The organism is Pseudomonas sp. FW507-12TSA, assembly GCF_058781435.1.
On sequence record NZ_JBYSWT010000048.1, the window covers coordinates 1 to 41,831 of the forward strand.

At 62.4% G+C, this 41,831-nt stretch carries 40 protein-coding genes; 29 read left to right on the plus strand and 11 right to left on the minus strand.

The genetic code is table 11. The features are described from left to right. Positions 1–76: 76 nt before the first annotated feature. Positions 77–1,366 (minus strand): citrate synthase, encoded by a 1,290-nt coding sequence (gene gltA, locus AC3WK8_RS30405; RefSeq protein ID WP_022643101.1) that lies wholly within the window; start codon positions 1,364–1,366, stop codon positions 77–79. A 363-nt stretch (positions 1,367–1,729) separates the two neighbouring features. On the opposite strand from gltA, the gene sdhC reads away from it, so the two are divergent. The 10 genes from sdhC to brnQ all read left to right on the plus strand — a co-directional run bounded on the left by sdhC (position 1,730) and on the right by brnQ (position 14,798). Then, positions 1,730–2,104, plus strand: a complete 375-nt coding sequence (gene sdhC / locus AC3WK8_RS30410; RefSeq protein ID WP_011060048.1) for a succinate dehydrogenase, cytochrome b556 subunit — start codon at positions 1,730–1,732, stop codon at positions 2,102–2,104. Beyond that, positions 2,098–2,466 carry a succinate dehydrogenase, hydrophobic membrane anchor protein gene (gene sdhD, locus AC3WK8_RS30415; protein WP_022643102.1) on the plus strand — a complete coding sequence of 123 codons (369 nt, stop codon included), beginning with the start codon at positions 2,098–2,100 and terminating at the stop codon, positions 2,464–2,466. Before sdhC ends, sdhD begins: the two co-directional genes overlap by 7 nt. A gap of 3 nt (positions 2,467–2,469) precedes the next feature. Further along, positions 2,470–4,242 (plus strand): succinate dehydrogenase flavoprotein subunit, encoded by a 1,773-nt coding sequence (sdhA, locus tag AC3WK8_RS30420; protein ID WP_022643103.1) that lies wholly within the window; start codon positions 2,470–2,472, stop codon positions 4,240–4,242. An 11-nt stretch (positions 4,243–4,253) separates the two neighbouring features. After that, the gene (locus AC3WK8_RS30425) at positions 4,254–4,958 is read left to right on the plus strand and encodes a succinate dehydrogenase iron-sulfur subunit (RefSeq protein ID WP_022643104.1); all 705 of its coding nucleotides are present in this window, start codon (positions 4,254–4,256) and stop codon (positions 4,956–4,958) included. 262 nt (positions 4,959–5,220) lie between these two features. Then, complete coding sequence (locus AC3WK8_RS30430; protein ID WP_085597246.1) at positions 5,221–8,052, plus strand: 2-oxoglutarate dehydrogenase E1 component; 2,832 nt, start codon at positions 5,221–5,223, stop codon at positions 8,050–8,052. Positions 8,053–8,094: 42 nt separating this feature from the next. Then, positions 8,095–9,318, plus strand: a complete 1,224-nt coding sequence (odhB, locus tag AC3WK8_RS30435) for a 2-oxoglutarate dehydrogenase complex dihydrolipoyllysine-residue succinyltransferase (RefSeq protein WP_085597245.1) — start codon at positions 8,095–8,097, stop codon at positions 9,316–9,318. Positions 9,319–9,417: 99 nt separating this feature from the next. After that, positions 9,418–10,854 (plus strand): dihydrolipoyl dehydrogenase, encoded by a 1,437-nt coding sequence (gene lpdA / locus AC3WK8_RS30440; RefSeq protein WP_085597244.1) that lies wholly within the window; start codon positions 9,418–9,420, stop codon positions 10,852–10,854. 229 nt (positions 10,855–11,083) lie between these two features. Then, positions 11,084–12,250, plus strand: a complete 1,167-nt coding sequence (sucC, locus tag AC3WK8_RS30445) for an ADP-forming succinate--CoA ligase subunit beta (protein WP_022643107.1) — start codon at positions 11,084–11,086, stop codon at positions 12,248–12,250. Further along, positions 12,250–13,131, plus strand: a complete 882-nt coding sequence (sucD, locus tag AC3WK8_RS30450; RefSeq protein WP_022643108.1) for a succinate--CoA ligase subunit alpha — start codon at positions 12,250–12,252, stop codon at positions 13,129–13,131. The genes sucC and sucD overlap by 1 nt, the downstream gene beginning before the upstream one ends. A gap of 353 nt (positions 13,132–13,484) precedes the next feature. Beyond that, complete coding sequence (gene brnQ / locus AC3WK8_RS30455) at positions 13,485–14,798, plus strand: branched-chain amino acid transport system II carrier protein (protein WP_031321214.1); 1,314 nt, start codon at positions 13,485–13,487, stop codon at positions 14,796–14,798. Between the two features lie 12 nt (positions 14,799–14,810). On the opposite strand, the gene AC3WK8_RS30460 is transcribed toward brnQ, so the two are convergent. Further along, positions 14,811–14,975, minus strand: coding sequence for a hypothetical protein (locus AC3WK8_RS30460; RefSeq protein ID WP_158091424.1), 165 nt, complete (start codon positions 14,973–14,975; stop codon positions 14,811–14,813). Between AC3WK8_RS30460 and AC3WK8_RS30465 the strand changes: the two genes are divergently transcribed. Next, positions 14,965–15,702, plus strand: a complete 738-nt coding sequence (locus AC3WK8_RS30465; protein ID WP_085597243.1) for a DUF599 domain-containing protein — start codon at positions 14,965–14,967, stop codon at positions 15,700–15,702. The two genes, AC3WK8_RS30460 and AC3WK8_RS30465, sit on opposite strands and share 11 nt — an antisense overlap. Next, on the plus strand, positions 15,702–16,103 hold the full coding sequence (locus AC3WK8_RS30470; protein WP_103326775.1) for an MAPEG family protein: 402 nt from the start codon (positions 15,702–15,704) through the stop codon (positions 16,101–16,103). The genes AC3WK8_RS30465 and AC3WK8_RS30470 overlap by 1 nt, the downstream gene beginning before the upstream one ends. 66 nt (positions 16,104–16,169) lie before the next feature. Here the strand turns inward: AC3WK8_RS30470 and AC3WK8_RS30475 are convergent, their stop codons facing one another. Continuing rightward, on the minus strand, positions 16,170–16,421 hold the full coding sequence (locus tag AC3WK8_RS30475; protein ID WP_011060058.1) for a hypothetical protein: 252 nt from the start codon (positions 16,419–16,421) through the stop codon (positions 16,170–16,172). 155 nt (positions 16,422–16,576) lie between these two features. On the opposite strand from AC3WK8_RS30475, the gene AC3WK8_RS30480 reads away from it, so the two are divergent. The 4 genes from AC3WK8_RS30480 to AC3WK8_RS30495 all read left to right on the plus strand — a co-directional run bounded on the left by AC3WK8_RS30480 (position 16,577) and on the right by AC3WK8_RS30495 (position 20,291). After that, on the plus strand, positions 16,577–17,044 hold the full coding sequence (locus AC3WK8_RS30480) for a PaaI family thioesterase (protein ID WP_103326777.1): 468 nt from the start codon (positions 16,577–16,579) through the stop codon (positions 17,042–17,044). Continuing rightward, positions 17,041–17,493 (plus strand): PaaI family thioesterase, encoded by a 453-nt coding sequence (locus tag AC3WK8_RS30485; protein ID WP_085597240.1) that lies wholly within the window; start codon positions 17,041–17,043, stop codon positions 17,491–17,493. Before AC3WK8_RS30480 ends, AC3WK8_RS30485 begins: the two co-directional genes overlap by 4 nt. A gap of 90 nt (positions 17,494–17,583) precedes the next feature. Beyond that, positions 17,584–19,488 carry a molecular chaperone HtpG gene (gene htpG, locus AC3WK8_RS30490; protein WP_103326798.1) on the plus strand — a complete coding sequence of 635 codons (1,905 nt, stop codon included), beginning with the start codon at positions 17,584–17,586 and terminating at the stop codon, positions 19,486–19,488. 74 nt (positions 19,489–19,562) lie between these two features. Further along, positions 19,563–20,291, plus strand: coding sequence for a dienelactone hydrolase family protein (locus AC3WK8_RS30495; protein ID WP_085597239.1), 729 nt, complete (start codon positions 19,563–19,565; stop codon positions 20,289–20,291). A gap of 55 nt (positions 20,292–20,346) precedes the next feature. Here AC3WK8_RS30495 and AC3WK8_RS30500 read toward each other — a convergent pair whose 3' ends face one another. Next, the gene (locus AC3WK8_RS30500; protein ID WP_103326779.1) at positions 20,347–21,219 is read right to left on the minus strand and encodes a pirin family protein; all 873 of its coding nucleotides are present in this window, start codon (positions 21,217–21,219) and stop codon (positions 20,347–20,349) included. Between the two features lie 61 nt (positions 21,220–21,280). After that, a complete protein-coding gene (locus AC3WK8_RS30505) occupies positions 21,281–21,697 on the minus strand; it encodes an OsmC family protein (RefSeq protein WP_053135001.1) in 417 nt (138 codons plus the stop codon). Positions 21,698–21,887: 190 nt separating this feature from the next. Here AC3WK8_RS30505 and AC3WK8_RS30510 point away from each other — a divergent pair, with 190 nt between their 5' ends. The 3 genes from AC3WK8_RS30510 (at position 21,888) to AC3WK8_RS30520 (ending at position 25,162) form a co-directional block, all read left to right on the plus strand. Beyond that, positions 21,888–22,856, plus strand: a complete 969-nt coding sequence (locus tag AC3WK8_RS30510) for an amidohydrolase family protein (RefSeq protein WP_085066057.1) — start codon at positions 21,888–21,890, stop codon at positions 22,854–22,856. 78 nt (positions 22,857–22,934) lie between these two features. After that, the gene (locus AC3WK8_RS30515) at positions 22,935–23,399 is read left to right on the plus strand and encodes a DUF3859 domain-containing protein (protein ID WP_103326781.1); all 465 of its coding nucleotides are present in this window, start codon (positions 22,935–22,937) and stop codon (positions 23,397–23,399) included. A gap of 137 nt (positions 23,400–23,536) precedes the next feature. Further along, positions 23,537–25,162, plus strand: coding sequence for a methyl-accepting chemotaxis protein (locus AC3WK8_RS30520; RefSeq protein WP_085597236.1), 1,626 nt, complete (start codon positions 23,537–23,539; stop codon positions 25,160–25,162). Positions 25,163–25,221: 59 nt separating this feature from the next. Here the strand turns inward: AC3WK8_RS30520 and fabB are convergent, their stop codons facing one another. The 5 genes from fabB to AC3WK8_RS30545 all read right to left on the minus strand — a co-directional run bounded on the left by fabB (position 25,222) and on the right by AC3WK8_RS30545 (position 32,107). Next, positions 25,222–26,442: a beta-ketoacyl-ACP synthase I gene (gene fabB / locus AC3WK8_RS30525; protein WP_022643121.1), complete on the minus strand. Its 1,221-nt coding sequence runs from the start codon at positions 26,440–26,442 to the stop codon at positions 25,222–25,224. An 11-nt stretch (positions 26,443–26,453) separates the two neighbouring features. After that, positions 26,454–26,969, minus strand: coding sequence for a 3-hydroxyacyl-[acyl-carrier-protein] dehydratase FabA (gene fabA, locus AC3WK8_RS30530; RefSeq protein WP_022643122.1), 516 nt, complete (start codon positions 26,967–26,969; stop codon positions 26,454–26,456). 248 nt (positions 26,970–27,217) lie between these two features. Further along, entirely contained in the window at positions 27,218–29,119 is a 1,902-nt protein-coding gene (locus AC3WK8_RS30535; protein ID WP_103326783.1) for an ATP-binding protein, read from the minus strand. Further along, positions 29,116–30,030 (minus strand): ABC transporter substrate-binding protein, encoded by a 915-nt coding sequence (locus AC3WK8_RS30540; protein ID WP_103326786.1) that lies wholly within the window; start codon positions 30,028–30,030, stop codon positions 29,116–29,118. The genes AC3WK8_RS30535 and AC3WK8_RS30540 overlap by 4 nt, the downstream gene beginning before the upstream one ends. Before the next feature lies 1 nt (position 30,031). Beyond that, positions 30,032–32,107 carry a TonB-dependent receptor plug domain-containing protein gene (locus AC3WK8_RS30545; protein WP_178088069.1) on the minus strand — a complete coding sequence of 692 codons (2,076 nt, stop codon included), beginning with the start codon at positions 32,105–32,107 and terminating at the stop codon, positions 30,032–30,034. A gap of 240 nt (positions 32,108–32,347) precedes the next feature. On the opposite strand from AC3WK8_RS30545, the gene AC3WK8_RS30550 reads away from it, so the two are divergent. From AC3WK8_RS30550 to AC3WK8_RS30595, 10 genes are all read left to right on the plus strand, one after another. Beyond that, on the plus strand, positions 32,348–33,373 hold the full coding sequence (locus tag AC3WK8_RS30550; protein WP_103326792.1) for an NAD(P)H-dependent glycerol-3-phosphate dehydrogenase: 1,026 nt from the start codon (positions 32,348–32,350) through the stop codon (positions 33,371–33,373). A gap of 18 nt (positions 33,374–33,391) precedes the next feature. Further along, positions 33,392–33,739, plus strand: a complete 348-nt coding sequence (locus AC3WK8_RS30555; protein WP_022643127.1) for a DUF4389 domain-containing protein — start codon at positions 33,392–33,394, stop codon at positions 33,737–33,739. Next, positions 33,736–34,185, plus strand: a complete 450-nt coding sequence (gene sixA / locus AC3WK8_RS30560; protein WP_085597231.1) for a phosphohistidine phosphatase SixA — start codon at positions 33,736–33,738, stop codon at positions 34,183–34,185. Before AC3WK8_RS30555 ends, sixA begins: the two co-directional genes overlap by 4 nt. 167 nt (positions 34,186–34,352) lie before the next feature. After that, positions 34,353–36,020 carry an AMP-binding protein gene (locus AC3WK8_RS30565; protein WP_103326794.1) on the plus strand — a complete coding sequence of 556 codons (1,668 nt, stop codon included), beginning with the start codon at positions 34,353–34,355 and terminating at the stop codon, positions 36,018–36,020. A gap of 28 nt (positions 36,021–36,048) precedes the next feature. Then, complete coding sequence (locus tag AC3WK8_RS30570) at positions 36,049–36,492, plus strand: hotdog fold thioesterase (RefSeq protein WP_022643130.1); 444 nt, start codon at positions 36,049–36,051, stop codon at positions 36,490–36,492. 113 nt (positions 36,493–36,605) lie between these two features. Further along, complete coding sequence (locus AC3WK8_RS30575) at positions 36,606–37,412, plus strand: alpha/beta fold hydrolase (protein WP_103326797.1); 807 nt, start codon at positions 36,606–36,608, stop codon at positions 37,410–37,412. Then, complete coding sequence (locus tag AC3WK8_RS30580) at positions 37,409–38,263, plus strand: alpha/beta hydrolase (protein ID WP_022643132.1); 855 nt, start codon at positions 37,409–37,411, stop codon at positions 38,261–38,263. Before AC3WK8_RS30575 ends, AC3WK8_RS30580 begins: the two co-directional genes overlap by 4 nt. 50 nt (positions 38,264–38,313) lie before the next feature. Continuing rightward, on the plus strand, positions 38,314–38,973 hold the full coding sequence (locus AC3WK8_RS30585; RefSeq protein ID WP_085597229.1) for a glutathione S-transferase family protein: 660 nt from the start codon (positions 38,314–38,316) through the stop codon (positions 38,971–38,973). Positions 38,974–38,981: 8 nt separating this feature from the next. Further along, the gene (locus tag AC3WK8_RS30590; protein ID WP_177409085.1) at positions 38,982–39,785 is read left to right on the plus strand and encodes a DUF4892 domain-containing protein; all 804 of its coding nucleotides are present in this window, start codon (positions 38,982–38,984) and stop codon (positions 39,783–39,785) included. Between the two features lie 68 nt (positions 39,786–39,853). Then, entirely contained in the window at positions 39,854–40,906 is a 1,053-nt protein-coding gene (locus AC3WK8_RS30595) for an AI-2E family transporter (RefSeq protein WP_022643135.1), read from the plus strand. A 2-nt stretch (positions 40,907–40,908) separates the two neighbouring features. On the opposite strand, the gene AC3WK8_RS30600 is transcribed toward AC3WK8_RS30595, so the two are convergent. After that, positions 40,909–41,831: sensor histidine kinase (locus AC3WK8_RS30600; protein WP_103326800.1), on the minus strand; the 923-nt coding region annotated here is incomplete at its 5' end.

A 41,831-nucleotide genomic window follows, 5' to 3' on the forward strand; every position in this document is an offset into this window, starting at 1 on the left:
GGGGAGAGGGGAAAGAATACGGCCCCTGTTCAGGGGCCGTATGCGGTGTAGCTAAGACGGGAGCGCAAGGCCGGTCTTACTTGCGGTCTTCCAGCTTGGTGATGTCGCGCGACTCGTAGCCGGTATACAGCTGGCGAGGACGGCCGATCTTGTAAGGGCTGGAGAGCATTTCCTTCCAGTGGGAGATCCAGCCGACGGTACGCGCCAGGGCGAAGATCACGGTGAACATGCTGGTTGGAATGCCGATCGCCTTGAGGATGATCCCCGAGTAGAAGTCGACGTTCGGGTACAGCGAGCGCTCGATGAAGTACGGGTCGGTCAGGGCGATCTCTTCCAGGCGCATGGCCAGTTCGAGTTGTGGATCGTTGTTGATGCCCAGTTCCTTGAGGACCTCGTCGCAGGTCTGCTTCATGACGGTGGCGCGTGGGTCGCGGTTCTTGTAGACGCGGTGACCGAAGCCCATGAGCTTGAACGGATCGTTCTTGTCCTTGGCCTTGGCGATGAACTTGTCGATGTTCGACACGTCGCCGATTTCATCGAGCATGGTCAGCACGGCTTCGTTCGCACCGCCGTGGGCAGGACCCCAGAGGGCCGCGATACCGGCAGCGATACAGGCGAACGGGTTGGCGCCCGAGGAACCCGCCAGGCGCACGGTGGAAGTGGAGGCGTTCTGCTCGTGGTCGGCATGGAGGATGAAGATCCGGTCCATCGCCTTGGCCAGCACCGGGCTGATCGGTTTGATCTCGCACGGGGTGTTGAACATCATGTGCAGGAAGTTCTCCGCGTACGACAGGTCGTTGCGCGGATACATCATCGGCTGGCCCATGGAGTACTTGTAGACCATCGCTGCCAGGGTCGGCATCTTGGCGACCAGGCGCACGGCGGAGATCTCGCGGTGCTGCGGGTTATTGATGTCCAGGGAGTCGTGGTAGAACGCCGAGAGGGCGCCGACTACGCCGCACATGACGGCCATCGGGTGGGCGTCGCGACGGAAGCCGTTGAAGAAGCTCTTCAGTTGCTCGTGAACCATGGTGTGGTTCTTCACGGTGCTGACGAACTGGGCTTTCTGCTCGGCATTGGGTAGTTCGCCGTTAAGTAGCAGGTAGCAGGTTTCCAGGTAGTCCGATTTCTCGGCCAACTGTTCGATCGGGTAGCCGCGGTGCAGCAGGATACCCTGGTCGCCGTCGATATAGGTGATCTTCGACTCGCAGGAGGCGGTCGACATGAAACCGGGGTCGAAAGTGAAGCGGCCCGTGGCCGTCAGGCCCCTAACATCGATTACGTCGGGACCAACGGTGCCGGTTAAAATGGGCAGCTCGACGGGGGCTGCGCCCTCGATGATCAACTGCGCTTTTTTGTCAGCCATGTGGCCTCCTATTTATGCTTGAAATCATCAGACAGACCCCCCACGCAGGGCCCGCACCACTATAGTGGGATAAATCTGAATGTCAATTTGCCTAAAGTCTTGTCCCAGAAGGCTTTGAGAGGGATTTTTTAGCGAAATTCACTGCCATTTACGCCTTTTATAAAGCTAACGCAATCAGCTATTAGGGGAAGGCGTTTGCGTTGTCATTAGTAGCCTAACTGTCTATACTCGGCCACCGACCGCCATGGGCTTCTGGGCCTGTTTTGATGGGGGTCGCACTCCCTGGGTGGTGGTTACCTGACCAGTGCACTCCCCAACAACTTTGCCCTGATTGTTAGGGGCTCTTCAGTGTGAAAAAAAGCCGTGAATAGCCAACGACCTGTAAACCTAGACCTAAGGACCATCAAACTCCCCATTACCGGCGTTACGTCGTTTCTCCACCGTGTTTCCGGCATCATCCTCTTCCTGGGCATCGGCATCATGCTGTACGCATTGAGCAAGTCCCTGGGCTCCGAGGAAGGTTATGCCGAGGTGAAGGCGTGCTTGACCAGTCCGCTGGCCAAATTCGTTGCATGGGGCCTCCTGTCCGCCTTGCTGTATCACTTGGTGGCCGGTGTACGCCATCTGATTATGGACATGGGCATCGGTGAGACGCTGGAAGGCGGCAAGCTGGGCTCGAAAATCGTTATCGCCGTATCCGTGGTGGTAATCGTTCTGGCGGGAGTTTGGATATGGTAACCAGCGTTACGAACCTGTCGCGTTCGGGCCTTTATGACTGGATGGCGCAGCGTGTCTCTGCGGTCGTTCTCGCGGCTTATTTCATTTTTCTGATCGGGTACCTCGTAGCGAATCCGGGCATTGACTACACCCAGTGGCATGGCCTGTTCGCAAACAACTGGATGCGTATCTTCAGTCTGCTGGCCCTGGTGGCCCTTGGCGCTCACGCCTGGGTCGGCATGTGGACCATCTCGACCGACTACCTGACGCATATGGCGCTGGGCAAGTCGGCGACAGCGGTACGTTTCCTTTTCCAGGCAGTATGCGGCGTCGCAATGTTCGCTTACTTCGTCTGGGGTGTGCAGATTCTCTGGGGTATCTGATTCATGGCTAACATTCCAACCATTTCTTTCGACGCCATCATCATTGGCGGCGGTGGCGCCGGCATGCGTGCCGCACTGCAGCTGGCCCAGGGCGGTCACAAGACTGCTGTAGTCACCAAGGTCTTCCCGACCCGCTCGCACACTGTATCCGCCCAGGGTGGCATCACCTGCGCCATCGCTTCGGCCGACCCGAACGATGACTGGCGCTGGCACATGTACGATACCGTCAAGGGTTCCGACTACATCGGTGACCAGGACGCTATCGAATACATGTGTCAGGAAGGCCCGGCCGCGGTCTTCGAGCTGGATCACATGGGGCTGCCGTTCTCCCGTACCGAAACTGGTCGTATCTACCAGCGTCCGTTCGGCGGCCAGTCCAAGGACTTCGGTAAAGGTGGCCAGGCCGCCCGTACCTGTGCCGCTTCCGACCGTACCGGTCACGCACTGCTGCACACCCTGTATCAGGGCAACCTGAAGGCCGGCACTACTTTCCTCAACGAGTACTACGCAGTTGACCTGGTGAAGAACCAGGATGGCGCGTTCGTTGGCGTGATCGCGATCTGCATCGAAACCGGCGAAACCCTGTACATCAAGTCCAAGGCCACCGTTCTGGCCACTGGCGGTGCGGGTCGTATCTACGCCTCGACCACCAATGCTCTGATCAACACCGGCGACGGCGTGGGCATGGCCCTGCGTGCCGGCGTTCCGGTGCAGGACATCGAGATGTGGCAGTTCCACCCGACCGGTATCGCCGGCGCTGGTGTTCTGGTTACCGAGGGTTGCCGCGGCGAAGGTGGCTACCTGATCAACAAGCACGGCGAGCGCTTCATGGAGCGTTATGCTCCGAATGCCAAGGACCTGGCTGGCCGCGACGTAGTGGCACGCTCCATGGTCAAGGAAATCATCGCTGGCAACGGTTGTGGTCCTAACGGCGACCACGTGATGCTCAAGCTGGACCACCTGGGCGAGGAAGTGCTGCACAGCCGCCTGCCTGGTATCTGCGAGCTGTCCAAGACCTTCGCCCACGTCGACCCTGTAGTCGCTCCGGTTCCGGTCGTGCCTACCTGCCACTACATGATGGGCGGCGTTGCCACCAATATCCATGGCCAGGCCATCACCCAGAACGCCGCTGGCGAAGACACCATCATCCCTGGCCTGTTCGCAGTGGGTGAAGTGGCTTGCGTATCGGTACACGGTGCCAACCGCCTGGGCGGCAACTCGCTGCTGGACCTGGTGGTATTCGGTCGTGCGGCTGGCCTGCACCTGGAAAAAGCGCTGACCGACGGTATCGAATACCGCGACGCCAGCGATACCGATGTGGACGTTGCCCTGAGCCGCCTGGCCAAGCTCAACGAGCGCACTACCGGCGAAGACGTCGCCAGCCTGCGTCGCGAACTGCAGAGCTGCATGCAGAACTACTTCGGTGTATTCCGTACCGGCGAGTACATGCAGAAGGGTATCGCCCAGCTGGCCGACCTGCGTGAGCGCATCGCCAACGTCAAGATCAACGACAAATCCATGGCGTTCAATACTGCCCGTATCGAAGCTCTGGAACTGCAAAACCTGCTGGAAGTGGCTGAAGCCACCGCCATCGCCGCTGAAGTGCGTAAAGAGTCCCGCGGAGCTCACGCTCGTGAAGACTACGAAGATCGCGACGATGAAAACTGGCTGTGCCACACCCTGTACTTCCCGGGTGAGAAGCGCGTTGCCAAGCGTGGTGTTAACTTCTCGCCGAAAACCGTACCGGCTTTCGAGCCTAAAGTCCGGACTTACTAAGGGTGGCAGTCATGTTGCAAGTCGAAGTTTATCGTTACAACCCTGACACCGACTCTGCCCCGAAAACCCAGGTTTTCCAGGTCGATACCGGTGGCAAGGACCTGATGGTGCTGGACGTGCTGGCGCTGATCAAGGAGCAGGACGAGGGTTTCTCCTACCGTCGCTCCTGCCGTGAAGGCGTTTGCGGTTCCGACGGCATGAACATCAACGGCAAGAACGGCCTGGCGTGCATCACGCCGCTGTCCGCCGTGGTCAAGAAGAACAAGCTGGTCATCCGTCCTCTGCCAGGCCTGCCGGTTATCCGTGACCTGGTCGTCGATATGAGCATCTTCTACAAGCAATACGAGAAGGTGAAGCCATTCCTGCAGAACGATACTCCGGCTCCGGCTATCGAGCGTCTGCAGTCGCCGGAAGAACGTGAGAAGCTCGACGGTCTGTACGAGTGCATCCTGTGCGCCTGCTGCTCGACCTCTTGCCCATCCTTCTGGTGGAACCCGGACAAGTTCCTGGGTCCAGCCGCTCTGCTGCAAGCCTATCGCTTCCTGGCAGACAGCCGCGATACCAAGACTTCCGAGCGCCTGGCTTCGCTGGATGACCCGTTCAGCGTATTCCGCTGCCGTGGCATCATGAACTGCGTCAACGTTTGTCCGAAAGGCCTGAACCCGACTAAGGCCATCGGTCACATTCGTAACATGCTGCTGCAGAGCGGCGTGTGATTCAGCTGTTGTACCCGTAGGACCGCTGTACCGTAAAAGCCGAGGCGCGGGCTTCAACCCGCGTCCTGGCTCTAACCTGAGCAGCAGCTCACGAAGTGGCTGCTCTATATTTTGAAGAAATGAGACAAGCAGGGGCATCCGGGCTGGTGCCCGGACTATCAGCGTGATCCTAAGTGGCTTGTTTTGGTCGCTGCATTCGGACTTCTGCAAGCTTGCTCGGTGTCGTCGCCGGTGGTGTTCCCCTAACCGAGGGTGACCAAGCATGCAAGAAAGCGTGATGCAGCGCATGTGGAACAGCGCCTACCTATCCGGTAGCAACGCTGCATATGTGGAAGAGCTCTACGAGCTCTACCTGCACGACCCTAACGCTGTGCCAGAAGAGTGGCGCACTTACTTTGATAAGTTGCCTGCCGACGGCAACACTGCCATCGATGTTTCGCACTCGACGATCCGCGATCATTTCGTCTTGCTGGCAAAGAACCAGCGCCGCGCCCAACCGGTTTCCGCCGGGAGCGTGAGCAGTGAGCACGAGAAGAAGCAAGTTGAAGTGCTGCGATTGATCCAGGCCTATCGGATGCGTGGCCACCAGGCATCCCAGCTGGACCCGCTGGGACTGTGGCAGCGTCCTGCACCTGCAGACCTGTCGATCAATCATTACGGCTTGACCAATGCCGATCTTGATACGACCTTCCGTGCCGGCGACCTGTTCATCGGCAAAGAGGAAGCGAGCCTACGCGAAATTCACGAAGCGTTGCAGCAGACATATTGCCGCACCATCGGCGCTGAATTTACGCACATCACCGATTCCGAGCAGCGCCACTGGTTCCAGCAACGTCTGGAAAGCGTACGTGGTCGCCCAGCCTATTCGGCTGACATCAAGAGCCACCTGCTCGAGCGCGTAACCGCGGCGGAAGGCCTGGAGAAGTACCTGGGCACCAAATACCCGGGCACCAAGCGCTTCGGCCTGGAAGGCGGCGAAAGCCTGATCCCGATGCTCGACGAGCTGATCCAGCGCTCCGGCTCCTACGGCACCAAGGAAGTCGTGATCGGCATGGCCCACCGTGGCCGCCTGAACGTGCTGGTCAACACCTTCGGCAAGAACCCGCGCGAGCTGTTCGACGAGTTCGAAGGCAAGAAGAAGGTCGAGTTGGGTTCCGGTGACGTGAAGTATCACCAGGGCTTCTCCTCCAACGTGATGACTTCCGGTGGCGAAGTGCACCTGGCCATGGCCTTCAACCCATCCCACCTGGAAATCGTTTCCCCGGTGGTCGAGGGTTCGGTACGTGCCCGCCAGGACCGCCGCAACGATTCGAGCGGCGACAAGGTCCTGCCGATCTCCATCCACGGTGACGCGGCATTCGCCGGTCAGGGCGTGGTCCTGGAAACTTTCCAGATGTCGCAGACCCGCGGTTTCAAGACCGGCGGTACCGTGCATATCGTGGTCAACAACCAGGTTGGTTTCACCATCAGCAACCCGCTGGACTCGCGTTCCACCGAGTACGCCACCGACGTTGCGAAGATGATCCAGGCGCCGATCCTCCATGTGAATGGCGATGATCCGGAAGCCGTGCTGTTTGTCACCCAGCTGGCCATCGACTACCGCATGCAGTTCAAGCGTGACGTGGTCATCGACCTGGTCTGCTACCGCCGCCGTGGCCATAACGAGGCCGACGAGCCAAGCGGCACACAGCCGCTGATGTACCAGCAGATCACCAAGCAGCGCACCACTCGCGAGCTGTACGCCGAGCGCCTGACCCAGGGCGGCGTGCTCGACGCCGAACGCGTCCAGGCCAAGGTCGACGAGTATCGCAATGCGCTGGACAACGGCTTGCATGTGGTCAAGAGCCTGGTCAAGGAGCCGAACAAGGAATTGTTCGTCGACTGGCGTCCATACCTGGGCCACACCTGGACCGCACGTCATGACACTCGCTTCGACCTGAAGACCCTGCAGGAACTGTCCGCCAAGCTGCTGGAAGTGCCTGATAGCTTCGTGGTCCAGCGTCAGGTCTCGAAGATCTACGAAGATCGCCAGAAGATGCAAGCCGGTGGCCTGCCGATCAACTGGGGTTACGCCGAGACCATGGCCTACGCCACCCTGTTGTTCGAAGGCCACCCGATCCGCATGACCGGCCAGGACATCGGCCGCGGTACGTTCTCGCACCGCCACGCGGTCCTGCACAACCAGAAAGATGCCAGCACCTACGTGCCGCTCAAGCATCTGTTTGAAGGCCAGCCGCGTTTCGACCTGTACGACTCGTTCCTGTCGGAAGAGGCCGTGCTGGCATTCGAATACGGCTACTCGACCACCACGCCGAATGCGCTGGTGATCTGGGAAGCCCAGTTCGGTGACTTCGCCAACGGTGCCCAGGTGGTGATCGACCAGTTCATCACCAGTGGCGAGCACAAGTGGGGTCGCCTGTGCGGCCTGACCATGCTGCTGCCGCATGGCTATGAAGGGCAAGGTCCAGAGCACTCCTCGGCACGCCTCGAGCGTTACCTGCAGTTGTGCGCCGAGCACAACATCCAGGTGTGCATGCCGACCACGCCGGCACAGATCTACCATTTGCTGCGCCGTCAGGTAATCCGTCCGCTGCGCAAGCCGCTGGTGGTCCTGACTCCGAAGTCGCTGCTGCGCCACAAGCTGGCCATCTCGACCCTGGAAGATCTGGCTGAAGGTTCGTTCCAGACCGTTATCCCGGAAATCGATGCTCTGGATCCGAAGAAGGTCGAGCGCGTGGTTCTGTGCAGCGGCAAGGTCTACTACGACCTGCTGGAAAAACGCCGTGCCGAAGGCCGCGAAGATATCGCCATCGTGCGTATCGAGCAGCTGTACCCATTCCCTGAGGACGACTTGAAAGAAGTCCTGGCTCCTTACACCAATGCCAAAGCGGCCGTCTGGTGCCAGGAAGAGCCGATGAACCAGGGCGCCTGGTACTGCAGCCAGCACCACCTGCGTCGCAGCATCAGCAACCTCAACAAGTCTCTCGTACTCGAGTACGCGGGCCGTGAGGCTTCTGCTGCTCCAGCATGTGGTTACGCATCGATGCACGCCGAGCAGCAGGAAAAACTGCTGCAAGACGCGTTTACCGTTTAACGCCTTCGCGCACCTGAAACCGAATTTAAGGAACCACAGATAATGGCTATCGAGATCAAAGCCCCCACTTTCCCGGAATCGGTTGCCGATGGCACCGTTGCCACCTGGCACAAGCAACCGGGCGACGCCGTCAAGCGTGACGAGCTGATCGTCGACATCGAGACCGACAAAGTCGTACTGGAAGTGCTGGCTACCGCCGACGGCGTGCTGGGCGCTATCGTCAAGAACGAAGGCGACACCGTTCTGTCCGACGAAGTCCTGGGCTCCATCGTCGAGGGTGGTGCTGCTGCCGCAGCTCCAGCCGCCGCAGCTGCTCCGGCCGCCGCTGCCGCAGCCCCGGCTGCTGCCGAAGGCGAAGACGATCCAATCGCCGCACCAGCTGCACGCAAGCTGGCTGAAGAAAACGGCATCAACATCGCTTCCGTTGCCGGCACCGGCAAGGGCGGTCGTGTGACCAAGGAAGACGTAGTGGCTGCCATCGCCGCCAAGAAAGCCGCTCCGGCTGCCGCGCCTGCCAAGGCTCCGGCTCCGGCCGCTGCTGCTCCGGTCTTCGCTGCCGGCGATCGCGTCGAGAAGCGCGTGCCTATGACCCGCCTGCGTGCCAAGGTTGCCGAGCGTCTGGTCGAAGCCCAGTCGAACATGGCGATGCTGACCACCTTCAACGAAGTCGACATGACCGAAGTCATGGCCCTGCGTTCGAAGTACAAGGACCTGTTCGAGAAGACCCATAACGGCGTGCGCCTGGGCTTCATGTCCTTCTTCGTGAAGGCTGCCACCGAAGCCCTGAAACGCTTCCCGGCGGTCAACGCGTCGATCGACGGTGCGGACATCGTCTACCACGGCTACTCGGACATCGGCGTCGCCGTTTCCAGCGATCGTGGCCTGGTGGTACCGGTGCTGCGCAACGCCGAGCTGATGAGCCTGGCAGAGATCGAGAACGGCATCGCCACCTTCGGCAAGAAGGCTCGCGACGGCAAGCTGTCGATGGAAGAGATGACTGGCGGTACTTTCACCATCACCAACGGTGGTACCTTCGGTTCGATGATGTCGACCCCGATCGTCAACCCGCCGCAAGCGGCCATCCTGGGCATGCACAACATCATCCAGCGTCCTATGGCGATCAACGGCCAAGTGGTCATTCGTCCGATGATGTACCTGGCACTGTCCTACGATCACCGCCTGATCGACGGTAAAGAAGCCGTGTCGTTCCTGGTGACCATCAAGAACCTGCTGGAAGATCCGGCGCGTCTGCTCCTGGACATCTAAAAAGCAGTTGCAGGCTGCAAGCGCCAAGCCACTAGCCCCTGGGCGGTGGTTTGGAACTTGTGGCTGCAGCTTCTAGCTTGCCGTTAAAAGGAACCTTTTATGACTCAGAAATTCGACGTGGTAGTGATTGGTGCGGGCCCAGGCGGTTATGTTGCCGCCATCAAGGCCGCACAGCTTGGTCTGACGACTGCCTGCATCGAGAAGTACACCGACAAGGAGGGCAAGCTGGCCCTCGGCGGTACTTGCCTGAACGTCGGTTGCATTCCTTCCAAGGCTCTGCTGGACAGTTCCTGGAAATTCCACGAAGCCCAGGACGGTTTTGCCATCCACGGTATCAGCCACTCCGGCGTGAGCATGGATGTACCGGCCATGGTCGGTCGCAAGGCCAACATCGTCAAAGGCCTGACCAGCGGTGTCGCCACCCTGTTCAAGGCCAACGGCGTCACTTCGATCCAGGGCCACGGCAAGCTGCTGGCCGGCAAGAAAGTCGAAGTCACCAAGCCTGACGGTTCGGTCGAAGTGATCGAAGCCGAAAACGTGATCCTGGCTCCAGGTTCGCGTCCGATCGACATTCCGCCGGCTCCGGTCGACCAGAACGTGATCGTGGACTCTACCGGCGCCCTGGAATTCCAGGCAGTGCCCAAGCGTCTGGGCGTGATCGGCGCTGGCGTCATCGGTCTGGAGCTGGGTTCGGTCTGGTCGCGCCTGGGTGCGCAGGTGACCGTCCTGGAAGCCCTGGACACCTTCTTGATGGCCGCTGATACCGCGGTTTCCAAGGAAGCGCTGAAGACCCTGACCAAGCAAGGCCTGGACATCAAACTGGGTGCTCGCGTGACCGGCTCCAAGGTCAATGGCGAAGAAGTCGTGGTGACCTACACCGACGCCAATGGTGAGCAGAACATCACCTTCGACAAGCTGATCGTTGCCGTTGGTCGTCGTCCGGTGACCACTGATCTGCTGGCTGCCGACTGCGGCGTGACCCTGGACGAGCGCGGTTTCGTGCACGTTGACGATCACTGCGCCACCACCGTACCGGGCGTGTACGCCATCGGTGACGTGGTTCGCGGCATGATGCTGGCGCACAAGGCCTCTGAAGAGGGCATCATGGTTGCTGAGCGCATCAAGGGCCACAAGGCTCAGATGAACTACGACCTGATCCCGTCGGTTATCTATACTCACCCGGAAATCGCGTGGGTCGGTAAAACCGAGCAGGCCTTGAAAGCTGAAGGCGTAGAAGTTAACGTCGGCACCTTCCCGTTTGCCGCCAGCGGCCGTGCCATGGCAGCCAACGACACCGGCGGTTTCGTCAAGGTCATCGCCGATGCCAAGACTGATCGCGTATTGGGCGTCCACGTGATTGGCCCAAGCGCTGCGGAACTGGTTCAACAAGGTGCGATCGGCATGGAATTCGGCACCAGCGCCGAAGACCTGGGCATGATGGTTTTCTCCCATCCGACCCTGTCCGAAGCCCTGCACGAAGCAGCCCTGGCTGTGAATGGCACTGCCATCCACATCGCCAACCGCAAGAAACGCTAAGCAATAATAAGAAACCACGGCGGTTGGCCCGTCGTGAGCCTTGTGCGCAAGACTCACCGCGGAATATCCGCTGGACTCGACCTCTCAGGGTAGCGCCACACACTGGACCGGGGCCCAGGCTCCGGAACCCAGGTGTGGCGCTGGTTTGAGAGTAGCGGTCACAGGTGGTGCGGCACTCATCTGGAGTGCAGCGCCGAATGCGCAGTACCTAACGAAGACGGTAAAAAGCATGAATCTTCACGAGTATCAGGGTAAGCAGCTGTTCGCTGAATACGGCCTGCCAGTATCCAAAGGCTACGCGGTAGACACCCCGGAAGAAGCAGCAGAAGCTTGCGACAAGATTGGCGGCTCCGAGTGGGTTGTCAAAGCCCAGGTTCACGCCGGTGGTCGCGGTAAAGCGGGCGGCGTCAAGCTGGTTCGCAACAAGGAAGACGCCAAGGCATTCGCACAGCAGTGGCTGGGCAAGCGTCTGGTGACCTATCAGACTGACGCCAATGGCCAGCCTGTCACCAAGATCCTGGTTGAATCGTGCACTGATATCGCTAAAGAGCTGTACCTGGGCGCTGTCGTTGACCGTTCCAGCCGTCGCATCGTGTTCATGGCTTCCACCGAAGGTGGCGTGGACATCGAGAAGATCGCTCACGACACTCCAGAAAAAATTCTCAAGGCCACTATCGATCCACTGGTTGGCGCTCAGCCATTCCAGGGTCGCGAGCTGGCATTCCAACTGGGTCTGGAAGGCAAGCAAGTTGCCCAGTTCGCCAAGATCTTCGTAGGTCTGGCCAAGCTGTTCCAGGATCACGATCTGGCCCTGCTGGAAGTGAACCCACTGGTAATCAAGGCCGACGGCGATCTGCACTGCCTGGACGCGAAGATCAACATCGACGCCAACGCCATGTACCGCCAGCCTAAGCTGAAGACCTTCCACGATCCGTCCCAGGACGATCCGCGTGAAGCTCACGCTGCCAAGTTCGAACTGAACTACGTAGCCCTGGACGGCAACATCGGTTGCATGGTCAACGGTGCTGGCCTGGCCATGGGTACCATGGACATCGTCAACCTGCACGGCGGCAAGCCAGCCAACTTCCTCGACGTAGGTGGTGGTGCTACCAAAGAGCGCGTGACCGAAGCCTTCAAGATCATCCTGTCCGACGCCAACGTCGCTGCAGTACTGGTCAACATCTTCGGCGGCATCGTTCGCTGCGACATGATTGCCGAAGGCATCATCGGCGCCGTGAAAGAAGTCGGCGTGAAAATCCCGGTTGTTGTTCGCCTCGAAGGCAACAACGCTGAACTGGGCGCTAAAGTACTGGCAGAAAGCGGTCTGAACATCATCGCTGCTACCAGCCTGACCGACGCTGCTCAACAAGTTGTCAAAGCTGCGGAGGGCAAATAATGAGCGTCCTGATCAATAAAGACACCAAGGTTATCTGCCAAGGTATCACCGGTTCGCAGGGTAGCTTCCACACTCAGCAAGCCATCGAATACGGCACCCAGATGGTGGGTGGCGTAACTCCAGGCAAAGGCGGCACCGAGCACCTGGGCCTGCCAGTGTTCAACACCGTCAAAGACGCTGTAGCTGCCACTGGCGCCACCGCCAGCGTGATCTACGTTCCAGCTCCTTTCTGCAAGGACTCGATCCTGGAAGCGGCTTTCGGCGGCATCAAGCTGATCGTCTGCATCACCGAAGGCATTCCTACCCTGGACATGCTGGACGCTAAAGTTAAGTGCGACGAGCTGGGCGTGACCCTGATCGGCCCTAACTGCCCAGGCGTGATCACTCCGGGCGAATGCAAGATCGGCATCATGCCAGGTCACATTCACTTGCCAGGCAAAGTCGGTATCGTTTCCCGTTCCGGCACCCTGACCTATGAAGCCGTCAAGCAGACCACTGACGCCGGTTTCGGCCAGTCCACCTGCGTCGGCATCGGTGGTGACCCGATCCCAGGCTCCAACTTCATCGACATCCTGAAGCTGTTCCAGGAAGACCCGAAGACCGAGGCGATCGTGATGATCGGCGAGATCGGCGGTTCGGCTGAAGAAGAAGCAGCTGCCTACATCAAGGCCAATGTGACCAAGCCGGTTGTTTCCTACATCGCTGGTGTGACTGCTCCTCCGGGCAAGCGCATGGGCCACGCAGGTGCAATCATCTCCGGCGGCAAAGGTACTGCGGACGAGAAGTTCGCTGCCCTGCAAGACGCTGGCGTGAAAACCGTGCGTTCGCTGGCAGACATCGGCAAGGCCCTGGCCGAGCTGACTGGCTGGACTGTCAAGTAAGCTCCCACGCTTAGCTTGCAATGTTGCTGACAAAGGCCACCTTCGGGTGGCCTTTGTCCTTTCTGCGAGCCGCAAGCAGCCCAGGGCCAGGGCTGGAGCGAGAAGGGGATTAATACCCGCGGAAATATAGTTTCAAAAAAGCGACATTTGACATGTCGCATATAAGAAAATTCGCACCGTGGCGGTGCGTTCGTCTTACAGATTCGTTACGCTAGCCGCCTCTTTGATGTGTCTGCTACCCACAAGGCTGCGGCACGCTAAACGGGTCAGTCTTATACGGATTGACAGCATTTCCCTCACCCCAAAGGGAAATCCCTCTCTAAATTCCGATTCAGTAGTGTGGTATTTCCTTAATGAAAGTGTTGAAAGGCCAGGACATCCTGGCGCTCGGATTCATGACCTTTGCCCTCTTCGTCGGGGCAGGCAACATCATCTTCCCGCCTATCGTCGGCTTGCAGTCCGGACCCCATGTCTGGATGGCGGCGCTGGGCTTTCTGATCACCGCGGTCGGCCTGCCAGTGATCACCGTGGTGGCCCTGGCCAAGGTCGGTGGCGCCATGGACTCCCTGAGCAGCCCCATCGGCAAGGTTGCCGGCGGCCTGTTGGCTGCAGTGAGCTACCTGGCAGTGGGCCCGCTGTTCGCCACACCGCGCACGGCCACCGTATCCTTTGAAGTAGGCTTGGCCCCGCTGACTGGCGAAAGCCCGCTGGCGTTGGCGCTCTACAGCACCGCCTACTTCCTGCTGGTGTTCTTCATCTCCCTGTACCCTGGCCGCCTGCTGGATACCGTCGGGCGTTTCCTGGCCCCGCTGAAGATCATCGCCCTGGCGGTCCTGGGCATCGCAGCCTTCGCCCTGCCGGCTGGTGACATCGGCCAGGCCACTCCGGAATACGTGGCGGCGCCGTTCTCCCAAGGCTTCATCAATGGCTACCTGACCATGGATACCCTGGGCGCGCTGGTGTTCGGCATCGTCATCGTCAACGCCATCCGTTCTCGCGGGGTGGAGTCGCCGCAGTTGATCACCCGTTACGCGGTGATCGCCGGCCTGGTCGCCGGTGTCGGCCTGGCGCTGGTCTACGTCAGCCTGTTCCGCCTGGGCTCCGGTAGCCATGAAGTGGCTGTCGGTGCGACCAACGGCGCGGCAGTGCTGCATGCCTACGTGCAGCACACCTTCGGCTCCCTGGGCAGTGGTTTCCTCGCGGTACTGATCTCCCTGGCTTGCCTGGTGACCGCCGTAGGCCTGACCTGCGCCTGTGCCGAGTATTTCAGCCGGGTCTTGCCGCTGTCCTACAAGACCCTAGTAGTGATCCTCGCGGGCTTCTCGCTGGTGGTGTCGAACCTGGGCCTGACCAAGTTGATCGCGTTCTCGATCCCGGTACTGACCGCCATCTATCCACCATGCATCGTCCTGGTGGCCCTGAGCTTCTGCAAGGACTTCTGGCAGGATCAGCGCCGCATCGTCGGCCCGGTGATGCTGGTATCGTTCATCTTCGGCCTGATCGATGCGATCAAGGGCACCGCGTTTGCCGGTCTCATCCCCAGCCAGCTGTCCCACCTACCGCTCAGCGAGCAGGGCCTGGCCTGGCTGGTGCCTTCGGTGATCGTCCTGGCCCTGGCCGTGGTCTGCGATCGCCTGTTGGGCAAGCCCAGCGAAGCCCTGGCCTGATTTGACCGGTGTTCACCGGCCGTCACGAGCGGTCGGCCAGCGCTGTTGAAAATGCCCCGTATCCATCGATACGGGGCATTTTTTATGGGCCTTGCGCGGTGTCTTTTTCTCTGGCGAGGCGTCGAAACATTGCTCCCAGCTTTCGCCAATGCCCACAGGAATTTGCATGTCGTTCATCCAAGCCAACCAGATCCACCTATTGGCCGCCCTCTGGTTCATCGTTTGCTGGGGCGGCTACACCCGCTACGCCACCTGGAAAGGCCGCGACACACCTTGCCTGGCCAGCGTCCTGCACCTGTATCGCGAAGACTGGATGCGCCGCATGCTGTTGCGGGACAACCGCATCGCCGATGCCAGTGTGATCGGTAACCTGGAGCGCAATGCTTCGTTCTTCGCCTCCAGTACCCTGATCATCCTGGCCGGCATCATCACTGTGCTGGGAGCATCGGAGCGCGCGGTCTCGCTGCTGGCCGACATCCCCATGGTCCAGCAGGCATCCCAGGGCATGTCGGAAATCAAGTTGCTGTGCCTGGCGCTGGTGTTCGTCTATGCCTTCTTCACCTTCAGCTGGTGCATGCGCCAATACAACTTCGCCGCGGTGCTGGTGGGGTCGGCGCCGATGATCGGTGAGCGGCATGTCTCCGAGCAGGAGCGCAAGGCCTTTGCCGCCCGCGCCGCGCGGGTGATTTCCATGGCGGCCAACCAGTTCAACTTTGGCCTGCGCTCGTATTACTTCGGCATGAGCATGCTGGCCTGGTTCGTCAGTCCCTGGTTGTTCATGTTGATGAGCAGTGGGGTAGTGCTGGTGCTCTATCGTCGCGAGTTCCATTCCGACGTTCTGGACGTCATGGTCTATACCCCTACAGAGGCGCCATTGCCCGAGGTGAACAAGGAGAACAACTGATGACCATTACGTTCTGGTGCGTGTTTATCAGTGCGTTGTTGATCTTCATTGCGCGGATGCCAGTGGTCAAGGCCATGAAGGAGCAGGGCGGCTACGACAACCATCTGCCGCGCCTGCAACAGGCCCGGTTGAGCGGGCGTGGGGCCCGGGCCCTGGCGGCGCACCAGAACAGTTTCGAAGCGTTCATCCTGTTCGCCGTGGGCGTGTTGATGGCACACACCACGCAGACCCAGGGTTGGTTGATCGATACCCTGGCGATCGTCTTCGTGGTTGCCCGTGTGCTTTACCTGGGGTGTTATCTGGCCGACCTGGCGTGGCAACGGAGCCTGGCCTGGGGAGTTGGCCTGTCGTGTTCTTTGTTATTGATGCTTAGTCCAACTTTTCGTTGGTTGTTGGCATAGAAGTTACGCCGAAAAAAATAAAGCCCGCACTTGGCGGGCTTTATTCTGTACTGCGCTAAAACCGACTTAGTTGGTTTTAGGTGCTGCTTCCTTGGCGCTTTCTTCAGCAGCGGCCTTGTTGGATTCAGCCTGATCTTTGGCAGCTTCGGCGTTTTCCTTGGCTGCGTCGTTCACCTTATCCTGAGCTTCGTTCATTTTCTGTTGGGCTTGCTCAGCATGTTGGTTGGCATCTTGAGCTTTGTCCTCGGATTTCTTGTCGCAGGCAGCCAGACCGAGGGAAGCGGTCAGCATCAGGGCAATAGCTAAAGTCTTACGCATGGGGTGTTTCTCCTGAGTGAAGATATCTACTGGCCTTTCGATCATGGCCTTGTGACTTAAGTTCCTTGGCTGCGCAGATATATTAAAGATTGATGTCACGGAACTTTTTTACTTTATCGAGCGCACATTCCAGACAATAACTAGAGGCATTCGCCATGGCGCAAGATCTGATCTTCGAACGAGCACAGCGCTTTATTTCCGCGCTGCGCCACTGCCAGGTGCTGGGTATCGGCGTCCATAGCGCCTCCCCGGAGGGGCTGACCCTGACCTTGCCCTATAGCCCGCAAATCGTGGGCGACCCCCAGAGCGGGGTCATCCATGGCGGGGCCCTGACCACGCTGATGGACACCGCCTGCGGTCTGGCCACCCTCTGTGTACTGCCGGAGTTCGAGGTGTGCCCGACCCTGGACCTACGCATAGACTACATGCACCCGGCGCAACCGCATCAGGCCGTGCACGGGTTTGCCCAGTGTTACAGGGTCACCACCGATGTGATTTTTACCCGCGGTTTTGCCTACCAGGACGATCCCGAGCATCCGGTGGCCCATGTGGTAGGAACCTTCATGCGCATGGGCAAGGGGTCGCCTGGCGCTTCCGCTGCCAGCAAGGGAGAGCGGGCATGAGCGAGGATCTCAAAACCCTGCTGGAGCAGGCCCACCGCCAGGGCGAGTACGCAGCCTTGCTGCAGCGGATTCCCTACGCCGCGTTGATCGGTATCGAGTGTTCGCGCCTGGGCGACGAGTTGCTGTTTCGCCTGCCGGCCAACAAGGACAACATCGGCAATCCCTTGTTGCCGGCGCTGCATGGGGGGGTGATCGCCGGCTTCATGGAATTGGCGGCAGCCCTGCACTTGTTGGTCTTCACCGGTTCTCCCGAGGTGCCGAAGATCATCGACTTTTCCCTGGACTACCTGAGCGCCGGGCGTTTTCGCGACACCTTCGCTCGTTGCCAGGTATGCCGCCAGGGGCGGCGGGTGGCCAATGTCGCGATTACGGCGTGGCAGAGCACTGCCGACGAGCCGATCGCCACCGCTCGTGCACATTTCAAGATCCAGGATCGGACCGGCTCTTGAAATCTGCAGAGTGATCCCCACTTTCATGTCATCCCGCCGCTCACCGCTTCCGGAGTGCGGCCAATGCCATCTGATTGGAGTTTGATGACCATGAGTGTGGAAACTCAAAAGGAAACCCTGGGCTTCCAGACCGAGGTGAAGCAACTGCTGCACCTCATGATCCATTCGTTGTATTCCAACAAGGAAATCTTCCTGCGCGAGCTGATCTCGAACGCCTCCGACGCGGTCGACAAGTTGCGCTTCGAAGCCCTGTCCAAGCCCGAGTTGCTGGAAGGTGGCGCCGAGCTGAAAATCCGTGTGAGCTTCGACAAGGACGCCAAGACCGTCACTCTCGAAGACAACGGTATCGGCATGAGCCGTGAAGATGTGATCACCCACCTGGGGACCATCGCCAAGTCCGGCACCGCCGATTTCATGAAGAACCTCACCGGCGACCAGAAGAAGGATTCGCACCTGATCGGCCAGTTCGGCGTCGGGTTCTACTCCGCGTTCATCGTCGCCGACCAGGTCGAAGTGTTCAGCCGTCGTGCCGGCCTGGCCGCCAGCGAGGGCGTGCACTGGTCGTCCAAGGGTGAAGGCGAGTTCGAAGTCGCTACCATCGACAAGGCCGAGCGCGGCACCCGCATCGTCCTGCACCTGAAGTCCGGCGAAGACGAGTTCGCCGATGGCTGGCGCCTGCGCAACATCATCAAGAAGTACTCCGACCATATCGCCCTGCCGATCGAGCTGCCCAAGGAAGCTGCGGCTGCCGAAGGCGAAGAGCAGCCGTCGCTGGAGTGGGAAACCGTCAACCGTGCCAGCGCCCTGTGGACTCGTCCGCGTACCGAGATCAAGGACGAGGAATACCAGGAGTTCTACAAGCACATCGCACATGACTTCGAGAACCCGCTGAGCTGGAGCCACAACAAGGTCGAAGGCAAGCTGGAATACAGCTCGCTGCTGTACGTACCGGCCCGCGCGCCGTTCGATCTGTACCAGCGTGAAGCACCGAAGGGCCTCAAGCTCTACGTGCAGCGCGTGTTCGTCATGGACCAGGCCGAATCCTTCCTGCCGCTGTACCTGCGCTTCATCAAGGGCGTGGTGGACTCCAACGACCTGTCGCTGAACGTCTCCCGCGAGATCCTGCAGAAAGACCCGATCATCGATTCGATGAAGTCGGCGCTGACCAAGCGCGTGCTGGACATGCTGGAGAAGCTGGCCAAGAACGAGCCGGAGCAATACAAGGGCTTCTGGAAGAACTTCGGCCAGGTGATGAAGGAAGGCCCGGCCGAGGACTTCGCCAACAAGGAGAAGATCGCCGGCCTGCTGCGCTTCGCTTCCACCCAGGGCGAAGACGGCGAGCAGAACGTTTCCCTGGCCGAGTACCTGGCGCGTGCCAAGGAAGGCCAGGACAAGATCTACTTCCTCACCGGCGAATCCTACGCCCAGGTCAAGAACAGCCCGCACCTGGAAGTCTTCCGCAAGAAAGGCATCGAAGTGCTGCTGCTCACCGACCGGATCGACGAGTGGCTGATGAGCTACCTCAACGAGTTCGACGGCAAGAGCTTTGTCGACGTGGCGCGTGGTGACCTGGACCTGGGCAACCTGGACTCCGAAGAGGACAAGAAGGCCGCCGAGGAAGTCGCCAAGAGCAAGGAAGGCCTGGTGGAGCGGATCAAGACCGCCCTGGGCGAGAACGTCAGCGAAGTGCGGGTCTCCCACCGCCTGACCGATTCGCCGGCGATCCTGGCCATCGGTGAACAGGACCTGGGCCTGCAGATGCGCCAGATCCTCGAAGCCAGCGGGCAGAAGGTGCCGGACTCCAAGCCGATCTTCGAGTTCAACCCGAGCCATCCGTTGATCGAGAAGCTCGACGGCGAGCAGAGCGAAGAGCGTTTTGGCGACCTGTCGCACATCCTCTTCGACCAGGCTGCCCTGGCGGCCGGTGACAGCTTGAAAGACCCAGCGGCTTATGTCCGCCGGTTGAACAAGCTCCTGGTCGAGCTGTCGGTTTAATCAAGTAGCAAGAAAAACCCGCCCTAACGGCGGGTTTTTTCATTCTGGTGTCCCTTTGCTGGAGGAGCTGAGTCATGAGTCAAATCACCGTGCGTTCCGTGGTATATCAGATCGATGGTCAACCCTATGAGGGCCGCCTGGCCTTCGATGCCGCCCACAAGGGGCCCCGCCCGGGCTTGCTGATGGCGCCGAACTGGATGGGGGTTACCGATGGCGCGCAGAAGATCGCCGAAGCGGTAGCCGCCCAGGGTTATGTGGTGCTGGTCGCCGATCTCTATGGGCAGGCGCTGAGGCCTCGTGACTTCAACGAAGCCGGGGCGGCGATGACTCCGTTGAAGGATGACCGCGCGCTGCTGCGCAAGCGCATGCAGGCCTCGTTCGCGGCCTTGCAGGCCCAAGGGGAGGCGCCAGTCGACACTTCGAAGCTGGCGACCTTCGGTTTCTGCTTCGGTGGCTGCTGTGCCCTGGAGCTGGCTCGCAGCGGCGCACCGGTGAAGGCGGCAGTGTCTTTCCACGGCACCCTGGATACTCCCGAGCCCGCCGATGCACGCAATATCAAGGGCGCGGTGCTGGTACTGCATGGAGCGGCCGATCCGTTCGTGGCCAAGGAACAACTGCCGGCCTTCGAGGCGGAGATGGATGCCGCCGGGGTGGACTGGCAACTGGTGAGCTACGGTGGCGCGGTGCATTCCTTCACCGATACCCATGCCAATGTGCCGGGCAAGATGATGTACGACGCCAAGGTTTCCGGCCGGGCCTTCGCCACCATGCATCACCTGCTCGAGGAAGTGTTCCGGGGCTGACAACTGCTCCTGCGCTCGCCACGACCCATGCAGCGGCCGTGGCGGGCGAGAGGGCTCAGTGTTTGCCCGGTGGAAGCTCGATCCGCTCGCTTTCTCCAGGGACCTGCGGCCAGTCCCCGGCCGCCCAGCGCCGGCGGGCCTCGTCGATCAGGGCCGGATCGCTGGCGACGAAGTTCCAGTTGATCCGGCGTGGCCCGTCCAGGGGCGCGCCACCGATCAACACCGCATGGCAATCGCTTTCGGCGAACAGGGTCGCGGTTTCGCCTTCCGGCAGGATCACCAGCGTATTCAGCTCCACCGGCTGCCCATCCAGGTGGGCCTCGCCTGCCAGCACGTACAGTGCCCGTTCCTGATGCTCGGTAGGAATCAGCAGGCTGGTGGCGGTTTGCAGCTGCAGTTCGGCGTACAGCGTCGGGGACAGCACCGGCACTGGCGACTCCAGGCAGAAGCCATGGCCGGCGATCATGCGGATGCTCACGCCGAGGTTGTCGTTCACCGGCAGGCTGGCAGCGGGGTGATGACTGTAGTGCCCCGGCCCCTGTTCCTGGTCCCGGGGCGAAGCCAGCCATACCTGTAGCCCATGCATGCGCCGCTCCCGCTCCAGTTGCGCCGATGGCGTGCGCTCGACGTGGGCGATGGCGCTGCCGGCGGTCATCCAGCTGACGTCCCCGGCCTCGACGACCTGGTCTGAACCCAGGCTGTCCTTGTGCTGGATCTGCCCGCTGAACAGGTAGGTCAGGGTGGACAGGCCGATATGCGGATGTTGGCGGATGTTCATGCCCTTGCCCGCCGGATAGGTGGTTTCCAGCATGTGGTCGAAGAACACGAAAGGCCCGACGCTGCGACATTGCGCCGAGGGCAGGGGGCGGAGGATGGGCTGGCCTTCGACGTCCTCGGCACGGGGACGGATCACGAGGGGGGAATTCATGGCGGGCTCCAGGCTGCTCGGGTTATGCCCGGGAGCATAACCCGCTTGCCCAGGCCGCGCGCTACTGGCTGAAGGCGCCTTCGGAGAGGTGGGTCTCGATGCTCACTTCGCTGGTGGTCATCAGCTTGTGGATCGGGCAGCGATCGGCCACTCGATGCAGTTCTTCACGCTGGGCATCGGTGAGCACGCCCTTGAGGGTCAGCTTCACATGCAGGGCGTACTTGCCCTTGGTTTCCTCGCTGTTGTCATGCTTGATCTCCACCGTGACGCCGGTGAGCGGGATGTTCTTCTTCTGGGCATAGAGCTTGAGGGTCAGGGCCTTGCATGCCCCCAGCGCGGCGTCGAAGTAATCATGGGGCTCCGGAGCGGTGCCTTCGCCACCTGCCGACTTGGGCAGGTCGGTGAAGAAATGGTGGTCGTCCACCTGGATGCTGTGGCGGTAACCTTCGCTGGACTCGGTGTTGACGGTGATGGTCATGGCAAACCTCAGGCAGTGATTGATGGAATCAGGCATTAAAGGTGCTGAAGTTATAGAGCATCGCACGACTCGTGTGTTCCCCATTTTCTGAACCTGCGACCTGGCGCCACGGTCTATCCTGCTTCGATACTCGGGAGCCTGAGCGGTGCACTGGAGCCATTTTCACGCAAGCTGCCTGTCTTTGCTGCTGATGCTGCCCCTGGCGGCAGCACAGGCACGGGACTACATCTACAGCGATGCACACCTGCACTATGTCGATTTTTTCCAGGAAACCCAGGGCATGCAGGCCTTGCTCAAGGCCATGGCCGACAACCGGATCGAGCAGGCGATGATCTCCGGGATCCCGGTGGCCAAGAAATGGCACGAGGACGAACCCAAGCGTCCGCGCTACTACGCCGGGGACGATGCCGGTGCCTACTGGTACAGCGCCACCGATGTGCTGGTGGCCGCCGCGGTCAAGCAGCTACCGGTCGAGCAACGCCGGCGCCTGCATCCGTTCCTTTCGGGGTTCAATCCCAACGACAAGAATTCCGCGGCCCATATCCAGCGCATGCTCGATCTCGATCCGGGGTTGTGGCAGGGCATCGGCGAGGTCTTCACTCGCCATGACGACCTCACTGCGTTGATCGACGGCGATACGCCACGGGCCAACAACGAGGCCATGGCCAAGGTCTATCGCCTGGCAGCGAAGCATGATCTGCCTGTGATGCTGCATTCGAACATCACCTCCAAGCGCGAGCGCAATCCCCTGTACCTGGCAGAGATAGAGGAGCCCCTGGGCCAGCATCCGCAGACCCGGTTCATCTGGGCCCACGCGGGTACCAGCGCGGAAATCCATCGTCACCAGGAGCGCCTGGAGTTCCTGCTGCCGACCCTGGAGCGGTTGCTGGAGCGCTACCCGAACCTCTACATAGACCTGTCCTGGAGCCTGCTCACTCCCTATCTGCTGGACGAGCAGGGCACCCCGCGCCGGGAGTGGCTGCGCTTGGTGGAGCGCTATGCGGAGCGCTTCATGCTGGGCTCGGATGTGGTCGGGCGCTTCGACAAGCTGGGGCGGGAATTGCACGGCTTCGATGGGTTCCTCGATGCCCTGCCGGCCGAGGTGGCCCGCAAGGTGGCCCATGACAATTTCCTGGCCGTGCTCCCGGCTTCTCGCTGAGTCGCTGTCCCGGCGGATTGTCATCAGCTTGTCACCCTTGGTTCATATGCTCGCGCCATCTCAATCAAGGAGCGCGATATGCATTTCACTCGTTCAAGCGTCCTGGCGGCGCTGATGATCGTCAGCGGCCTGGCCAGTGCCGAGGTCCGTGTCGAAGGTCCCGTGGAGTTCGGCGTGTTCGAAGGCCCCAAGGCCGAGCTGCAATCGGGGGAGCGGGTGCTGCGTCGCAGCAACGAGAAGATCCAGCAGACTGCCGTGGTACCGGCCCGGTTGGGCACCAAGTTCGGCCTGCGCTACCAACTGCTGGGCAAGGTCGCCGACGGCCAGCCGCTGACCCTGTTGTACCTGACGCCGGGCATTCGCACTCCTGATGGCTTGCGCCATGACAAGCTGGAAGTGACCCAGAAGCTGGTGCCCAATGCCCCTCAGGATGTGATGGCCTACGAGTTCACCGAAAGCCACGAAGTGGTGCCGGGTGAATGGCACTTCATGGTGTTCCAGGGCGACCGTTTGTTGGCAGAACAGCGATTTTCGGTGCGCTGAATCGTTTTATGCCCCGGTATCGAAGTACTTGGGCGTTTTGATATCACTTTTTCGTCTTACGCAAATTCCATCTGGCCCGATACCGTCTAAGAGCACCTGCTGCAAGTCTTGCAGCGCTCTAGGAAGGAGCCAAAGGAATGAGCCTCAGAAGTCTGAATATTGCGCCACGGGCAAGCCTGGGTTTTGGCTTGCTGGCGCTCATGATGTTTATCCTCGGGGCATTCGCCCTGATGCAAATGGCCAACATGCGCCAGCAATCCGATGAGGTAGAGAGCAATTGGTTGCCCAGCGTCATGTCCGTTGGTGACATGAGCCAGGACCTGCTGCGGGTCCGCGCCTTGACCTTGCGCCTGCTGATCAATCGCGATCCTCAGGCGATCGCCCAGAACGAAGCCAAGATCAACGACATAAAGAAGGGCCTGGGCATCGCCCAGGGACGTTATGAATCGCTGATCGTGCTGCCCCAGGAGCGTGTGCTGTTCGATCGCTTCAAGTCCATCGAGAAGCAGTACCTGGAGCGCCAGGCCCAGGTCATGCAGTACTCCAGCCAGAATCAGGTGGAGGCGGCGGTCAAGGTCGTCAACGGCGAGATGAACCAGTTGGCCGATGAAATGGCCGCCACCCTGCATGACCTGATCGACCTGAACAAGCAGAGCGCCACCCAGGCCACCGACCTGGCCCAGGAGGTGTTCAGCAAGTCGCGGATCTGGGTGGTGGTGATGATCGTGGCGGCGGCGCTGGTGACCGTTGGCCTGGCGTTGCTGCTGACCCGCAGCATCGTCCTGCCCCTGGCGCAATCGTTGAGCGTGGCCGAGGTGGTGGCCGGCGGCGACCTGACCGGCGATATCCGGGTGAGCGGCAAGGACGAGCCGGCGCGCTTGCTCCATGCGCTCAAGGCCATGCAGCACAGCCTGCGGGAAACCATCAAGCGGATCTCCGATTCTTCGAGCCAGCTGGCCTCGGCCTCGGAGGAGCTCAGTAGCGTCACCGAGGATGCGACCCGGGGCTTGTACCAGCAGAACCAGGAAATCGAACAGGCGGCCACGGCGGTGAACCAGATGACCGCGGCAGTGGAGGAGGTGGCCAGCAATGCCGTGGCCACGTCCCAGGCTTCCCGGGAGTCCGACCGGATCGCCAAGCATGGGCGCGAGCAGGTGCAGCAGACAGTGCTGTCCATCGAGTCGCTGGCGGAAGATGTGACGGCCAACGCCAACCAGGTGGAAGACCTGGCCCAGAAGGTCTATGGCATCAGCAAGGTGCTGGAGGTGATCCGCGCCATTGCCGAGCAGACCAACCTGCTGGCGCTGAATGCCGCCATCGAGGCGGCGCGGGCCGGGGATGCCGGGCGCGGTTTCGCAGTGGTGGCCGACGAGGTGCGGGCCCTGGCCCATCGGACCCAGCAATCGACCCAGGAAATCGAACAGATGATCGGGGGCATCCAGCAAGGCACCGACCTGGCGGTCAACTCCATGCAGCAGAGCAACAGCCGCGCCCGCTCGACCCTGGAAGTGGCCAAGGCGGCCGGCCAGGCCCTGGAGGAAATCGCCTCGGCCTTCACCGAGATCAACGAGCGCAACACCGTCATCGCCAGCGCCTCCGAGCAGCAGGCAGCGGTGGCGCGGGAGGTGGATCGCAACCTGATGAATATCCGCGACCTGGCCCACCAGACTTCGGCGGGGGCCAACCAGACCAGCGCCGCCAGCCAGGAGCTGTCGCGCCTGGCGGTGGATCTCAACGCCATGGTGGCGCGTTTCTCGGTGTGAATCCCGGGCAAGAAAAAGCCCCGAACCAGTCGGGGCTTTTTTTCAGGCTGCGGCGGGGCCTACTTGCCCTGCCAGCGCTTGAGGACCAGGGTGGCATTGGTGCCGCCGAAGCCGAAGCTGTTGCTCATCACGGTATTGAAGGCAACGTCTTCGCGGGTCTTGGTCAGGATCGGCATGTCGGCCACTTCCGGATCCAGCTCGTCGATGTTGGCCGAGCCGGCCATGAAGTTGCCTTCCATCATCAGCATGCAGTAGATCGCTTCGTGAACGCCGGCGGCGCCCAGGGAGTGACCCGACAGGCTCTTGGTGGAACTGATGGCCGGAGCCTTGGCGCCGAACACTTCACGCACGCCTTTCATTTCGGCGACGTCACCGACCGGAGTCGAAGTGCCGTGGGTGTTCAGGTAGTCGATCGGGGCGTCGACGGTGGACATGGCCATCTGCATGCAGCGGATGGCGCCTTCGCCGCTCGGAGCCACCATGTCGTAGCCATCGGAAGTGGCGCCGTAGCCGACGATTTCCGCGTAGATCTTGGCGCCACGGGCCAGGGCGTGTTCCAGCTCCTCGACCACCACCATGCCGCCACCGCCGGCGATGACGAAACCGTCACGCTGGGCGTCGTAGGCGCGGGAGGCTTTCTCCGGGGTTTCGTTGTATTGGGTGGACAGGGCGCCCATGGCGTCGAACAGGAACGACTGGGTCCAGTGCTCTTCTTCACCGCCGCCGGCGAACACGATGTCCTGCTTGCCCATCTGGATCTGCTCCATGGCGGTGCCGATGCAGTGGGCGCTGGTGGCGCAGGCCGAAGCGATGGAGTAGTTCAGGCCCTTGATCTTGAACGGCGTGGCCAGGCAGGCGGAAACGGTGCTGCTCATGGTCCGGGTGACGCGGTACGGACCAACGCGCTTGACGCCTTTCTCGCGCAGGATGTCCAGCGCTTCCATCTGGTTCAGGGTCGAGGCGCCGCCGGAGCCGGCGATCAGGCCGGTGCGCGGGTTGGATACCTGCTCTTCGGTCAGGCCGGAGTCGGCAATGGCGTCCTTCATGGCCAGGTAGGCATAGGCTGCCGCGTGGCCGACGAAACGGTAGATCTTGCGATCGATCAGTTCTTCGAGATTCAGGTCAATGGAGCCGGAAACCTGGCTACGCAGACCCATTTCGGCATATTCCGGGTTGAAGCGGATGCCAGGGCGACTTGCACGCAGGTTAGCGGAGACGGTCTCTTTGTCATTGCCCAGGCACGAAACGATGCCCAGACCAGTGATAACGACGCGGCGCATGCGGATAACCCTTAAAAATTGTCAGTGGAGGTGAACACGCCGACCCGCAGGCCTTCGGCAGTGTAGATTTCCTTGCCGTCGACGCTGACCGAACCATCGGCGATGGCCAGGTTCAGCTTGCCCTTCAGGACGCGTTTGATATGGATGTTATAGGTGACCTTCTTGGCGCTTGGCAGCACCTGGCCGAAGAATTTGACTTCTCCCGAGCCCAGGGCGCGACCGCGGCCCGGCAGGCCTTGCCAGCCCAGGAAGAACCCCACCAGCTGCCACATGGCATCCAGGCCCAGGCAGCCTGGCATCACCGGGTCGCCTTCGAAATGGCAGGCGAAGAACCACAGGTCCGGAGTGATATCCAGCTCGGCGACCAACTCACCTTTGCCGTACTTGCCACCTTCGCCGCTGATGTGAGTGATGCGGTCGATCATCAGCATGTTGCCGGCGGGCAGTTGCGCATTACCTGGGCCGAACAGCTCACCGCGACTGCAGCGCAGCAGATCTTCCCGAGTAAAGGCGTTTTGTTTGGTCATGCGAGCTCCTCAATAGTCCCGTGCGGCAGGGTTGGGCAAATCTTCCCGGCCGATCGAAGCGTTCATGCCTCGAGCCGGCAGCCTACTCATAGACTATTGCGTTGTAGTGAAAGTCACAGCGCAAAGGGCATGAATGTACACTTGTGCACTGAAATTTTTTTCGGAGGCCTTTTCAGGGCCCCATCGGGTGCCTAAGACTGCCGCACTTTCGCCCGCCACGCCAGTCGCAGATGTTTGAAAATAGCCCGCTATTGCACCCAACGTTGGAGAATTTGCTGTAGATCCGCCCGCTTGAAGGGCTTTGCCAGATAGTCGTTCATGCCGGCCGCGAGGCAGGCCTCACGGTCACCCTGGAGGGCATTGGCGGTCAGCGCGATGATGGGCAGATCGGCACAACCGGGCAGTTGCCGGATCTGCCGGGTGGCCTCGTAGCCGTCGACCAGCGGCAGCCGGCAATCCATCAGGATCGCCTCGAAAATCAGGCTTTCGGCACTGCGTACCGCCTGGGCGCCATCGGTGACGATGCTCACGCTGAAGCCCAGGCTGCGCAACATGGCCTGGATAACGGTCTGGTTCACCGGGTTGTCCTCCACCAGCAGCACGTTGCGGCCTGCGCCCTGGTCCGCCGCGGTGCTGGCCCGTGGGGCCGCTACCGGCAGTGTCTGCTGGAACAGCGCCAGGGGGATTTCCAGGGTGAACACCGAGCCCCGGCCTTCCTCGCTCTGGGCCCGCAGGGTGCCGCCCATGCGCTCGGCCAGGGTCCGGGCGATGGGCAGGCCCAGGCCGGTGCCGCCATAGCGCCGGGAGATCGAGCTGTCGGCCTGCTGGAAGGCGTCGAACATCGATTCCAGGCTGGCCGGGCTGATGCCGATGCCACTGTCGCGCACCGCACAGGTGAACCACAGGAGCTCGTGGTCCAGGGCCTGCCACTGGGCTTCGATGGTCACACTGCCTTGTTCGGTGAACTTCAGCGCGTTGCCGACCAGGTTGACCAGGATCTGGCGGATCCGCGTCGGATCGCCCTTGACCTGCAACGACTCCAGTCCCGGCGCCAGCCGCAACTTCAGGTCCAGGCCCCGTTGCAGGGCACTGTGCTGGAAGGCCTGGGCCGAACTGGCGATCAATTCGGCCAGGTTGAACGGAATGTGTTCCAGCTCCAGGGCCGAGCGCTCGATACGCGAGAAGTCGAGAATGTCGTTGATCACCTTGAGCAGGTGCTCGGTGGATTCCGAGGCCAGTGCCGCGTACTCGCGTTGCTCGCGGGTCATCTCGGTGGTTTCAAGCAACTGCAGCATGCCCAGCACGCCATTCATCGGCGTGCGCAACTCATGGCTCATCATCGCCAGGAAGTCCGACTTGGCCCTGTTCGCCTGTTCCGCTTCTTCCCGGGTCTGGATCAACTGGGACATGGCCTGCTGCTGTTCGCGGCTGGCCAGTTCCAGGCCGGCGGCGAGGTTGTTGATGTGCCGCGCCAGGTTGCCCAGCTCGCCATCGTCGACGATCGGCAACGGGGTCTTGAAGTCGCCTTCCTGGATCGCCTTGACCGCGTTGCTCATGGCCCTGATCGGCTGGGCCAGGCCGGCGGCCAGGCGGCGGGCCAGCAGGAAGGTGAAGAGCAGGGCGAACAGGGCGAGGATCCCGGCCTTGAGGACGATTTCCTGTTGGCGCTGGCTGAAGGCGTCGTTGGACATGCCGACCAGCACGCGCCCCAGGTAGCCGTCGCCCTGGCTGGCCAGGCTGCCCGGATCCTCTTGCAGGAAGTCGTTGTGCACCTGGATCCGCTGCAGCCGCACGGGAGCCTGGAATACCTTGATCTGTTTCGCATGGTCATGGCGGGCCGCAGGCTGCTCGACATACACCAGGATGTTGTTGGCGCTGTCCTGGACCTCCAGGAATTGCACGTGGGGCGTGCTCAGGGTCGCTTGCAACAGGCTTTCCAGGCCCTCGTTGTTGCCGGAGATCACCCCGTATTCGGTGGCCGGGGCCAGTTGGTTGGCGATCAGCTGGCCGGTGTGGTCCAGCTCCTGGTGCAGGTCCTGGATGCGCACGAAAGTGAAGAAGCTGATCAGCAACAGTGTCAGGAGCAGCGCGGGGCCGAGGCTGATCAGCTGAGTACGGGCCTGGATATCCCAACGGCGACGCAATGTCATGGGCGTTTCTCTCCTTCGCTCAACTGGCGGGCGACGGTCTCAGGATCGATTTCCTCGATGCCCAGGGAGCGTGCCACCTGTGGGTTGCTCAATACCTTGAAGGCCGCCGGGTACTGCGAACGGGGCCATTGGGCTGGTGGCCGGTCCAGCAGCTGGTCCAGGGTTTGCAGCCAGTCCTGCTGGTCGCTGTAGGTGCTGGCCAGGCTGCCAGCCCTGACGAAACCGGCGTTGGGCCCGATCAGGGCCTGTTGTCGGGCATAGCTGCTGAGCAGCAGGTTCTTGACGGTCTTGGGGTTGTACAGGCTGGGGTCGTCCAGGCCCAGCAAGACTTCGCTGTTGCGCAGCACTTCCTGCAATGGACGACTGTCGCCGATGTCGTTCCAGGCCTCGGCGACGATTTCCAGCCCCTGGGCGCGCGCCGCCTGGCGCAGTTCCTCGAGCAGGAACCGGCTGTCCTGGCTGTACAGCACGCCCACCCGGCGGACCTGGGGCAGCACCTCGCGGATCAGGCGTAGCTGGCGGGCCCCGGGCGGGTCGCTCCACAGCAGGGTGAGCCTGGGCTGCGGCGTTCCTGGCAGGCGTTGGGCGGCTTGCAGGCGACTGATGCGCAGCACCAGGGTCGGCGGGCCCTGCGCATCTTGCAGGCGCCAGTCGAGGCTTTGCGGGTCCAGCAGGATCAAGCGCGTGGCCGCCGGCAAGAGGCCCGGTGCGGGCAATTGCCCGAGCGGCTCGAAGCGCACCTGGTCCTGGGGGCGCAGCTCCGCCAGTTCCCGGGCGAAGCTGCGCACGCTGTCGCTGTCTTCACTGGCGGTCAGCAGCACTTCGGCGGCGCGCAACGGCGCGCACAGCAGCCAGCCCAGCAGCACCAGGCTCCAGCCGAGTCGAGGCAGGCCCTTGCGCGAGCGAGCCATGCTAGAACTCCAGCTCCGCGCTGAAGTACAGCGTGTGGTGGGAGTCGTAGCGGTTGTCGGCGAAGGTGACGGGCTGGTGGTCGAGCCGCTGTTGCAAGGTGCCGGCCAGCTCCAGGTCGGCCTTGCCCAGGGACAGGCGCTTGGCGACGCGGGTATCGACCCGCTGGAAACGGTAGCCGTTGAGGGCGCTGTCTCCATAGTAGAAGAGTGCGCTGGACCAGCCCTGGCCCCAGTTGCGCAGCCAGCCGGCCGAGCCGCTGTTGCTGGCGCTCAAGCGCTGGTCCAGGCGGTTGCTGGCCTGGGCATGGACATAGGCGTAGGTCAGGCGCAGGCGGTCGGCGCGGCTCAGCTGCCAATCCAGCTGGCTTTCGCTGCCGGTGAAACGCGCCGAGTTGCTGTTGCTGGCGATGTACTGGTTGTTGCGCAGCGGCTCGCTGACCATCCTGCTGATTTCGTCGTAGAACAGCTTGATATCCAGGTTCAGCCGCTGGTCGACGAAATAGCCGTTGTAGCCCAGCTCCCGGGAGCGCATGCGTTCCTGGTCGAGGTCGCCGGGGCCGCGGGTCTTGACGAAGTACTGGGCGCTGTTCTGGCCGTAGACCGGAGCGCTCAGGCCGGTGACCCGATAGCTCCAGTTGACGTTGTTCTCGAACATGTCCGGGGAACGGATGGCTTCGGAGTACACCGCCCGCAACCCGTGGCGCGGGTTGATCAGGTAGTTGACGGCGATCCGCGGGGTCAGGGAGTTCCCGGTGAGCCGGGCGTCTTCGTACATGGCCCCGCCCTGGATCAGCCAGTGTTCGCTGGCCCGCCATTCCAACTGGCCGAACAGGCGCCAGGTGGTGTCGTCCAGCACGCCGTTGAAATAGGTCTCGGAGTCGGCACGGTCGTAGCGGTAGTTCATGCCGCTGACCAGCCGCAGGTCGTCGGCGAGGCTCAGGGTGTCCTGTATTTCCAGGTCGTAGCGGGTTTCCCGGGTACTCTGGTCGATATTGCCGCAGACGGGGTTCTTGCCGCCGGCGTTCCATTGACCGATGACCTGCCGCGCCAGTGCTTTTTCTTCCTCGGTTCCTGCCGGTGCCGCGCTGGGGTCATCAGGCATGTTGCGCGCCAGGCGCTCGGTGTAGTTCGGGTTGAGCTGCCACAGGCGCGCCAGTTCGGGACTGAAGGACAGGGCCGCATCGCAAGCCCTCCAGGTCTGCTGGCGATCCCAGTGCTGGGCCGAGCCCTGGACGTAGAGGCTGTGCCGTGGGTCCAGGTCCAGGTTCCAGCGCAGGGAGGTCGCATAGTCCTTGGCGATCACGTCGGAGTTGTAGCCTTTCTCGGCGTAGTCCTTGAACACCGGCCGATAGGTATAAGGCCGCTGGTTGCTGCCTTCCTTGGCATTGAACTGCCAATCGATGCTCTGGCGTTCGTCGAGCATCTGGCCGAGCGCCAGGCTGATGCGGTTCAGGCGCCGGCTGTCGCGATAGTCCGACCCGTCCTGGCGCTTGTCGAAGCCATCGTCCTCCTGGCCCGAAAGCGACAGGCGCAGGTCGCCGCCGTCCCAGCCGGTACCCTGGCTGGCGTACCAGTCGGCCACACCACGCTGGCCACGGGTCACCTTGATCCGCGTGCCATGGCTGTTGGCCGGCGAGCGGGTAATGATGTTGACCACCGCCATCAATGCGTTGGCGCCGTAGCTGACGGTATTGGGGCCGCGGAATACCTCGATGCGCTCGATATCCTCCATGGCCACCGGAATGTCGCTCCAGTCCACGGTGGCCAATCCGGCCCGATACACCGAGCGCCCGTCGATCAAGACCTGCATGCGCCGGGCTTCGCTGGCGCTGGTGCCGTGGTAGTTGACCGTGGCCTGGTTGCCGCTGATGGCGCCGACCATCATCCCCGGCACCAGGCGCAGCAGTTCGCTGATGTCCCGGGCGCCGCTGGCCTTGATCAATTCGTTGTCCAGCACGGTCATGCTGCCGGGCACTGCGGCGGGGGATTGTTTCAGGCGGGTGGCGGTCAATACCTGGGGCAGTGCGCCGTCGTCGACGAACAGATCTTCGGCCAGCGCCGGATGACCGGATAGCATGCCCAGCAGCAATGACAGGCGAAGGGGGGAGGGACCAGCGGGCACGGCGCAGCCTTGAAACGTGAAAGATGGCGCGCATGTTAACCGAGACGGTCGAGTTTTCCATTCGATGGGCCTGCATCCGCCGAGCGCCTGCGCGGGTTTGCGACAGATCGCCCGGACAGTTGACCGGGGCTGGTGGTCGGATGGCCGCCCCGTATAATGCCGCCATCGCCACTGCTATGGAAAAACGGATTGCATATGACACAACAGCGCCCTATTGCGGTCCTGGGAGGCGGAAGTTTCGGTACCGCCGTGGCCAACCTGCTGGCCGAGAACGGCCAGGCGGTGCGGCAGTGGATGCGTGATCCCGAGCAGGCCGAGGCCATTCGGCTCAATCGCGAGAATCCGCGTTATCTCAAGGGCATCAAGATCCACCCGGCGGTGGAGCCGGTCACCGACCTGCTGGCCACCCTCGAGGACAGCGACCTGTGTTTCGTCGCCTTGCCCTCCAGCGCCCTGCGCGCGGTGCTGGCGCCCCATGCACAGCGACTCGGCGGCAAGATGCTGGTCAGCCTGACCAAGGGCATCGAGGCCCAGACCTTCAAGCTGATGAGCCAGATCCTCGAGGACATCGCGCCCCAGGCGCGGATCGGCGTGCTCTCGGGCCCCAACCTGGCCCGCGAAGTGGCCGAGCATGCCCTGACCGCCACGGTGGTGGCCAGTGAGGACGAGCAACTGTGCCAAGAAGTCCAGGCGGTGCTGCATGGCCGTACCTTCAGGGTCTACGCCAGTGCCGACCGCTTCGGCGTCGAGCTGGGCGGCGCCTTGAAGAACGTCTACGCAATCATCGCCGGCATGGCGGTGGCCCTGGGCATGGGGGAAAACACCAAGAGCATGCTGATCACCCGGGCCCTGGCGGAAATGACCCGCTTCGCCGTGAGCCAGGGGGCCAACCCCATGACCTTCCTTGGCCTGGCCGGGGTCGGCGACCTGATCGTCACTTGCTCCTCGCCCAAGAGCCGCAACTACCAGGTGGGCTTCGCCCTGGGCCAGGGTCTGAGCCTGGACGAGGCGGTGAGCCGCCTGGGCGAAGTGGCGGAAGGGGTCAACACCCTCAAGGTGCTCAAGGCCAAGGCCCAGGAGCTGGGGGTCTACATGCCGCTGGTAGCCGGGTTGCACGCGATCCTGTTCGAAGGCCGGACGCTCACCCAGGTGATCGAGCTGTTGATGCGCGGCGAACCGAAAACCGATGTCGACTTTATCTCCACCAGCGGATTCAACTGAGCAGTACAGGAGCGAGACATGAACGATACGAATTCCGAGGCCAAGTACGAATCCATTCTCCTGCGGGTGTTGTGGATGCTGGTATTCGCCCTGGTGTGGCAGGTGGCGCAGTTCCTCCTGGGGGCGCTGGTGGTAGTGCAGCTCATCTACCGATTGGTCTACGGCGCCCCCAATGCCAGCCTGATGAACTTCGGCGACAGCCTGAGCCAGTTCCTGGCGCAGATCGGCCGCTTCGGCAGTTTCCACACCGAACAAAAGCCCTGGCCGTTCGCCGACTGGCCGGCGCCCCGGGCTCCGGAGGGCGAGGCGCCCCACAGCGTGCCTCCGGCGCCGCATCCGGTGCGTGACGAGGAGCCCAAGTTGTGAGGCTCTGGGTATTGCGCCATGGCCAGGCCGAAGCCCATGCGGCCACCGATGCCGAGCGCAACCTGACGGCCCATGGCCGGCAGCAGGTGCTGGCCAGCGCCGCGCAACTGATCGGCCAGCCCCTCACCGGGATCCTTGCCAGTCCCTATGTCCGGGCCCAGCAAACCGCGCACCTGGTGCGCGAGGCCCTGGGCTTTGAGGGCGAGGTGCGTACCGTGTCCTGGCTCACCCCGGATGCCAATCCACTGCGGGCGCTGGAGCAACTGGACAGCGCCGAGAACCTGTTGCTGGTCAGCCACCAACCCTTGGTGGGCAGCCTGATCGGCCTGTTGCAGCATGGTCACCTGCGTGACCCGCAAGCCATGGACACCGCCAGCCTGGCGGAGTTGGCAGGCGACTGGCCGCTGGCCGGGGCCATGACCCTGGTTCGCGTCGACCATCCCTGATGCCCTCGCCGCCGGGCCCCTGGGCTCCGGTGGTGGGTGTCGGCAAGGCTGATGCCGGCTACATTTCTTAACTTGCAGCGCTCCCTGGTGCGTGGAATAGTCGACCGAGCAAGTGCTTGGTTGGTTAGCGGCTGTTCCCGAACACAACAAGAACAAAGGAGCGCGTCATGTCTGCTGCTTTTCGTTTGCCGTTGCAAGTGTTCTACCAGCGTGAAGCAAGTCATCCCCAGCAACTTTTCCTGGTCCAGCCCTGCGCCGGTGGCCAGGTGCAGGAACTGAGCTGGGCCGAGGTCGCCCAGCAGGTCCGACGCGCCGCCCAGTGGCTGCGGGAGCGGCAACTGCCGGCGGGCAGCAATATCGCGATCATCGGCAAGAACTCCGCCCACTGGATCATCGCCGACCTGGCGATCTGGATGGCCGGGCATGTCTCGGTGCCGCTGTACCCCAACCTCACCGCCGAGTCGGTGGCCCAGGTGCTGGAGCATTCCGGGTCGGCCCTGGCGTTCATCGGCAAGCTCGATGCCTGGCCGGAAATGTCCCGGGGCATCAGGACTGGTTTACCCACCATCAGCCTGCCATTGGCGCCGCAGGGCAGCTTCGATTTCAGCTGGGAGGCGCTGCAGCGTTGCCAGCCAATGACCGACAGCCCCTGCCCGGGGCCCGACCAACTGGCCACCATCATCTATACCTCCGGTACCACCGGATCGCCCAAGGGCGTGATGCACAGCTTCGGCAACCTCGGGTTCACCGCCAGCCATGGAGTCCAGATGTTCGGCCTGGGGCCCGGCGACCGGCTGCTGTCCTACCTGCCGTTGTGCCATGTGGCCGAGCGCGTATTCGTCGAGATGGGCGCGCTCTACACCGGGCAGACGATCTTTTTTGCCGAGAGCCTCGATACCTTCCTGGCCGACCTGCGGCGTGCCCGGCCCACGGCGATGTTCGGCGTGCCACGGATCTGGACCAAGTTCCAGATGGGGGTCTACGCCAAGATGCCGGCCAGGCGCCTGGACCTGCTCCTGGGCCTGCCGCTGATTGGCAAGTGGGTCGGGCACAAGGTCCTGGCGGGGCTGGGGCTGGATGCGTTGCGCGTGGCCCTGTCCGGAGCCGCGCCAGTGCCTCAGGCCCTGTTGCACTGGTACCAGCGCCTGGGCCTGGATGTGCTGGAGGTCTACGGCATGACCGAGAACTGTGGTTACTCCCATCTGGGCCGCTCGGGAGAATACATCCCGGGTTGGATCGGCCGGCCCTGTCCCGAGGTCCAGGTGCGCATCGCCGTGGACGGCGAGGTCCAGGTCCGCAGCCAGGCGGTGATGCAGGGTTACTACAAGGACCCGCAGAAGACCGCCGAGACCATCACCGAGGATGGTTTTTTACGCACCGGCGACAAGGGCGAGCAGGATGCTGCCGGCAACCTGCGCCTGACCGGCCGGCTCAAGGAAATCTTCAAGACCAGCAAGGGCAAGTATGTGGCGCCTGCGCCCATCGAGATCCGCCTGGCCGAGCATGCGCACATCGAGCAGGTATGCGTGGTCGGCGATGGCCTGAGCGCGCCGTTGGGTTTGTGCGTGTTGTCGGCGGCCGGCCAGCGCGAGGCCGATGGCAGCGCTCGCGAAGGCTTGCACAGCAGCCTGGAAAACCTCCTGGCCCAGGTCAATGGCGGCCTGGACAAGCACGAGCGCCTGCATCGGCTGGTGGTGGTCAAGGGTAGCTGGGCGGTGGAGAACGGTTTCCTGACCCCGACCCTGAAGATCAAGCGCAATGTGATCGAGTCCGCTTATGGCGACAGCTTCCAGGCCTGGAGCGAGCGCGAGGAAGTCGTGCTGTGGCAGGATTGAGCGACCAACCTACAAGAAGGAAGTGGCGATGAGCCTGTGGCGTACCACCCCCAACCTCGAGCAACTGAACGCGCTCCAGAAGAACACCATCGGCGAAGTGCTGGATATCCGCTTCGAGGCTTTCGACGAGCAGTCCCTGACCGCCAGCATGGTCATCGACCATCGTACCCACCAGCCCTACGGGCTGCTGCATGGTGGGGCTTCGGTGGTGCTGGCCGAGACCGTCGGCTCCATGGCCAGCTACCTGTGCATCGATGCCAGCAAGTTCTACTGCGTGGGGCTGGAGATCAATGCCAACCACCTGCGGGGTTTGCGCAGCGGGCGGGTCACGGCGGTGGCCAGGGCCATCCATCTCGGTCGCACCACCCACGTCTGGGACATCCGCCTGAGCAGCGACGAGGGCAAGGCCAGCTGTGTATCGCGCCTGACCATGGCGGTGGTGCCGCTGGGGCAGAACCCGCCGGCCGCCTGAACCCGCGGCCATAGGCCGGGCCGGGGTGTCAGTATTCCTGGCGGTTACGGTCATTGCCCTGGCGGCGGAGCTTGCGGAAAATCGCCGTTGATTTGGTAAATGGATGAGTCGGTATGTCGCAACAGGTGTTTTTCGCTCACGCCAATGGGTTTCCCTCCGGCACCTACGGCAAGTTGTTCGCCGCCCTGGCGCCGGAATTCGAGGTGACTCATCTGCAACAGCATGCCCATGACCCGCGTTTTCCGGTGGACGATAACTGGCGCAGCCTGGTGGACGAATTGATCCACCACCTGCAACAGCAGTCCCAGCCGGTGTGGGGCGTCGGGCACTCGCTGGGCGGCGTGCTGCACCTGCATGCGGCCCTGCGCTGCCCGGAGCTGTACCAGGGCGTGGTGATGCTCGACTCACCGGTGCTGACCCGGGCCGACCAATGGGTGATCCGTGCGGCCAAGCGCTTGGGTTTCATCGATCGGCTGACCCCGGCCGGGCGCACCCTGGGACGGCGCGAGGAGTTCAGCGATATCGAGTCGGCCCGCAGCTACTTTTCGCGCAAGACGCTGTTCCGCGCCTTCGACCCCGATTGCCTGGATGCCTACCTGGAGCATGGCCTGCAACAAGTGGGGGATCGCTTGCGGCTGCGCTTCGACCCGGCCACCGAGATCAGCATCTATCGTGGCGTGCCGCACACCAGCCCGGGCAGCGCCCATCAGCTCAAGGTGCCCCTGGCGGTGGTGCGAGGCCAGCAGAGCAGGGTGGTGATGCGCCATCACACCAGTGCCGTGGGACGCATGTCCCAAGGGGTGTCGCTGACCATGCCCGGCGGGCACATGTTCCCCCTTGAGCGACCCGAGGCCACTGCGCTCTTGCTCAAGGACCTGTTCAACCGCTGGCAGCACGGCCAGCAGCGGAGCCTTGCATGAGCCAGGGTGTGGAGGAAGTGCGCCTGAGCCTGCCGCATATCGAGCTGGCGGCGCATTTGTTCGGTCCAGAGGATGGCTTGCCGGTGATCGCCCTGCATGGCTGGCTGGACAACGCCAACAGCTTCGCGCGCCTGGCGCCCAAGTTGCGCGGCCTGCGCATCCTGGCCCTGGACCTGGCCGGCCACGGGCACTCCGGGCATCGCCCGGCGGGAGCGGGATACGCCCTGTGGGACTACGTGTACGACGTATTGCAAGTGGCCGAGCAGCTGGGCTGGCGGCGCTTCGCCCTCATGGGCCACTCCCTGGGGGCCATCGTGTCCCTGGTATTGGCGGCGGCCATGCCCGAGCGAGTCAGCCAGCTGGCGCTGATCGACGGCGTCATCCCGCCCACGGCCAGTGGCGAGGGCGCAGCCGAGCGCCTGGGCATGGCCCTGCAAGCGCAACTGGCCTTGCAGGACAAGCGCAAGCCGGTCTACAGCAGCCTGGAGCGCGCCGTCGAGGCGCGGATGAAAGGCCTGGTGGCCGTCAGCCGGGAAGCCGCCGAGCTGTTGGCGCAACGAGGCCTGATGCCGGTGGCCGGTGGTTATACCTGGCGCAGCGACAGCCGCCTGACCCTGGCTTCGCCCCTGCGCCTGACCGAGGAGCAGGCCATGTCCTTCGTCCAGCGGGTGGCCTGCCCGACGCAGCTGGTGGTGGCGGCCGATGGCATGCTGGCCCGGCACCAGGAGTTGCTGCAGCGTCTACCCTTCAACCTTGAACAGCTGCCGGGCGGGCACCATCTGCATTTGAACGATGAAACCGGTGCCACCTTTGTCGCAGACTGTTTCAATCGGTTTTTCGCCGTTCCTTGACTTGACCTGGTCAACTGTCGAGGCTTGGCGGGTTGAAATGGGAGACAACCATGATAGATCTGTACACCGCTGCGACCCCCAATGGCCACAAGGTTTCCATCCTGCTTGAAGAGCTCGGCCTGCCCTATACCGTGCACGCCTTGAGCTTCGACAAGAAGGAACAGAAGGCGCCGGCGTTCCTCAAGATCAATCCCAATGGGCGTATTCCTGCCATCGTCGATCGCGACAATGGCGATTTCCCGGTATTCGAGTCCGGGGCGATCCTTGTCTACCTGGCCGAGCGTACCGGTCGCCTGCTGCCTGCCGATGCCAAGGGGCGTTCGCAGGTCATGCAGTGGCTGATGTTCCAGATGGGCGGCATCGGCCCCATGCAAGGCCAGGCCAATGTGTTCTTCCGCTATTTCCCGGAGAAGCTGCAGGGCGCCATCGACCGCTACCAGCATGAGACCCGGCGTTTGTACGAGGTGCTCGACACGCGCCTGCAGCAGGTCGACTACCTGGCCGGCGACTACAGCATCGCCGACATCGCCACCTTCCCCTGGGTGCGCGGCCATGACTGGTCGGGAGTTCCGGTCCAGGGGCTGGAAGCGCTACAGCGCTGGATGGCGGCCATGGAGGCGCGCCCCGCGGTCCAGCGCGGCTTGCAGGTTCCGCAACGCAGTGACGACGCCAGCGTCGTCAAGGGCGCCCAGGCCATGCTGATCCGATGAGGGCCCCGATGCGTTCACTCAGTTTCCTGGGCCTGTCCCTGGCCAGCGCACTGGCGGTTGCCGCCGACCTTCCCGGAAGCCAGGACCTGCCCCTGGTGCCCCGTCTGACCGATGCCCAGATCGTCGATTACCGCCCCGAGGTAGAACAGGAGCGGATCTACCCCATGGGCTCGATCCGCAAGATCAGCGGCCAGTTGCGTTTCGACGGCCAGGTCAATGCCCGGGGCAAGCTCACCGCCATCACCTACCAACTGCCGGCCGAGCGCAGCTCCAACGAAGCCTTCACCCTGGCCCGCGAGGCTTTGCAGAAACAGGGCGCCGAGCTGCTGTTCTGGTGCCAGGCGCGGGACTGCGGCGAAAGCAGCCTGTGGGCCAATGAGGTGTTCGGCAACGCCAAGCTGTACGGCGCCGACGAGCAGCAGGCCTACTTGTTGCTACGCCTGGCGGCCCCCCAGGACAACTCCCTGGTGGCCCTGTACAGCATCACCCGCGGCAATCGCCGGGCTTACCTGCATGTGGAGCAGTTCGCCGCCGGTGCTCCACTGGGCGAACTGCTGCCCACCTCCGCGACGTTGCTCCGGCAATTGAAAGACACTGGCCGGCTGGACCTGGCCAAGCTGGCCGAGCCGCAGCCAACCTGGCTCACCTTGCTGTCCCGGGGATTGAACCTGGACACCACGTTGCGGGTCAGTCTTTGCGGCCAGCACGCCGAAGCCTGGCGCCAGGCCCTGATCGGCCAGGGCGTGCGCGCTACGCGGTTGGAAACCGGCGATACCCAGGCCGCCGGCCTGCACTTCGAACTGCTGCGTTAAGCTTTGCAGGCGACCCGCCCTGGCGGGTTCGCCTACTCTTCACTGGTTACTCTTGCGCGAGACATTTCATGCCCAATAACGATCGCCTGCTGGTGCAGATCCTGCTCCTGGTGCTGTTCGGTGCCAGCTTCTGGGTGATGGCGCCCTTTTGGTCGGCCCTGTTCTGGGGGGCGGTGCTGGCCTTTGCCAGCTGGCCGCTGATGCGTTTGCTGACCCGCTGGCTGCATGGTCGCGAATCCCTGGCCGCGGGCCTGCTGACCCTGGGCTGGATGCTGCTGGTGGCGGCGCCGCTGGTCTGGCTGGGCCTCAACCTGGCGGACCATGTACGTGATGCCACCGCCTTCATCAAGGACGTCCAGGTCGATGGCCTGCCCGAGGCGCCAGCCTGGCTGGGCGGCTTGCCGTTGGTGGGCGAGCGCCTGGTGGGCGTCTGGAACAGCATCGACGAACAGGGCGCGGCGCTGATGGTGGCGGTCAAGCCGTACCTGGGGCAGGTGGGCAACTGGTTGCTGGCCCGTAGCGCCCAGGTGGGCGGGGGCATCCTGGAACTGACCCTGAGCCTGGTCTTCGTGTTCTTCTTCTACCGTGACGGCCCGCGCCTGGCGCTGTTCGTGCACAAGCTGCTGGAGCGGCTGATCGGCGATCGTGCCGGCTACTACATCGACCTGGTAGCCGGCACCGTGCAGCGCGTGGTCAACGGCGTGATAGGTACTGCGGCGGCCCAGGGCCTGCTGGCTTTGATCGGCTTCATCATCGCCGGGGTGCCCGGGGCGCTGGTACTGGGGATCGTCACCTTCCTGCTCAGCCTGATCCCCATGGGGCCACCGCTGGTGTGGATCCCGGCCACGGCCTGGCTGGCCTGGAAGGGCGAGTACGGCATGGCGGTGTTCCTGGGAATCTGGGGCACCTTCATCATCAGTGGGGTGGATAACGTGCTCAAGCCCTACCTGATCAGCCGTGGCGGCAACCTGCCACTGGTGATCGTCCTGCTCGGGGTGTTCGGTGGCTTGATCGCCTTCGGTTTCATCGGCTTGTTCATCGGCCCGACCCTGTTGGCGGTGGCCTACAGCCTGTTGCTGGACTGGAGTGCCAGCCAGGCACGCAACCAGGAACCGCGCTGAGCTCAGGGACGGGTCAGCCGCAGTACCGCAGTCAGGCCGCCGCCCGGGGTTTCCTCGAGCTGCAGGCTGGCGCCCATGCGCTCCGCGGCTTCGCGGGCGATGGTCATGCCCAGGCCGACCCCGCCGGAATTGCGGTTGCGTGAACCCTCCAGGCGGAAGAACGGCTCGAACACCGCTTCACGCTGCTCGGCGGCGATGCCTGGGCCGTGGTCGATGACCCGGATCAGCAACTGCTCGCGATTGTCCTCCAGGGCCAGGGTCGCTTGGCCGGCATAGCGCAGGGCATTGTCCAGCAGGTTGTTCAGGCATGACTGCAGCGCCATGGGTTGCACCAGCAGCGGTGCGCAATGCCCCTGGGCCTGGACATCGGCGCCCCGGTCCTGGGCGTTCTCGCACATCGACTCCACCAGCGCTTGCACGTCCATCAGTTGCCAGATCTCGCTGGTGCGTTGCTCGTGCAGGTAGCTGAGGGTGGCGTCGAGCATCTTGATCATATCGTCCAGGTCCTGGCGCATCTGGCTTTGCAACTTGCTGTCCTCGATCTGCTCCAGGCGCAGCTTGAGGCGCGACAGCGGCGTGCGCAGGTCGTGGGAAACCGCGCCGAGCATGCGCCCACGCTGCTGGACTTGCTCGCGAATGCGCTTTTGCATCTGGTTGAAAGTGTTGGCTGCCTGTCGTGCTTCATGGGGGCCGAGTTCTTCCAGGGGCGGGCTGTCGAGGTTTTCGCTCAGGCGCTCGGCGGCGGCGCTGAGGCGTCGGATGGGCCGCGACAGCAGCTTGGCGCCGTACCAGGCGGCGATGATCAGCGAGATGAACTGGAACGTCAGCGGCACCAGCGGGCCGTTGAACCAGTGGCGTGGCCGCCGGGGAAAATGCGGTGGCGGGCCTGCCGGTCGGCCATCGTCCATTGTCGTTGGGGTCGGGG

What these genes read in the sequence shown, in the direction of transcription:
- AC3WK8_RS30580 (WP_022643132.1), top strand. Translation starts at nt 37,409, where the DNA reads ATGAGCCAGGGTGTGGAGGAAGTGCGCCTGAGCCTGCCGCATATCGAG.
- sdhD (WP_022643102.1), top strand. Translation starts at nt 2,098, where the DNA reads ATGGTAACCAGCGTTACGAACCTGTCGCGTTCGGGCCTTTATGACTGG.
- sdhA (WP_022643103.1), top strand. Translation starts at nt 2,470, where the DNA reads ATGGCTAACATTCCAACCATTTCTTTCGACGCCATCATCATTGGCGGC.
- AC3WK8_RS30595 (WP_022643135.1), top strand. Translation starts at nt 39,854, where the DNA reads ATGCCCAATAACGATCGCCTGCTGGTGCAGATCCTGCTCCTGGTGCTG.
- AC3WK8_RS30575 (WP_103326797.1), top strand. Translation starts at nt 36,606, where the DNA reads ATGTCGCAACAGGTGTTTTTCGCTCACGCCAATGGGTTTCCCTCCGGC.
- AC3WK8_RS30515 (WP_103326781.1), top strand. Translation starts at nt 22,935, where the DNA reads ATGCATTTCACTCGTTCAAGCGTCCTGGCGGCGCTGATGATCGTCAGC.
- AC3WK8_RS30520 (WP_085597236.1), top strand. Translation starts at nt 23,537, where the DNA reads ATGAGCCTCAGAAGTCTGAATATTGCGCCACGGGCAAGCCTGGGTTTT.
- AC3WK8_RS30510 (WP_085066057.1), top strand. Translation starts at nt 21,888, where the DNA reads ATGCTGCCCCTGGCGGCAGCACAGGCACGGGACTACATCTACAGCGAT.
- AC3WK8_RS30460 (WP_158091424.1), bottom strand. Translation starts at nt 14,975, where the DNA reads ATGAACGACATGCAAATTCCTGTGGGCATTGGCGAAAGCTGGGAGCAA.
- AC3WK8_RS30470 (WP_103326775.1), top strand. Translation starts at nt 15,702, where the DNA reads ATGACCATTACGTTCTGGTGCGTGTTTATCAGTGCGTTGTTGATCTTC.
- AC3WK8_RS30425 (WP_022643104.1), top strand. Translation starts at nt 4,254, where the DNA reads ATGTTGCAAGTCGAAGTTTATCGTTACAACCCTGACACCGACTCTGCC.
- AC3WK8_RS30485 (WP_085597240.1), top strand. Translation starts at nt 17,041, where the DNA reads ATGAGCGAGGATCTCAAAACCCTGCTGGAGCAGGCCCACCGCCAGGGC.
- AC3WK8_RS30480 (WP_103326777.1), top strand. Translation starts at nt 16,577, where the DNA reads ATGGCGCAAGATCTGATCTTCGAACGAGCACAGCGCTTTATTTCCGCG.
- odhB (WP_085597245.1), top strand. Translation starts at nt 8,095, where the DNA reads ATGGCTATCGAGATCAAAGCCCCCACTTTCCCGGAATCGGTTGCCGAT.
- AC3WK8_RS30535 (WP_103326783.1), bottom strand. Translation starts at nt 29,119, where the DNA reads ATGACATTGCGTCGCCGTTGGGATATCCAGGCCCGTACTCAGCTGATC.
- fabA (WP_022643122.1), bottom strand. Translation starts at nt 26,969, where the DNA reads ATGACCAAACAAAACGCCTTTACTCGGGAAGATCTGCTGCGCTGCAGT.
- htpG (WP_103326798.1), top strand. Translation starts at nt 17,584, where the DNA reads ATGAGTGTGGAAACTCAAAAGGAAACCCTGGGCTTCCAGACCGAGGTG.
- AC3WK8_RS30505 (WP_053135001.1), bottom strand. Translation starts at nt 21,697, where the DNA reads ATGACCATCACCGTCAACACCGAGTCCAGCGAAGGTTACCGCCACAGC.
- AC3WK8_RS30565 (WP_103326794.1), top strand. Translation starts at nt 34,353, where the DNA reads ATGTCTGCTGCTTTTCGTTTGCCGTTGCAAGTGTTCTACCAGCGTGAA.
- AC3WK8_RS30585 (WP_085597229.1), top strand. Translation starts at nt 38,314, where the DNA reads ATGATAGATCTGTACACCGCTGCGACCCCCAATGGCCACAAGGTTTCC.
- AC3WK8_RS30550 (WP_103326792.1), top strand. Translation starts at nt 32,348, where the DNA reads ATGACACAACAGCGCCCTATTGCGGTCCTGGGAGGCGGAAGTTTCGGT.
- AC3WK8_RS30555 (WP_022643127.1), top strand. Translation starts at nt 33,392, where the DNA reads ATGAACGATACGAATTCCGAGGCCAAGTACGAATCCATTCTCCTGCGG.
- AC3WK8_RS30475 (WP_011060058.1), bottom strand. Translation starts at nt 16,421, where the DNA reads ATGCGTAAGACTTTAGCTATTGCCCTGATGCTGACCGCTTCCCTCGGT.
- AC3WK8_RS30545 (WP_178088069.1), bottom strand. Translation starts at nt 32,107, where the DNA reads ATGCTATCCGGTCATCCGGCGCTGGCCGAAGATCTGTTCGTCGACGAC.
- gltA (WP_022643101.1), bottom strand. Translation starts at nt 1,366, where the DNA reads ATGGCTGACAAAAAAGCGCAGTTGATCATCGAGGGCGCAGCCCCCGTC.
- AC3WK8_RS30500 (WP_103326779.1), bottom strand. Translation starts at nt 21,219, where the DNA reads ATGAATTCCCCCCTCGTGATCCGTCCCCGTGCCGAGGACGTCGAAGGC.
- fabB (WP_022643121.1), bottom strand. Translation starts at nt 26,442, where the DNA reads ATGCGCCGCGTCGTTATCACTGGTCTGGGCATCGTTTCGTGCCTGGGC.
- sucD (WP_022643108.1), top strand. Translation starts at nt 12,250, where the DNA reads ATGAGCGTCCTGATCAATAAAGACACCAAGGTTATCTGCCAAGGTATC.
- AC3WK8_RS30465 (WP_085597243.1), top strand. Translation starts at nt 14,965, where the DNA reads ATGTCGTTCATCCAAGCCAACCAGATCCACCTATTGGCCGCCCTCTGG.
- AC3WK8_RS30430 (WP_085597246.1), top strand. Translation starts at nt 5,221, where the DNA reads ATGCAAGAAAGCGTGATGCAGCGCATGTGGAACAGCGCCTACCTATCC.
- sucC (WP_022643107.1), top strand. Translation starts at nt 11,084, where the DNA reads ATGAATCTTCACGAGTATCAGGGTAAGCAGCTGTTCGCTGAATACGGC.
- AC3WK8_RS30540 (WP_103326786.1), bottom strand. Translation starts at nt 30,030, where the DNA reads ATGGCTCGCTCGCGCAAGGGCCTGCCTCGACTCGGCTGGAGCCTGGTG.
- AC3WK8_RS30590 (WP_177409085.1), top strand. Translation starts at nt 38,982, where the DNA reads ATGCGTTCACTCAGTTTCCTGGGCCTGTCCCTGGCCAGCGCACTGGCG.
- AC3WK8_RS30495 (WP_085597239.1), top strand. Translation starts at nt 19,563, where the DNA reads ATGAGTCAAATCACCGTGCGTTCCGTGGTATATCAGATCGATGGTCAA.
- lpdA (WP_085597244.1), top strand. Translation starts at nt 9,418, where the DNA reads ATGACTCAGAAATTCGACGTGGTAGTGATTGGTGCGGGCCCAGGCGGT.
- brnQ (WP_031321214.1), top strand. Translation starts at nt 13,485, where the DNA reads ATGAAAGTGTTGAAAGGCCAGGACATCCTGGCGCTCGGATTCATGACC.
- AC3WK8_RS30570 (WP_022643130.1), top strand. Translation starts at nt 36,049, where the DNA reads ATGAGCCTGTGGCGTACCACCCCCAACCTCGAGCAACTGAACGCGCTC.